This is a genomic window from Segatella buccae ATCC 33574, assembly GCF_000184945.1.
Lineage (GTDB): Bacteria > Bacteroidota > Bacteroidia > Bacteroidales > Bacteroidaceae > Prevotella > Prevotella buccae.
In genome coordinates this window covers 3,193,674-3,251,344 of record NZ_GL586311.1, presented here as the reverse complement: position 1 = coordinate 3,251,344, position 57,671 = coordinate 3,193,674, and the positions used below count along the sequence as shown (strand labels likewise).

General features: G+C 55.3%; 45 protein-coding genes (1 of these 45 only partly in view). 20 read left to right on the top strand and 25 right to left on the bottom strand.

Annotated elements, in window-relative coordinates; translation table 11 throughout:
- The 10 genes from HMPREF6485_RS12925 to HMPREF6485_RS12875 all read right to left on the bottom strand — a co-directional run.
- Positions 1–676 carry the 5' portion of a hypothetical protein gene (locus tag HMPREF6485_RS12925; protein WP_044126467.1) on the bottom strand. Its footprint begins 341 nt before the window's first position, so only the first 676 of its 1,017 coding nucleotides appear in the window; it begins with the start codon at positions 674–676; its stop codon lies beyond the left edge, outside the window.
- 276 nt (positions 677–952) lie between these two features.
- Positions 953–3,121: a TonB-dependent receptor gene (locus HMPREF6485_RS12920; protein WP_004347100.1), complete on the bottom strand. Its 2,169-nt coding sequence runs from the start codon at positions 3,119–3,121 to the stop codon at positions 953–955.
- 178 nt (positions 3,122–3,299) lie between these two features.
- Positions 3,300–3,623 carry a hypothetical protein gene (locus HMPREF6485_RS12915; RefSeq protein WP_231294368.1) on the bottom strand — a complete coding sequence of 108 codons (324 nt, stop codon included), beginning with the start codon at positions 3,621–3,623 and terminating at the stop codon, positions 3,300–3,302.
- Positions 3,624–3,842: 219 nt separating this feature from the next.
- A complete protein-coding gene (locus tag HMPREF6485_RS12910) occupies positions 3,843–5,960 on the bottom strand; it encodes a patatin-like phospholipase family protein (RefSeq protein WP_155814446.1) in 2,118 nt (705 codons plus the stop codon).
- 146 nt (positions 5,961–6,106) lie between these two features.
- Complete coding sequence (locus HMPREF6485_RS12905) at positions 6,107–9,361, bottom strand: C10 family peptidase (protein WP_004347093.1); 3,255 nt, start codon at positions 9,359–9,361, stop codon at positions 6,107–6,109.
- 262 nt (positions 9,362–9,623) lie between these two features.
- A complete protein-coding gene (locus tag HMPREF6485_RS12900; RefSeq protein ID WP_004347090.1) occupies positions 9,624–10,382 on the bottom strand; it encodes a YaaA family protein in 759 nt (252 codons plus the stop codon).
- Between the two features lie 558 nt (positions 10,383–10,940).
- Complete coding sequence (locus HMPREF6485_RS12890; protein WP_044126144.1) at positions 10,941–12,347, bottom strand: hypothetical protein; 1,407 nt, start codon at positions 12,345–12,347, stop codon at positions 10,941–10,943.
- Positions 12,348–12,792: 445 nt separating this feature from the next.
- Complete coding sequence (locus HMPREF6485_RS12885) at positions 12,793–13,221, bottom strand: Hsp20/alpha crystallin family protein (protein ID WP_004343077.1); 429 nt, start codon at positions 13,219–13,221, stop codon at positions 12,793–12,795.
- A 242-nt stretch (positions 13,222–13,463) separates the two neighbouring features.
- The gene (locus HMPREF6485_RS12880) at positions 13,464–14,546 is read right to left on the bottom strand and encodes an FMN-binding protein (protein WP_004347082.1); all 1,083 of its coding nucleotides are present in this window, start codon (positions 14,544–14,546) and stop codon (positions 13,464–13,466) included.
- Positions 14,547–14,612: 66 nt separating this feature from the next.
- Positions 14,613–15,182, bottom strand: coding sequence for a sugar O-acetyltransferase (locus HMPREF6485_RS12875; protein WP_004347080.1), 570 nt, complete (start codon positions 15,180–15,182; stop codon positions 14,613–14,615).
- Positions 15,183–15,627: 445 nt separating this feature from the next.
- Here HMPREF6485_RS12875 and HMPREF6485_RS12870 point away from each other — a divergent pair, with 445 nt between their 5' ends.
- Positions 15,628–16,083, top strand: coding sequence for a helix-turn-helix domain-containing protein (locus tag HMPREF6485_RS12870; RefSeq protein ID WP_004343089.1), 456 nt, complete (start codon positions 15,628–15,630; stop codon positions 16,081–16,083).
- Between the two features lie 910 nt (positions 16,084–16,993).
- On the opposite strand, the gene HMPREF6485_RS12865 is transcribed toward HMPREF6485_RS12870, so the two are convergent.
- Complete coding sequence (locus tag HMPREF6485_RS12865; protein WP_004347078.1) at positions 16,994–17,623, bottom strand: zeta toxin family protein; 630 nt, start codon at positions 17,621–17,623, stop codon at positions 16,994–16,996.
- Positions 17,620–17,826, bottom strand: coding sequence for a hypothetical protein (locus tag HMPREF6485_RS12860; RefSeq protein ID WP_004347077.1), 207 nt, complete (start codon positions 17,824–17,826; stop codon positions 17,620–17,622). The genes HMPREF6485_RS12865 and HMPREF6485_RS12860 overlap by 4 nt, the downstream gene beginning before the upstream one ends.
- Positions 17,827–18,121: 295 nt before the next feature.
- Here HMPREF6485_RS12860 and HMPREF6485_RS12855 point away from each other — a divergent pair, with 295 nt between their 5' ends.
- The 8 genes from HMPREF6485_RS12855 (at position 18,122) to HMPREF6485_RS12820 (ending at position 27,664) form a co-directional block, all read left to right on the top strand.
- Positions 18,122–19,741 (top strand): ABC-F family ATP-binding cassette domain-containing protein, encoded by a 1,620-nt coding sequence (locus HMPREF6485_RS12855; protein ID WP_036926810.1) that lies wholly within the window; start codon positions 18,122–18,124, stop codon positions 19,739–19,741.
- Positions 19,742–19,782: 41 nt separating this feature from the next.
- The gene (locus HMPREF6485_RS12850) at positions 19,783–20,403 is read left to right on the top strand and encodes a nucleotide exchange factor GrpE (RefSeq protein ID WP_004347074.1); all 621 of its coding nucleotides are present in this window, start codon (positions 19,783–19,785) and stop codon (positions 20,401–20,403) included.
- Positions 20,404–20,508: 105 nt separating this feature from the next.
- Positions 20,509–21,678 carry a molecular chaperone DnaJ gene (gene dnaJ, locus HMPREF6485_RS12845; protein ID WP_004343098.1) on the top strand — a complete coding sequence of 390 codons (1,170 nt, stop codon included), beginning with the start codon at positions 20,509–20,511 and terminating at the stop codon, positions 21,676–21,678.
- A 71-nt stretch (positions 21,679–21,749) separates the two neighbouring features.
- Positions 21,750–23,042 (top strand): bifunctional folylpolyglutamate synthase/dihydrofolate synthase, encoded by a 1,293-nt coding sequence (locus tag HMPREF6485_RS12840; protein WP_044126463.1) that lies wholly within the window; start codon positions 21,750–21,752, stop codon positions 23,040–23,042.
- Between the two features lie 340 nt (positions 23,043–23,382).
- A complete protein-coding gene (locus HMPREF6485_RS12835) occupies positions 23,383–24,471 on the top strand; it encodes an aldose epimerase family protein (protein ID WP_004347067.1) in 1,089 nt (362 codons plus the stop codon).
- A gap of 16 nt (positions 24,472–24,487) precedes the next feature.
- The gene (locus HMPREF6485_RS12830; protein ID WP_004343101.1) at positions 24,488–25,792 is read left to right on the top strand and encodes an MFS transporter; all 1,305 of its coding nucleotides are present in this window, start codon (positions 24,488–24,490) and stop codon (positions 25,790–25,792) included.
- Positions 25,793–25,816: 24 nt separating this feature from the next.
- Positions 25,817–26,977, top strand: coding sequence for a galactokinase (gene galK, locus HMPREF6485_RS12825; protein ID WP_004347065.1), 1,161 nt, complete (start codon positions 25,817–25,819; stop codon positions 26,975–26,977).
- A gap of 363 nt (positions 26,978–27,340) precedes the next feature.
- Positions 27,341–27,664, top strand: coding sequence for a hypothetical protein (locus tag HMPREF6485_RS12820; RefSeq protein WP_004347064.1), 324 nt, complete (start codon positions 27,341–27,343; stop codon positions 27,662–27,664).
- 267 nt (positions 27,665–27,931) lie between these two features.
- Here the strand turns inward: HMPREF6485_RS12820 and leuB are convergent, their stop codons facing one another.
- The 5 genes from leuB to HMPREF6485_RS12795 all read right to left on the bottom strand — a co-directional run bounded on the left by leuB (position 27,932) and on the right by HMPREF6485_RS12795 (position 34,583).
- Positions 27,932–28,993, bottom strand: a complete 1,062-nt coding sequence (leuB, locus tag HMPREF6485_RS12815) for a 3-isopropylmalate dehydrogenase (RefSeq protein WP_004347062.1) — start codon at positions 28,991–28,993, stop codon at positions 27,932–27,934.
- 180 nt (positions 28,994–29,173) lie between these two features.
- Complete coding sequence (locus HMPREF6485_RS12810) at positions 29,174–30,763, bottom strand: alpha-isopropylmalate synthase regulatory domain-containing protein (RefSeq protein ID WP_004343105.1); 1,590 nt, start codon at positions 30,761–30,763, stop codon at positions 29,174–29,176.
- A 32-nt stretch (positions 30,764–30,795) separates the two neighbouring features.
- Positions 30,796–31,386, bottom strand: a complete 591-nt coding sequence (gene leuD / locus HMPREF6485_RS12805) for a 3-isopropylmalate dehydratase small subunit (RefSeq protein WP_004347058.1) — start codon at positions 31,384–31,386, stop codon at positions 30,796–30,798.
- 273 nt (positions 31,387–31,659) lie between these two features.
- Positions 31,660–33,057, bottom strand: a complete 1,398-nt coding sequence (gene leuC / locus HMPREF6485_RS12800) for a 3-isopropylmalate dehydratase large subunit (protein ID WP_004343107.1) — start codon at positions 33,055–33,057, stop codon at positions 31,660–31,662.
- Positions 33,058–33,083: 26 nt separating this feature from the next.
- A complete protein-coding gene (locus HMPREF6485_RS12795; protein ID WP_004343109.1) occupies positions 33,084–34,583 on the bottom strand; it encodes a 2-isopropylmalate synthase in 1,500 nt (499 codons plus the stop codon).
- A gap of 385 nt (positions 34,584–34,968) precedes the next feature.
- Between HMPREF6485_RS12795 and HMPREF6485_RS12790 the strand changes: the two genes are divergently transcribed.
- Positions 34,969–35,172, top strand: coding sequence for a hypothetical protein (locus HMPREF6485_RS12790; RefSeq protein WP_004347055.1), 204 nt, complete (start codon positions 34,969–34,971; stop codon positions 35,170–35,172).
- Between the two features lie 535 nt (positions 35,173–35,707).
- On the opposite strand, the gene dnaB is transcribed toward HMPREF6485_RS12790, so the two are convergent.
- The gene (gene dnaB / locus HMPREF6485_RS12780) at positions 35,708–37,222 is read right to left on the bottom strand and encodes a replicative DNA helicase (RefSeq protein WP_004347050.1); all 1,515 of its coding nucleotides are present in this window, start codon (positions 37,220–37,222) and stop codon (positions 35,708–35,710) included.
- 221 nt (positions 37,223–37,443) lie between these two features.
- Between dnaB and ispE the strand changes: the two genes are divergently transcribed.
- The gene (gene ispE, locus HMPREF6485_RS12775; protein ID WP_004347047.1) at positions 37,444–38,283 is read left to right on the top strand and encodes a 4-(cytidine 5'-diphospho)-2-C-methyl-D-erythritol kinase; all 840 of its coding nucleotides are present in this window, start codon (positions 37,444–37,446) and stop codon (positions 38,281–38,283) included.
- Positions 38,284–38,595: 312 nt separating this feature from the next.
- On the opposite strand, the gene hcp is transcribed toward ispE, so the two are convergent.
- From hcp to HMPREF6485_RS12740, 7 genes are all read right to left on the bottom strand, one after another.
- The gene (hcp, locus tag HMPREF6485_RS12770) at positions 38,596–40,251 is read right to left on the bottom strand and encodes a hydroxylamine reductase (protein ID WP_004347043.1); all 1,656 of its coding nucleotides are present in this window, start codon (positions 40,249–40,251) and stop codon (positions 38,596–38,598) included.
- Positions 40,252–40,387: 136 nt separating this feature from the next.
- Positions 40,388–41,158 (bottom strand): tRNA (guanosine(46)-N7)-methyltransferase TrmB, encoded by a 771-nt coding sequence (gene trmB / locus HMPREF6485_RS12765; protein WP_004343717.1) that lies wholly within the window; start codon positions 41,156–41,158, stop codon positions 40,388–40,390.
- 184 nt (positions 41,159–41,342) lie between these two features.
- Complete coding sequence (locus tag HMPREF6485_RS12760) at positions 41,343–41,963, bottom strand: DUF975 family protein (protein ID WP_044126135.1); 621 nt, start codon at positions 41,961–41,963, stop codon at positions 41,343–41,345.
- 89 nt (positions 41,964–42,052) lie between these two features.
- Positions 42,053–43,069 (bottom strand): branched-chain amino acid aminotransferase, encoded by a 1,017-nt coding sequence (locus HMPREF6485_RS12755; RefSeq protein ID WP_004347035.1) that lies wholly within the window; start codon positions 43,067–43,069, stop codon positions 42,053–42,055.
- A 126-nt stretch (positions 43,070–43,195) separates the two neighbouring features.
- A complete protein-coding gene (gene xseB / locus HMPREF6485_RS12750) occupies positions 43,196–43,381 on the bottom strand; it encodes an exodeoxyribonuclease VII small subunit (RefSeq protein WP_004347033.1) in 186 nt (61 codons plus the stop codon).
- 5 nt (positions 43,382–43,386) lie between these two features.
- Positions 43,387–44,694 (bottom strand): exodeoxyribonuclease VII large subunit, encoded by a 1,308-nt coding sequence (xseA, locus tag HMPREF6485_RS12745; RefSeq protein ID WP_004347031.1) that lies wholly within the window; start codon positions 44,692–44,694, stop codon positions 43,387–43,389.
- A complete protein-coding gene (locus HMPREF6485_RS12740; protein ID WP_044126132.1) occupies positions 44,691–46,121 on the bottom strand; it encodes a S8 family serine peptidase in 1,431 nt (476 codons plus the stop codon). The genes xseA and HMPREF6485_RS12740 overlap by 4 nt, the downstream gene beginning before the upstream one ends.
- Positions 46,122–47,325: 1,204 nt before the next feature.
- Between HMPREF6485_RS12740 and HMPREF6485_RS12730 the strand changes: the two genes are divergently transcribed.
- The 9 genes from HMPREF6485_RS12730 to porE all read left to right on the top strand — a co-directional run bounded on the left by HMPREF6485_RS12730 (position 47,326) and on the right by porE (position 57,651).
- Entirely contained in the window at positions 47,326–48,714 is a 1,389-nt protein-coding gene (locus HMPREF6485_RS12730; protein WP_004347023.1) for an MATE family efflux transporter, read from the top strand.
- Positions 48,686–49,330 carry a cytidylate kinase-like family protein gene (locus HMPREF6485_RS12725; protein ID WP_004347021.1) on the top strand — a complete coding sequence of 215 codons (645 nt, stop codon included), beginning with the start codon at positions 48,686–48,688 and terminating at the stop codon, positions 49,328–49,330. Before HMPREF6485_RS12730 ends, HMPREF6485_RS12725 begins: the two co-directional genes overlap by 29 nt.
- A 13-nt stretch (positions 49,331–49,343) precedes the next feature.
- Positions 49,344–49,844 (top strand): metallophosphoesterase family protein, encoded by a 501-nt coding sequence (locus HMPREF6485_RS12720; protein WP_004347020.1) that lies wholly within the window; start codon positions 49,344–49,346, stop codon positions 49,842–49,844.
- Between the two features lie 155 nt (positions 49,845–49,999).
- The gene (gene rfbB / locus HMPREF6485_RS12715) at positions 50,000–51,163 is read left to right on the top strand and encodes a dTDP-glucose 4,6-dehydratase (RefSeq protein WP_004347018.1); all 1,164 of its coding nucleotides are present in this window, start codon (positions 50,000–50,002) and stop codon (positions 51,161–51,163) included.
- 188 nt (positions 51,164–51,351) lie between these two features.
- Positions 51,352–52,533, top strand: a complete 1,182-nt coding sequence (gene purT / locus HMPREF6485_RS12710) for a formate-dependent phosphoribosylglycinamide formyltransferase (protein WP_004347017.1) — start codon at positions 51,352–51,354, stop codon at positions 52,531–52,533.
- Positions 52,520–52,933: a sugar 3,4-ketoisomerase gene (locus HMPREF6485_RS12705; RefSeq protein WP_004347015.1), complete on the top strand. Its 414-nt coding sequence runs from the start codon at positions 52,520–52,522 to the stop codon at positions 52,931–52,933. Before purT ends, HMPREF6485_RS12705 begins: the two co-directional genes overlap by 14 nt.
- Positions 52,921–53,865, top strand: coding sequence for a GNAT family N-acetyltransferase (locus tag HMPREF6485_RS12700; protein WP_004342541.1), 945 nt, complete (start codon positions 52,921–52,923; stop codon positions 53,863–53,865). Before HMPREF6485_RS12705 ends, HMPREF6485_RS12700 begins: the two co-directional genes overlap by 13 nt.
- A gap of 19 nt (positions 53,866–53,884) precedes the next feature.
- The gene (locus tag HMPREF6485_RS12695) at positions 53,885–55,060 is read left to right on the top strand and encodes a DegT/DnrJ/EryC1/StrS family aminotransferase (protein ID WP_248622327.1); all 1,176 of its coding nucleotides are present in this window, start codon (positions 53,885–53,887) and stop codon (positions 55,058–55,060) included.
- Between the two features lie 536 nt (positions 55,061–55,596).
- Entirely contained in the window at positions 55,597–57,651 is a 2,055-nt protein-coding gene (gene porE, locus HMPREF6485_RS12690; protein WP_044126461.1) for a PorE family type IX secretion system protein, read from the top strand.
- The last annotated feature ends 20 nt before the right edge of the window (positions 57,652–57,671 follow it).

Sequence of the window (57,671 nt, the reverse complement as noted above, 5' to 3'; positions counted from 1 at the left end):
TCAAGTCCATCGTCACCCGGTCTTTCAAGAATCTGATGGCACCTTTCAGGCCGATGGGGTTGGTCTTTCCGGTGAGTTGGGCCTTGCCACTGTGGAAGGTTTCGTTCCAAGGCGTGGTGTCCACATATTTATATTCTATGTAGTTGGTGGTCTCCGTGTCGGCCTCGGGCTGTTCGGTGAGCAACGACTTGATGTTGGTCACGGTGAAGAAGTGCTGGTGTATGGCATCCTGTCCGTTCTCAACAAACTGATTATTCATCAGTTCACCCTTGTTGTTGTAGTATTTGATGAACATCAGATAGATGGGAGCGGGGTTGGGGTCGCCCGGCTTGCCATAGTCTTCGGCCTTGATGACATAGAACTTGTCGCGACTGCCTTCGGCAAGCGTCCAACCTTTTCCGGGCTTCACCTCGTAGGTGATTTCCTGAATGCGCTTCAGATATTTGGCCTTACTCTCCGGATTCTGGTGAGGGCCTCCATTGGTCTCGATTTTGTTCCATGAGCCGTGCATGTGGCATTCTACGAGTTCGATGGTCACTTTGGCCGGGTCTTCATGCAGTTTTTTGTCGTTCTCGTTTACAGGCGTGTCCGGATCGTTGCTGCAAGCACTGAACGACACGGCAAACAACGCTGCGCAGAGCAGCGTCAAGGCTGATTTCAATACGTTTCTTTTCATTTTCATATTGGTTTAAATGGGTTATTGTGTGTATAGGAGTTAAAGGGAGTTAAGGAGTTAAAGGGAGTTAAGACAGCACCTTTTTTCCTTTGTGTTAGGAGTTAAAGGGAGTTGAGACAGCACCTTTTCCTTTATATTAGGAGTTAAAGAAATGACAACAATAGTCTGAATGACAGAGAATTGAGTAGGAGCCTTATAAGAGGAAAGACTATTGTCTTAACTCCCTTTCACTCCTTAACTCCCTTTAACTCCTAAAACAAAGCCCTCCTAAAACCTTCAGAAATACCATCCTACCGTGCAACGCACATCGCGCCCCATGTCGTGGGCATAGTAGCGGGAACGGTTGGTGTATTCTTTATACTCCTTGTTGAAGAGGTTGTCGGCGGCAAGCAGGAGACGGAGACGGCTGCCTTTCGCGACATTCCATTCGGCTCCGAGCTCGAAACCGAAAAGGCTGTAGGAGGGAGGCGTGAAGGGGATGAGGTCGCTGGCAGGATTGAAATGCCGCTGTTTGGCCACAAACCGGTGCTTCAGCTGCGCCCAGAGGCTGATGCCGCCCAGCCTGATGCCCTCCCAAGTGAGGTCGTGGTCGATGCGTGCCGAGGGGATGTAGGGCAGATAGGCGTCGGTCTTCCGTTCGTTGGCCCAGATGAAGGCCGACAGCAGGTGATATTCGAGATGCTCCACGGGCTTCACCCTCACGTCGAGATCCACACCGCGGAAGAAGGCATCGGTCTGCTTGTACTTGAAAAGCGGATACGAACCCGAGATGACGGTGATGTACTGGTGGGTGGGCTCGTCGTAGATGTAGCCATTGATCCATTGCAGGTAGGCATCAAGACGCACACTGACGAGGCGGCCCTTGTAGTTGGCCGAAGTGATCCACTTCGTGCTCTGCTCCGAGTGCATGGCCGAGTCGCCCATGACAAACATGCCCGAGCCGAGTTCGTTGCCGTTGCTGTAGAGCTCGTAGACATGGGGGGCGCGCCACGCCAGTCCGAGATTGGAGGTGAACTTCCACCGCTCCGAAGGCTGGTAGTTGGCCCCCAGGTCGTAGGAGAGGTTACTGAAGGTGTGATGCCCTCCGTAGCGGCGGCCCGTGTAGTCGTAACCGGCGGCCCGCGTCTCCTGATTGTCAAAGCGTATGCCGGCCTCGGCATTCCATGCCCCGAGGCGGTATTTCTGTATGGCGTAGGCCCCCAAGTCATATTCGGTGTAGTTGGGGATGAGCGGCACGACACCCGTACCCTCCTGATTCTTGTTGCGTATGTGCAGATAGGAGCCGCCCGCCTCGGTGTCCCACCGGCCGTAGGAGAGGTTCCACTTCAACAGGTTTTGAAACGAGGTGAGGTGCATACTCACGGCCGGAATGTCTGAGTGGTTCATACGCCTGATGCGGTTTTCCTTTCTGTCGTCGCTCTGGAAAGCCGTCTGCCAGAAGAAGTTGCCGTATCGGCCGGCATCGAGGTAGACCTTGCCGATGGCCGTGTGGTGGACGACTCGATGGAACGGGTAGCCTATGCTGCGCGTGAAGGGATCTATCACGATGGGCCTTCCGAGGGCGATGCGCTCCTTCAACAGGTCTTCGCTGCCCAACTGGGCGCTGAGCATGACACCCGTCTTCATGTTGTACATGCTGTAATAGCCCTCCACACGCAGGTTGTCGAACTTATAGCCGAACGTGGCCGCAAGGTCGTGCTCGCGGAAACCCGTGTTGTTGAGCAGGTAGTGGGCCGTCTTCCGGTCGCCGGAGTTGGCGTAGGTGCCTTGCAGCCGCCATGCCAACCGGCGGTCGAAAGGCATTGTGCCCTCAGCCTGCGCCACCACCGAATAGCGTTGTCCGTTGCTTCCGTAGAGGGTGTTGACGTGGCCTTCGGCCTTTGCCTGCCGGTAGGGGAGGGCCTTCTGTTCCATCACGATGATGCCACCCAAGGCCTCCGAACCGTATCTCACCGACTCGGCACCCTTCACCACCTCTATCGAACCGCTGCTGTTCTGGTCGATTTCGGGTGCGTGGTCGAGTCCCCATTGCTGTCCGGTCTGTCTCGCACCGTTGTTGACAATGAGGATGCGGTTGCCGTACATGCCGTTGATGACGGGTTTGGCCACCGATGTCCCGGTCTGTATGGAACTCACGCCGCTCACGTGCTCAAGAATGGAAGCCAGAGATTTGCCCATCGACCGGTCAATGATGGTTTCGGATATCCGGTTGCTCACGCTGTTGACGCTTGTCTCCCGGCGCTCGCCCGTCACCACGACTTCGCCGATGTTCTGTTCCTTGTCGAGCAGGAGTTTGCCCTTCTGTTTCTTTTTTGCGGCCCGCGCACTGTCGGCCGGTGCCGTCAACGCCTTGTCTGTGTGGTCTTTCACCGCCGTCTGCGCGGCCTTGGAAGGCACAGCAAGGGCAGACAACAGCAGACAGAAAGCCACATATACACAAGACATATATGTACTTCGTTTCATCTTGAAAATATGAATGCTGATATGGACTTCTGCACCTCCACAGCCGCCTGCACGCGGCAGGTGTGGACTCAAAGCACACCAATGCCGGCAAGAGGGCCACAAAAGAGGCTCTTGGAAGTCGGAAATAATCGGGAAAAAGTCAAATCTATGGAAAGATTCTCTATGCCACAGCAGGCGGAGAGTGACTGTTTACGGCATCAATATGGCGGTAGACAGTCTGCGAAATGAAAGTATATGGCGTGACGATGGTGAAACAGAGCAATGGATGAAAGTCGGCCATTGTCACCACGCCTGCCTTATGCAACGTGAAATCACAAATAAAACATGCCCCTTGCACGGTCTGCCCGTACCCATCGGTGGAAGCCGATGCCACGGCATTGTCCGGCACATGATGGAAGTGAGAATCTTTAATCACAAGCACAGACATGAATGTCACCAATAACATCCATGCCACGACCATTCTTTTATGCTTGTTTATGTTCATCTTCCGATAGCGTGTAAGGTTCCGCTTTCTCCGCATTGATTCATGCCGGAGGGCGAAATCACCGTATATTCATGCTACAAATGTATAATATTTATTTGACAATCATACATTTTCTCCGTTTATATTAGACTATTTTAACCATTCTTCCGACCTTCTTGGCGGCTGCCGTAAACGGGCACACCCGGCTTGTCCATACAGTCTCTCCGAACTTGCCGCCGCTCAAAACTCGAAACCTATGTTGATGTAGAAGTTGGGGCGATCGGCCTTGGAGGAATAACCCAGAGCGGCACCTACGGGACCGAACATCGTGCGGTAGTAGTAGCCGAGCTGATAGCCCATCATGGGGCCGTGGTCGAGCAGGTTGCGCAGGCGGTCGCCATGCTGCGCCGCAACGATTTTGAACAGCACGAAGTTGTTGGTTGTGAGCTGTGCCTGCACCTTGAGCCGGCAGGCAACAAACTGGTTGTCGGTGGCTTCGATGCGGCCGAGACCGGCAAAGGGCATCTGTTGTTCGAGATAGTGGCCGAACCACAGGCCTCCAATCATGTTGCGCCGCACATCGGGTATCTCGCTGCCGAAGAGCAGCCGGCCGTAGAGCATGGGCTGCAGGGTGAGCTGCTTGGTGATAGGGAAGCTCATGCGCCACAGTGCACTCAGTTCGCTGAAGCCCGCATGGCCGTTGTAGTGGGCGAGGTTGTCGGTGACGTATGCATATTCGGCTACAAACCGGGCACCGCGGGTGGGGAAGAGGCCGTTGTTCTCGGAGTCGTAATGCACGTTGGCATGGTAACTGAAGTAGTGGTCATCGGTGAGCGTGATGTCTCCGGGACTCATCTTGCGCGAAATGAGCAGCTGGGTGTAGTTGTAGTAGTCCCAGCGCACGGAGAGGTCGGCCACAAGATTGCGGATGTTGATGCCCGCGAGCGTCAGGTTGGCCCGGTGGTGGTTGTACACCACCTTGTAGTCGTTGTGCCCCACGTTGCAGATGTCGATGTCGTTGTGGCGGAAGGTGTAGCCCAGTTCCACTTTGGCCGACTTGTGCGGCATCCATGATGCCAGTGCGCCGGCCATCACGCGGCGGCCGAGGCGCAATGTGGCCGAAAAGTCCACGGGCAGGCGTGCCGACCGGTAGACACCGTTGAGTTGGAGGGCTACCATTTCCTCGGTGTCGAAGCGCACCCCTACGCTGCCCACCACCCGGTCGTGTGGCGGACGGGTGGCAGCCTCCTTCACGGCAAAGTCAACGGGCACCGTGGCCTCGGGCTTCGGACTCAGCCGTGCGGGCCGGTAGTCTTCCCCGATTCCGAGTTTCCGCTTCAGCGCAATAATCTCGTCCCAATGCTTCATGGCCTCCTCCTCGCCCCGGCGGATGAGGCTGTCGATGGCGGCCGGGGCGAAACCGGCGACACTGTAGCCCTCGGTGTTCACCCTGATGGCTATGTCGGTGATGGCAAGGTTGGCGGCATACTTGTTCTTGCAGTTGACATCGATGATTTGTCCCAATATCCCCGCCCCTGAAACGAGGTCGTCGGCGGTCTTCGGCGGGCTCTGCACGGTGACACCGATGATGTAGTCGGCCCCCATCGAACGGGCCACATCGGCGGGATAGTTGTTGCGCAGACCGCCGTCCACAAGCACCATGTCGCCTTTTCTGACCGGGGTGAAGGCACCCGGAATGGCCATACTTGCCCGCATGGCCTCGGCCAGCACACCGCTGTGGAAGTCATATTCGGTGTTGTCGACGATGTTGGTGGCCACGCAGGCAAAGGGGATGGGCAGGCGGTTGAAGTCGAGCGAGTCGGTGTAGCCCGTGGTCAGGCGGTTGAAGAGTTTGGCCAGATTGGTGCCGCGGATGATACCGCCGCGCTCCGAGAGATTCTTTTGTCCGGCTGTGTAGCTACGAGTGAGCAGGTAGGTGTTCTGCCGTTCGCGGTGGAAGAGATTTTGCGAGTAGTAGTGTTCCTTGTCAGTGAGGAGAAACATCCAGTCTTGCTTTCTCACGATAGAGTCCATTACGGCCGCATTCCAGCCGATGCTGTAGAGCCCCCCGATGATGCTGCCCATCGAAGTGCCTGCAATGAGGTCTATGGGGATGCCCGCCCGCTCCAACACCTTGAGCACACCGATGTGGGCCATGCCCTTGGCTCCGCCGCCGGCCAGCACGATGCCCACCCGCTTGCGCACGGCCGGAAGGCTGTCGGCCACTTCCGCCGAGTCGCCCACGGCCAACGTGTCTTGTCCGGCCACTTGTGCCCGGGTGCCCATCGTGACCGAAAGCAGCAGAAAGACTGTCATCGCGAAAAACTTCACGCATCCCATATTCCTTTTCATGGCCATAATCATCTGTTTCACTTTGCAAATATTGGAAAAATAATCGAGAAACGGGCATCACGCAGCGGAAAAGTGATGAGGAGGGTGGGGAGAACGGGTGGAAGGCACGAAAAAGGCCCGTGACACGCCTTCCATGTCACGGGCCGGAAAAGTTACCTCTTTACCAACTTTCTACCTTTTATGATATAGATGCCCTTGGGCAACCGCCTGAAGTCGCCCACTGTGCCTACCTGTCGGCCGGTGGTGTCGAATATGGGGGTGTCCGCAGCCGGCTGCTCACCGGCCTTCACATCGGCCACGTCCGTAGGGTCGTTGTCATAGTGGTTTATGGACAGTGTGGAAAGTCCGACACCGGCCGAAGGGTTGCGGAGGAAGTAGGCCCGGAAAGCATTGATGGGGCCGGCTGTCCGGACAAAGGCGTTGCCCTCGGAGTTGAGCCGGTAGACCTCGCCGAGGTCGGTGGTCGACAACACGCCACGGAAACCGTAGTCTTCGATGATTGTTCCCGGAGTGGCGTAGGCATCGATGAGCACATTGGTACCCACAAACTGCACCTCTCTGTCGGTGGTGGCGTTGGTGTTGCCATTGTGTTCTCCTGCCCATGCCACGATGTGGGGCGTGTTGGCCTGCATTCCGGTCACGTGCTTGAAGAGCAGCGAGTTGCCGGCATTCCCCATGTAGCGTTTCACCTGCAAGGCCTGCGGAGCGGCATTAGCCGACCGAGCCCAACTCACGGGCGTGCCGTTTCCGTTTTTGAGGCTGTTCACTTCAAAAGGCAGCACGATGGTGCTCCATCCCTTTTGCCCGTTGGCAGCGAGCCACCGTCGGCGCGTGTAGACCGCTTTGTCGGCATAGAAGGAACTACTGACGAAGAAATCGTAACCGTCGGTGAGCCTCAATTCGCTGATGTTGTAGCCCTTGACCACGTTGCACGCTTCCAACCCTGCAGGCACGGGCACATTGAGGTCAACAAGATAGACGGTGTTCGGATTGTCATTGGGATGCACCACGTTCACCCCGGCCACTCCGCGCATGTCGACGAAGGTGGCTTTGGCGGGTATGCTGATGGTGGGTGCCTGCCGCATCACCTGCACCAGCCCTTCTGCATTGAAGCAGGTCACACTGGGCACACAGGTGTAGACGGGACTCCATGCAAACTCCCGGCCATCGGCAAAGGTGATGCGCAGGATGTATTCACGTCCGGGTTCAAGGTCGGTGAAATGGAACCGGTGGGTCTCCCCATGCGTGTTGGCAGGCATGAAGACGGGGACATCTTTCATGCCGACCACCTCATTGACATCAAGCAGCAAAGCCACCTTGAACATACCTTGATAGTCGATGGAGTCGCGGTTGAGCAACTTGATGCTTGCCTCCATGATGCTGCCATAGAAGTGGCTTCCTTCCGAATTTGCCACGTGCAGGCCGGCGAAAGCCAATGTCCTCGGGTCTTCCGGAATAAGAGGAGGGTCGGGCTCCACTGGCGGCGAAGGCGGCTGCCCCGGATTCTCAGGATCTTCAATGGGATCGTTGCCCTCGCCCACACTTATGCCACCCGAACAGAAGGGGTCTTTGCCCTCCTTGTCAAGTGAAAGCCAATAATTCCACATCCCCTCAGCGTTGGGCACGAAATAGAACAAGCCCTCCGAAAGACCGTTTTTGGCAAAAGTGACGGCTGTGCAACTCCGTGGTTTCCCCTTGTCGGGCGTGCGGCTGGCAAAGAAGTAAACGGGCTGGTAGCTTTCGTTGCCTTTGTGGTCGAAGGTCACCTTGACATTTTGCGGCCAATCGGGCTTCATATTGGCAGGGAAATCAACTTGTACGACGGTGATGTCGTTGAGTTCGCTCATCTGCCTCATCTGCATTGTCCCGTCGCCGGCCACCGTCACTTCGGTGTAGTTTTCCTGCGGATTCACGACATTGGGATAAAACCTTGTGGTGCCCATGAGCCGGGAGATGGGAATCACGCGATGCACTCCGGGTTTCGACGAGAGGGCGTCTACCGAGAAGTCCCATGCCCAAAAGCCCTTGGTGGCACCCACGCCCTTGTGCGAATAGGTGTACACGGGTGTGATGAAGCCGTCTTGGGCTATCGTCCCCAGTCCGAACTCCACGTCGATGGAGGTAGAGGTGGCATTCCAATAGTCGTAGCTGATGGTCTTTTCCGCCTCTTTGAAGGTGAAGAAATGACTCCTCATCACGTTGGTCTCGTCGATGTGGAAAGGCACTCCGTCGGGCGGCTGGATGCCTATGATGACATTTTGGTTGAGCGAATAGCCGTCGCTTGTGGGACTGGCTCCGGCTCCCGTGTTGTCGCCGGGGTTGAGCACCGACAGCACGTAGTTGCCGTCGGCATTGCCGCCCCATCCCCAATTCACGTGGAAAAGTCCGTCGGCCGTGTATCCGTCGATCACCATCGCATGACCGCCTCCGGTGTTGGAGGCCGCCATGAACACCGGACGGCCGGCTGCCAGTTCGGCACAGATGGTGTCGGTGAACTCCCGTCGGGTGGTGCGGCTGCGATAAACTACGCGCACGCCGTCGTCATATCCGAAGTGATACTTCAATGCGTCGGTCACATTCCCTGTGCCTCCGGCATTTGAGATGCGGCCCCAGCGCATACCCACGGCCTGTCCCACACATCGCATGAGGGTGGCCACAGCCTCGTTTTGCGCCTGTGATGTGACCCCTTCCTCATGGTTGGCAACCATCTTGTCCCAGGCTAAGGGTGTGCCTTGCCCGATGGCGGGCACCGAAACGCTCTTCACGCCGTCTACGGTGACATATTTGCAGCTCAGGGCAGGGATGTCCGTGAGTGTGGCTTCCGGGTGTCTGTGATGCTTCATGATCTGTGCCACGGCCGTGGCCACGCAACCTGTCACGCTGCGCAGCTGTTCGCCCTCATACGTGAAGTAGTTGGGACACAGGTCGTTATAGGGGGCATACTGGTTCCACTCCATTTTCAGCAGTGGCTCCACTGCATTTGGAAGTCCGGCCCGGATGGGGCGGGAGGGGGCTTGCGCCACTGTCGGCTTTGTGCCTTGGGCGTCGAGACGCTCCATTTCGTCGATGTAGCCTTGCAGGAAGGCCCGCGCATTTTGGGGCAGTCTGTCTTCCCTGAACGAGCCTTTGTCGGCGTAGCCCAGTATCGGTGTGGTGCGGTCGTCGGCCGAAACCACGACGAAGCCGTCGCCGGAAGCGGCATTGAATACATAATAAAAAGTTTTCCGCGTGTTACGGTTGCTTTGTCTTCTTATGGCCTTATGGGGCTGTTGTCGGCTTTCCACGCTCTTGCCGCGTGCAGCCATGAAGTTTTCCGCAATCTTTTTCGCCTTCTGTTGGTTGATCTCTCCGGCGAACGCCGTAACGGAAAAAAACAGCGGTAGTAGCGAATACAGAATGTGTCTCATGTTGTAAATGACTATTAGTCTGTTCTGTTAAACTTTGAGTTTCATTTCGTCGGCTGTGGCAACTTGCCTGCGGGATGCTCCCACACATTGCTGCTCGCTTGCAGCTCGTGCCATCACGCCATGTTGCAAATATAAATAAAAAAGTCGAAACCGCAATGCGTCAAGGGCTTAAAATGATGCCTCGGATGGAAAAGTTTTACAGTATTTTACATTCCTGACGGCTGAAAGCTGTCACGGTGAGGATTTAGCCGTGGGTCGGGCATCAGACGATGAAGTGCGGATGCTCCTCATCGCCGAAAGCTTCCGTGAAAGCGAAGCCTTCATATTCGAATGCCTTCAATGCTTCAGGCGATTGCAGTCCGCCGGCAATGATGAAGCGCGTCATGGCTCCCCGGCAACTTTTGGAGTAGACGGTGACATTCTTGAGTTTGCCGTTTTTAATGACGAAGAACTGCGGTTGAACGATGCGCACTTCGCGGCGCACCCGTTTCCAGTCGAACAGATGCTCCATTTCTTCGGTGGCGAGGTGTACGAGCACGCCGTCGTCGGCCTTCACACGCCCGATGAACAAGTCGGTGAGCCTGTTTTTCCAGTAGCCGAACATGTTGAGGCCGCCTGCCTGTTCGAGCGTCACTTTGCCTTCCAGCCGATAGGGATGTATGCTGTCGAGCGGGCGCAGCAGACCGTAGAGGAAGGAGGCGATCCATAGATGGTCTTGTGCGAAACGGAACATCGCCTCGTCAAAACTCCCGGCTTGCAGACATTTATAGGCTTGGCCGTAATAGCCGAGCACAGCGGGCAACTGTCCGCCCTCATCGAAAAACTGCAAATAGCGTTTTTTCGTCTCTTTGGCCAGTGTCTCGCTGCAATGCAGGGCGGCCGCCAGTTCTTCCACGGTCCAGCCGCTCAGTTCGGCGGCGAAGCGGCCGGCATCGTCGGCGAAGTGCGGCCGGGTGACGAAAGGAGTCGCCACCGGCGTACTGTCATTCATGATTTTGGCACATGCCAGAAGTATTTGCATCTTCCTGTCGTGTTGAAGTTTCGTTCCACCTTTTTATATATAAAGCTTCTGTGTGAGGCGGATTCTACGTGCAAAATTACGTTTTTTCTTCTGAATATGCAAGCATTCTTTCTGCCTATCGCGCCAATCCTTCTGCATCATCCGGCTCATCAGCATTTCGTTTTTCGCAAGAGGGCGATGTCGTTTGTCGGTTTTATGTTTTGTGCGAGACCCTTGCACCATCTGTGCATGGGCCTTGCACAAGTGGTGCAAAGTCTTCGCGCGATGCGTGCAACAGCCATGCACCATTCCCGGTGTTGGCGGTTGGGCGAACGACTTTGCAGCAAACGGATTGGAAACCGGCGCCTCCGGAGATGGATTCTCACCGGCATTATCGGGCGAACATGCCTACGGCAAAATTCGCCAATGATGGAACAAGCACTTGTGCAAGGGGCAAATGATTGGTAAGCCGCCACTTCTTTTTCTGTATTTCCGGCTATACAGCTAACGCGCCTTATGATAAATAGCAGACGAGAGGGAATGAAGACAATCCCCCACATAGGTTTGCAGGCGCACCGGTCATGCCCCAAGGGCCTCGATGAAGTCGCGATGAAAGGTCGAGAAGAGCGTGAGTATTTCGCGGCGATCGGCCTCCGCCAGTGCCCAAAGACTGCTGCCGGCATCGTTCGGGAAGTTGTCGTCGGCATCGTCTTGATAACTGTTTGGCGGCGTGACAATGCTGCTGCCGGCATCACTGCGATGATTGGCAATGCGTTTCACGCAGCGGGCTATCTTGCGTTTGTTGTTGCGTGCCTGAAGCCGGTCGCCCTGTATCGGCTTCATGGCAGAATATGAACATGCCGTGAGTTTGTGCATGAAACGCTCGAAACGGTTGTAAAGCAAGGCCTGGCGCATCATCTTCTCCGGATTGTCGTCAAGATCGGCCATGTCGAGCAGTCCGTCAAGATGCTCAAAACTCCAGTCGGCCTCCTTCAACCAAAACCATTGGAATCCGAGATGCGCCTCCAACTGCATGAGCTGTTTCAGCAAGTCGTTTTCACCTTCGGATTCTTCGGCCGTGAGCCGACCGAACGCATAGCGCACCAAGGCTGTGGGCTCGCATTCGGGAACAGGTTCGCTTGCCGGCAGACTGCCCGCCAGTGAGATGCGCCAACGGTTGTTCCGGTTTTTCACCAAGGCCGTGTGTGCCCCCATGAGCAGTTGGCTGAGCGGTCCTTCAGCCCCGATTTCATCAACTACGGCCAACTTGTTGCGCAGATCGCGCACGGCCAACCGCCCATTCTCGCGCTGCACACAGAGATAGTTGAGCCGCCCGTCGTCGAGCAACACGGAAAAGCGGTCGTTGGCCTCGCTGCCGGTAAAGGCGTAGGTGTAGCGCGTCACATCGTCGTAAGGCACTTCCATTTCGCCGGAAACAGCGTTGCCATCGGCGTTGCGGAGCGAAAAACCGGCAAACGGAATCTTCTGCGTCAGGGTGAACGGATGCCCGTCGTATGGTGTAAGACGGCAGCGGATACCCTTTTCGGCCTCGAAATCTTCCTTGCGAAAGAGATACCCCTCGTCGGTGACGGTGGCTTTTTCCACCTCCACTTCGCCGTAAGGCCAGCTGATATTGAATACCGTAGCATCGTCGGTTTGATTCACCAGCCGGATGAATTCGGCCGGCGGCATGCCCAGGTTGACCACTCTGACAGGCTCCACCTCCTCATCGCTGTCGCCAAGTGCCTGCACGAGCATCTCGCCCACCATGGCACCGTCTTCCCATTCTTCGGCATCGGGGGCCTTGAATACGACGAAAGTGAGTTTCACCGGTCTGCGCCCGCCGTCTTCCCGGCAAAGGAAGAAAGTCGTTTCGCCCGGCAAGAACACCGGTGTGGTCAAAAACTGGTTGCTGCAAAGTGGACTGTAGCCGACTTCTGTCCACGCAGAAGATGTGTGTGTTGTGTTATCCTTGTTAGCTGTCATTGTATAAAGTAGTTTGTGTTCGCCCGAGGCGAAAAAAGTGATGCAAAGGTAACAAAAAAACAGCGAACACAAAAGAAGGCGGAAGACTTTTTGTTGTCTTCCGCCTGTAACTTTTTTCCGACTTCTTTTGTCGGATGCCATTACCTATTAGGCTGGCCTTTTGTCAATTTTAGGTTGACCTTCAACAGGTTCCTATTTCTGTGGGCTAAGATAGTGTTTTTACCGATACGCTCCAAACATTCCGGCCATTATTTTTCGATTTTAACATTGTTGGCGAACACAGCTTGGGCTGTAGAGTGACCGGTGTCGGGTGTCAGACATTGGCGGAACCATAAAAGAAAACGGGCGATTTTCCTTTCGGAGAATCGCCCGTTGCATTCTATTACAATTTGTCGGATAGTTCTTGGCATCCACCATCTAACGGTTATCGCCTGACACCTTGCGCTTATCCCACCTCGATGCGTCTGCCGATCTTGGCTTGTTCCTTGACAATCTTAGGCATTTCGATGGTCAGCACACCGTTGTCCACTTTGGCCGAGATATGCTCCTTGTCCACATTGTCGGGCAGCGTGTAGGCTTGCTGGTAGTTGGTGTAGGAAAACTCGCGGCGCAGGTAATGCTCCTTTTTGTTCTCCTCCTTATGCTCCAATTTGTTCTCGATGGCGAGTTCCAGTTCGCCGTCGTCATTGATGGCTATGCGGCAAAACTCTTTCTTGATTCCGGGCACTGCAACTTCCATTGTATAAGCCTTTTCATCTTCCTTCACGTTGACTGCCGGTGCCGTGGCGTTCATGCGTCCCAAAGCGCGGGTGTCAAAGAAATCGTTAAACGCATTGTCCAACCAATCATTTGTTTTTAATACAGGAAACAACATAACTTTTACCTCCTAATTATCTTTTAGTTCTTTGTTTATCCTTGAGTTCTTTGGTCTCCTTTCGAAGCATCGGACCCACTAAGAAGTGGAGCAAGTTTTGTGCCCGTTCCGAGTACTTGACGTTTGGCAGTGAAAGACTGTCTAAACGGCAGCAAATGTAAAATAAATTAAGAGTTGGTGACAGTTTTTCTGCCAATTAGTCGTTGTCCCGGTGGTCTCCGACCGCAGCCGGCCACGCTACCCTACTTCGAGCCTTGTGACACCTTGAAAAGTGTGCCCGTGGGGCAAACGAAACGGCAATAGGGGCGCGGCACAAACACGGAGAGCACCAACACCACCGCAGCCATGGCCAGCACCGCCACCGCAGCCGTGCCCACGATGAAGGCCGAGAATATCTCATAGTTGGTCCAGTCGGCCCACAGCCCCGTAAGCATGAGCAGCATGAGGACGCCCCAGAGCACCTGCCGGAAGCGGTTGAGTCGCGCTGTGGCTGTCTTCGACATCTTCCACCTCTTTGCGGGCACCTTGCCGGCCAGTTCCTGCATTGCCCCGCAAGGGCAGATGTGCGTGCAATAGTAGTTTTTCTTGCCGAAAAGGGGATAGACGAATGCCGTGACGAGCATCACCACGGGGATGAGCGACACCCAAAGGTCGATGCCGCCAGAGAGATATCCGAGCACGAGCGAATAGGAAATGAACGTGCCGCACCAAAAACCGAGCACCGCCGCATTGAGCACCTGCTGCACCAGCCGGTAACGCTTGTTGCGCACGAAGAGCGGCACGATGGCCCCCATGAGCACCACCGCCAGTCCGGCAAGCGTCTTGGCCGAGAGGTCGAGTTTGTCGAGCAGCGACGGCTCCACGGCATTGCGGGCCGCATATTGCAGTCCGCGCCGCACATTACCTATAATCGCACGTGAGGAGAAGGTGGCCCCGCTCACACCGTCGACCTTCATCGCTTGCGCCTGCTCGATGGTCTTGCCGTTCCAGCGGGTGAGCAACGCAGCCGCCTCGTTGAAGAAATCGGGCGTCTCGGAGTTTTTCAAAGCCTTCACTCCGGCCACTTTTCCGCCTTTGAGGTATATCTCCAGTGGCACATTGCCACCATAGCCGTTGATGTCTTTAGCCAGATAGGTGGTGTTTATCACCACTGTTCCGTCGGCTGTCTTGCGCATGGTGTCGGGTTCCTGCCGCACTGTGGTTTCCTGCTTGTCGGCTGCCAACCGGTGTCCGGCCACTTTGCCGTCGCGCCGGATGGCCGCTGCCACCATCACCGCAGCGCAGAGGAGGAGCATCAGCAGCTGTTTCTTCTTGTCTGTCTTCATTCCTTCCCTGTTATCCTTTAGTTGATGAAATCCTCTTATCCATCTGTTTATCTTTCTGTTATGGCATCACTTGGAGCCTCTTTTTCCGTTCAATGACTTTTTTACTTTGGCCGGCACGCCCGCCGCCATCGAGTCGGCCGGAATGTCGTGCGTCACCACACTTCCCGCCGCGATGATGCAGCGGTCGCCGATGGTCACACCGGGGCACACCACCACGCTGCCCCCCAACCAGCAGTCGTCACCGATGGTGATGGGATGGGCCGTCTCCTGCGTCTTGCGTCGCGCCACATAGTCGGTGGGATGTTGGGGCGTGTAGAGTTGGCAGTTGGGGCCGATGAGCGTGTGGTTGCCGATGGTGATGAGTCCGCTGTCGAGCATCACGCACCCATAGTTCACGAACACGCCCTCGCCAAGCCTTATGCCGTGGCCGTGGTCGCAGTGGAAAGGAGGGCACACGGCCGACGAACGGGGGATGCCGGGGATGAGGTCTTCTATCACCTCCCGGTAGTCATCGTCATAGATGGTCATCGTCTGCAAGCGGGCACATGCCTTTTTGGCGTGCTTCATACTTGTGTCTGTCTCGGGGTCGGAGAAGTCGTAAAGCTCCTCGCGCCGCATCTTTTCCATTTCGCTCATAGTCAAGTTTTTGTTTGTCGCGGACCGGTGCCGGAAGCATGTCCACAATAATCATATTTTAGACGCATGTCGACAAAAAAGGTTTAATCGGTCGGTGAAAATTCCGTTCTTCCCCTTCCCGCTCTCGCTGCTCCCCCACTCTGCAGAGAATGCGACGATGACAAATATTGCGAAACAGCATTTCGGGAGCAGGCTGCGATATATGTCAAATGTTTTTTTATGTGAATATTTTAAACATTTATGAGGCTTTTGGATTGTCGTATCAAAAAAATTACTATCTTTGCATAGGATAGATGATATTTGACAATCAGGGGCCGGGCTCCCTTAGTCTCATTTGCACTATCCCTGCATAAAGACAGGTCGCGCCCGGCCATCGGCGGGCAAACTCTCATTGTATTATAGACAGGATAAATTTGACAGGTAAATCAACAATCACATTTCAAAAATGGCTAAGTATAATATCGTAGAAAAGAAAGGTGTCAACGCAGCCTACCGCTCGTTGGTTCCTTCCCACACCAAGGATGTGCTGCAGGAAGGCATCCTCCGCATCATCGTAATGGAAAAGAAGTATCTCGACCCCGACTATTCGGCCAAGAAACTCGCCGAAGATCTCGGCACCAACACGAGATATGTCTCGGCTGTGGTCAACACGCGTTTCCACTGCAACTACACAGAATTTGTCAACAAGTATCGCATTGACGAGGCCATGACCATCCTCTCCGACTATCACTACGAGAAGGTGAACATGGAGGAAATCGCCAGCATGGTGGGCTTTTCCAACCGCCAGTCGTTCTACTCGGCTTTCTTCCGCTTCAAGGGCATGACGCCGCGCGAATACAAGATGGCGCACATGCAGCACCGGGCCAAACCGGCGAAAGGGAAAAAGAAAGAGGAGAAGTAGAAAGGGGGAGAAAGCCTCCCCCGGCCCCTCCGAAGGAGGGGAGTGCCTCGCGGGAGAAAGTCTGCTAAGGAGGCTCTTCGCCGACGGGGGCTTACGCCCCTTGTGCGGGGGAAGAGGGGCTTTACTGAAACCTACTCTTTATTCGCTCCATTCGTTCTATTCGCCGACAACGTTTATATTCCTCGGCGAATGATGCGGATTAGACGAATTTATCTTCCCTACTCCTTATTCGCTTCATTCGTTCTATTCGCCGACAACGTTTATATTCCTCGGCGAATGATGCGGATTAGGCGAATTTATCTTCCCTACCCCTTATTCGTTTTATTCGCACCATTCGCCGACACGAAATATTTATCGGGAAAAGGAGTATTGCCCATGGCAGTGACCTACGATTGCAGGTTGTCATCATCGAAAGTAAATGATTTGCGAAACTCACAGTAAATCATTATCTTTACACAATGATATTAAAGAATTTCTACAATGCTTTTTTTTCGGTGTGCTTGTTCCCCAATGGTATATAGCACGAAACCTACCAAGATTGAGAAAAAGCCTTACATGGCTTTTCCCCATGCCCATCTTTCCGGCCTGTCCCATCTGCCTTATCCGGCCATCTGCCCCATCAATTTTCTCACTCGGCCCAAACAATCCTGCAAAAGAGGCCGAATGAGAAGCTGAAAGAGGCCCTTTTAGAAAGCCGTTCGGGCCGAGCGGCAGCCTGCAGCAAGGTGGAAAAGCCCCCTTACAGGGGGTTGAGGGCCTGTTGGTGGATTGGAAACTAAAAAAAGGGAAGCACTTGCCTGCTCCCCTTGCCGGTGCAAAGATACAACATCAATGCGCAAAATGCAAATCTATGGTAAAAGGTATTAACAACCCATTGGGGTGGTTCCGTATTTCCCTGCAATGCTTGCTTCTATCCTTTTACATGGACCGTACCACTGTCAGTGCCCAACACGGTTTGTGCCCATTCGGGAATGGCGTTGACATAAGTTCTAACAAGTTTTCCATTTACCATGCGGAAAAGCAGTTGGGCCTCGGCATTTTCTACGGAATTGTCATAGACGTAGGTCCTATCTGCCAGTTTAGAAGCTATGTGGCAATTAACGATAGAGCGATTGTAGCGGGATATGATTTTGGGGATTGGCACATCGTGGCCGCCTTCCATGACTCGCTTGGCAATTCTTGCAGCATTGATAGCAGGGCTGTTTGCAGAGACGAAAAACAGGCGAATGAAGAAGCCCGCCTCTTTTGCTCTCTTTATGTAGTCGATCTTTTGCGGTATAGAAAGAACCGTCTCAAATATAAGGCTCTTCTTTTTTGTCAGACAATCCTCCCGCAAATCCTCACAATATTTCACAGACTTCATGATGGCATCCTTATCGTTCCAATCGCCAAATTTCTCTTGGGCAATGATATCCGGGTTGATATATACTGCATCCTCCAACCACTCATGATGTAGTATTTTGGAGGTAATCGTAGTTTTACCGGAACCGTTTGGCCCGGCTATCACGATAAGCACCGGTTTATGTAGCCTGTCCGTCATTGTGCAACAGCAACATTCGGGTTGGCTCCAAACCACAACCGGCTTTGCTCAATGGCATCCTTGCGCAACTGGGCAAAATAGCGTTTGTGGGCATCTTCTCCTTTGCGCTTGGCATCGGCTGCCGCTTCACTCATAATTTGCCGCAACATCTCGTCTGTGGGCTCCTCCAAACTTGTGAGCCTGTATGAGTCTATCTTCTGCATTTTACAACTCCTTATCCATTTATTTGCAGACAAAGATACAATATTATTTTCAGAAAATGAAGATTACAAAAGAAAAATAAATGAAAGTAAGAATACTATGATCCATTGTGCTCCACCCCTTTACGCCCGCCACGCCGCCATCCGGCGAAGACGGGTGCGCCGCAGGGCGGCCTACCCTCTCTGCCGGCTTCCGTTTTCAGCGACGGGAAAACAATTATGAGGGTTTTATTTTGCCGTGTCCCCGTTTTTTACTACCTTTGCAGCCAATTTATTATATAATAAGGTATTAGAAGAAATGATAACAGTAACGAATCTTGCGATTCAATTCGGAAAGAGAGTGCTTTACAAAGATGTAAACCTGAAGTTCACCCACGGAAATATCTACGGCATCATCGGGGCCAACGGCGCCGGTAAGTCTACCCTGCTCCGCGCCATCAGCGGAGACCTGGAACCCAACAAGGGAACCGTGGAACTGGGGCCGGGCGAACGCCTTTCCATCTTGGAGCAGGATCACTTCAAATATGATGCCTATCGCGTGCTCGACACCGTGCTCATGGGACATGAGCCGCTGTGGAAAAACATGAAGGAGCGCGAGGCCATCTATGCCAAAGCCGAGATGACCGAGGAAGACGGCAACCGTGCGGCCGACCTCGAACTGAAGTTTGCCGAGATGGACGGTTGGGAGGCTGAGAGCAATGCCGCCCAGATGCTCCAAAACCTCGGCATCAAGGAGAGTCTGCACGAGAAGCAGATGTCGGAACTCTCCAACAACGAGAAGGTGCGCGTGATTTTGGCCAAGGCCCTCTTCGGCAACCCCGACAACCTGCTGCTCGACGAGCCCACCAACGACCTCGACCTCGACACCGTGGAGTGGCTGGAAGAGTATCTGAGCAACGTGGAGCAGACGGTGCTCGTGGTGAGCCACGACCGCCACTTCCTCGATGCCGTGAGCACACAGACGGTGGACATCGACTTCGGCAAGGTCACCATGTTTGCCGGCAACTACTCGTTCTGGTATGAGAGTTCGCAGTTGGCCCTGCGTCAGGCTCAAAACCAGAAGATGAAGGCCGACGAGAAGCGCAAGCAGTTGGAGGAATTCATCCGCCGCTTCTCCGCCAACGTGGCCAAGAGCAAGCAGACCACCTCGCGCAAGAAGATGCTCGAAAAGCTCAACGTGGAGGAGATACGCCCGTCGAGCCGAAAATATCCCGGCATCATCTTCCAGATGGAGCGCGAACCGGGCAACCAGATACTTGAGGTGGAAAACCTCAAGGCGGTGGATGAAGACGGAACGGTGCTGTTCGACAACGTGAATTTCAACATCGAGAAGGGACAGAAGGTGGTGTTTCTCTCGCACAATCCCAAGGCCATGACGGCGCTGTTTGAAATCATCAACGGCAACAGGCAGGCCGACGGAGGCGAATACAAGTGGGGCGTGACCATCACCACGGCCTATCTGCCGCTCGACAACACAGCATTCTTTGACACCGACAAAGACCTCGTGGAGTGGCTCAGCCAGTACGGGCCGGGCAACGAGGTGGCCATGAAAGGCTATCTGGGACGTATGCTCTTCTCGGGCGAGGAGGTGCTCAAGAAGGTGAATGTGCTCTCGGGTGGCGAAAAGATGCGCTGCATGATAGCCAGAATGCAGTTGCAGAACGCCAACTGCCTCATCCTCGACACGCCCACCAACCACCTCGACCTTGAGAGCATACAGGCCTTCAACAACAATCTTGTGCTCTTCAAGGGCAACGTGCTCTTCTCCAGCCACGACCATGAGTTCATCAACACCGTGGCCGACCGCATCATCGAGCTCACCCCGCAGGGCACCATCGACAAGCTCATGTCCTACGACGACTACATCTACGACGAGCAGATCAAGGCGCAACGGGCAGGCATGTATGGTTTGGCATAGTTTTTGCAATGTCATGTAAGTGAATACTTTCTATTAAAATTATGGCAAAAGAAAAAAAGATAAACATTGAAGACGGCAATGCAGAGGAGCTGAAAGACTCCCTGCACACCGAAGAAACCGGCGCGCAACAGGGCGCGGACGAGGCGGCAGGCGAGGCCTGCACTGCCGAAGGGCCGACCGGCAGCGAAGGAGGACACTCCGAACCCGACGCGGAGAAAGACCCGCTGGAGGCTGCCAACGAGCAGAACGCCAAGCTGAAAGACCAGCTGCTGCGCACCATAGCCGAGTTTGACAACTACAAGAAGCGCACTTTGAAGGAGAAGACCGAACTTATCCTCAACGGAGGCGAGAAGGCCATCACGGCCATCCTGCCCGTGCTCGACGACTTTGAGCGGGCTCTGGCCGACAAGAGCGACGACCCGCAGGCCATCCGCGAAGGGGTGCAGATGATCTTCAACAAGTTCTATAAAACCCTTGAAGGACTGGGCGTAAAGAAAATCGAGACCGACGACAAGGACTTCAATGTGGACTATCACGAGGCCGTTGCCATGGTGCCCGGTATGGGCGATGACAAGAAGGGCAAGGTGATCGACTGCGTGCAGACGGGCTACATGCTCAACGACAAGGTGCTACGCCACGCCAAGGTGGCCGTGGGACAATGATGAAAGGTGGAAAATTGAACAGTTGAAAAAATGAAAAAGCCTTTTCCCCTGTACGGACTCGGTCTGTGCAAGGGAAAAGGTGTATACAAGAAAGCAGACTAAAAGGTGGCACAGAAAAGAGACTACTATGAGGTGCTTGAAGTAAGCAGAAGCGCTTCTGATGAAGAAATCAAAAAGGCCTATCGCAAGATAGCCATCAAATATCACCCCGACCGCAACCCGGGAGACGCCAAGGCGGAGGAGAAGTTCAAGGAGGCTGCCGAAGCCTACGACGTGCTCCACGACCCGGAGAAGCGGCGCAGTTACGACCAGTTCGGCTTCGACGGCCCGCAGGGCGGTTTCGGAGGCTTCGGCGGAGGTGGTGGCATGAACATGGACGACATCTTCTCCATGTTCGGTGACATCTTTGGCGGCCATTCCGGTTTCGGGGGCTTCGGCGGTTTCAGCAGTGGCGGCGGACGCTCGCAACGCCCGCAATATCGCGGTGCCGACCTGCGGCTGACGGTGAAACTCACCTTGCAGGAGGTGGCCACAGGTGTCACCAAGAAGTTTAAGGTGCGCAAGGATGTCACTTGCGACCACTGCCACGGCACGGGAGCCGAGGGCGGCAGTCGGGCCGAGACGTGCCCCACGTGTCAGGGTAGCGGCGTGACGGTGAAGACCGTGCGCACGATGCTCGGTATGATGCAGACACAGATGGCCTGCCCCACCTGCCACGGCGAGGGCACGGTGATCAAGAACAAGTGCCCGCATTGCGGCGGTGAGGGCGTCACGAAGGGCGAAGAAGTGGTCGAGATACAGATTCCGGCCGGTGTGGCCGAGGGCATGGTGGTCAACGTGCCCAACAAGGGCAATGCCGGAAAGCACAACGGTGTGCCCGGAGACATACAAGTGCTCATCAAGGAAGAACCCAACGACACTTTCGTGCGCGACGGTCAGGACATCATCTACAACCTGTTGCTTGACTTCCCCACGGCTGTGCTGGGCGGCGAAAAGTCTATCCCCACCATCGACGGCAAGAGCGTCACCATCAACATCGAACCGGGCACGCAACCGGGCAAGACACTCCGCCTGCGCCACAAGGGCATTCCCGCCATTCAGGGCTACGGCTCGGGCATCGGCGATCTGGTGGTGCATATCAGTGTCTACGTGCCGAAAGAACTCACCAAGGACGAGCGTAAGGCCGTCGAGAGCTTCCGGCAAAGCGACAACTTCAAAGGGGACAGCGAGACGAAGAAGACGATTTTCGAGCGGTTCAAGAACTTCTTCAGCTAAGTTTTCTGTCGCCGCACGAGGACATTCCCACGCCCCCCACCCTTCACTCCTCACTTTTAACTTGATAAATGATGACTTACGACGAGACGGTCAGGTATCTATACGACAGCACCCCTGTTTTCGAACATGTGGGTGCTTCTGCTTATAAGGAAGGACTTGACGACACGCAGGCACTCGACGAGCATTTCGGCCACCCCCACCGTTGCTACAAGACCATCCATGTGGCGGGCACCAACGGCAAGGGATCATGCTCGCACACGCTTGCGGCCATCCTCCAGAGCGCGGGCTGCAAGGTGGGACTCTACACGAGTCCGCACCTTGTAGACTTTCGCGAGCGCATACGGGTGAACGGCATGTGTATCAGCGAGAAACGAATTGTCGACTTTGTGGAACAGGAGCGCAGCTTCTTCGAACCCCTCCATCCCTCATTTTTCGAGTTGACCACGGCCTTGGCCTTCAAGTATTTCGCCGAACAGCAAGTTGACATCGCTGTCATCGAAGTGGGACTGGGCGGTCGGCTTGACTGCACCAACATCATCACGCCCCTGCTCTCCGTCATCACCAACATCTCGTTCGACCATACCCGGTTCCTTGGCAACACGCTGGCGAAGATTGCCGGGGAGAAGGCGGGCATTATAAAGAAAGGTGTGCCGGTGGTGATTGGCGAGACCACGGCAGAGACCCGGCCCGTGTTTGCAGCCCGGGCCCGTGAGGTGGGTGCCCCCATCCGTTTCGCCGAAGACGCTCCGGTGGTGCGCTCGTCGGTCGCGCTGTCCGGCGGTGGCCGCGAATATCGGTTGTCCGATGGTCGCACGGTGTGCGGAGAACTCTCAGGCGACTATCAGGAAGCCAATATGAACACCGTGCTTACAGCCGTGGAAGAACTTCACCGGCAGGGCATCGCCCTTTCCGAAAGCGATGTGGAGCAAGGCATCGCCGCCGTGAGCGTCCTGACGGGGCTCATGGGGCGTTGGCAACGCCTGCGCGAGCGGCCCTTGGCCGTATGCGACACGGGGCACAATGTGGGCGGCTGGAACTATCTCGTCGGGCAAATCAAGGCGCAGCCCTGTCGCCGGCTGCGCATCGTGTTCGGCATGGTCGACGACAAAGACATCGACCGGATATTGGCCATGCTGCCCCGTGAGGCCGATTTCTATTGGACACAGGCCTCCTCCCACCGCGCCATCCCGGCTGCACAGGTGGCCGGAAAGGCAGCCGCAATCGGGCTCCGCGGGCGGAGTTATGCCACTGTGGGAGAGGCTTGGCAACAGGCTTTGGCCGATGCCTCTCCGGAAGATTTCATCTTTGTGGGCGGGAGCAGTTATGTGGTGGCCGACCTTCTGGCACTCCCCAAGGCAGGATAATCTTATCATTAAATATTTAAGTTTCGCAAGCTCAACTTTAGGAGTTAAAGGAGTTAAAGGGAGTTAGCACTCGCTTCGCTCGTTAGAAGTTAAGACAACAGCCTTTATTGATTGACTGCTTCATTGCATTAGGAAGAAGGACTATTGTCTTAACTCCCTTTCACTCCTTAACTCCTTTAACTCCTGCTGAACTTGCGAAAGTTCAGTTAAATACTTTTAACTCATCAAATGGTGTGATTTTTCTATTTTCATTTGCGGCTTTCGTTTATTTTTAGTTACTTTGCAACTATGATATAAGTTTGATTGAAGACTTGGTCAAGTAACTAAAAACTTAAATATTATGAGCACAAACGAAACGCAAAACCTCTGTGGTCTGAAACGCGAAGACTTTCAGACCACTATCAACGGAAAAAATACAGATCTCTTCATCCTGAGAAACAGTGCGGGAAATGAAGTGGCTGTCACCAACTACGGTGGTGCCATCGTTGCAATCATGGTGCCCGACAAAGATGGAAAGCCGGCCAATGTGGTGCAGGGGCACGACAACATCAAGGAGGTCATCAACTCGCCGGAGCCCTATCTTTCCACACTCATCGGCCGTTTCGGCAATAGGATCAAGGAAGGGCGGTTCACACTCCACGGCAAGGAATACCATCTGGCAGTCAACAACGGCCCCAATGCCCTCCACGGAGGCCCCACAGGATTCCACGCCCGTGTTTGGGAAGCCAATCAGGTGAACGACCATGCTGTGGTGCTCAAATACACAAGTGCCTACGGTGAAGAGGGCTTCACGGGCGAAGTGAATGTATGGGTGGCCTACACATTCACAGACGATAACGAATTGGTTATCAAATATCTGGCCACTTGCAACAAGGAAACTATCATCAACCTCACCAACCACGCCTTTTTCTCTCTCGCAGGCATCGCCAATCCCACTCCGACGATCGACGACTTGGTTTGTGAAATCAATGCAGACTTTTATCTTCCCATCGATGCCACGTCTATCCCGACGGGCGAGATACGCTTTGTGGAGGGCACTCCGTTTGACTTCCGCCAGCCGAAACCGGTGGGACGCGACATAGATGCTGACAACGAACAGATACGCAACGGGCATGGCTACGACCACTGCTTCGTGCTCAACAAGCGGGAGGAGGGCGAACTTTCGTTTGCCGCACGCATCAAGGATCCCGCCAGCGGACGCACGATGGAAGTCTATACCACCGAGCCGGGCGTGCAAGTGTACTCCGATAACTGGGCCGACGGCTACAAAGGACAGCACGGAGCCACCTTCCCGCGACGCTCGGCCATCTGTTTCGAGGCCCAGCACTTCCCCGATTCTCCCAATCGTCCCTATTTCCCGTCGGTCATCTTGAAGCCCGGGCAGGAATACACGCAGAAAACCATCTATAAGTTTGGCGTAGACAAATAATAACCAAAACAATAAAATGGAAAATTCTAAAAAGAACGGAAGCATCATCGCCATCATCACGATGATGTTTCTTTATGCAATGATTGCATTCGTGACCAACTTGGCTGCTCCTATCGGCGTGGTGTGGAAAAACCAACCCGAAATCGGCGGTAGCAACCTGTTGGGTATGATGGGTAACTTCATGAACTTCTTTGCCTATCTGTTTATGGGCATTCCGGCCGGCAAACTGCTCACTCGCATCGGCTATAAGAAGACTGCCATGCTTGGCATTGGTGTGGGCTTTGTGGGCGTGTTGATTCAGTATCTGTCCGGTTTCCCCGGCGGTATGACCGGTTTCTATGTCTATCTGTTGGGAGCCTTCATCTCCGGTTTCTCCGTTTGCTTGCTTAATACGGTGGTCAATCCGATGCTCAACCTGCTCGGTGGCGGTGGCAACCGTGGCAACCAGCTCAATCTCATCGGCGGTACGCTCAACTCGCTTTCCGGTACGCTGACTCCGATGCTTGTGGGTGCGCTTATCGGAACCGTCTCCGCCAGCACCCAAATGGCTGATGTCAACTTCGTGCTCTACATCGCCATGGGCGTGTTTGCATGTGCTTTCATCATCCTTTCTTTCATCCCGATTCAGGATCCTGAGATGGGAAAGACCACGGCAGAGACCGTCTTCGAGCATTCTCCGTGGAGTTTCCGCCACTGTGTGCTCGGTGTCATTGCCATTTTCGTTTATGTAGGTGTTGAAGTCGGCATTCCCGGCACGCTCAATTTCTACATTTCCGACACCACGGAGAAGGGCGCAGGCCTGTTGACCAATGCTGCTGCCATTGGCGGTTTCGTGGCCGGCACTTATTGGTTGCTCATGCTGGTGGGGCGTTTTGTCTCCGGTTTCATTGCCGACAAGATTTCCTCCCGCACAATGATGCTCACCACCACCGGCACCGGCATGGTGCTCATCCTGTTGGCCATCCTCATCCCGAAGACTGTCACCACCTCCATGCCGCTTTTCACCGGTTCTTCGTTTGAACTGACAGTTGTGCCCGTAAGTGCCCTGCTGCTCGTGCTCTGCGGTCTTTGCACCTCCATCATGTGGGCATCCATCTTCAATCTGGCCACGGAGGGACTCGGCAAATACACGGCTCAGGCATCCGGCATCTTCATGATGATGGTGGTAGGCGGTGGTGTGCTGCCCCTCATCCAGAATTTCATTGCCGACAAAACCGGCTACATGATCAGCTATTTCGTTCCTCTTGTGGCTATGGGCTACATGTTCTACTATGCCCTTGCGGGCTGCAAGAATGTGAACAAGGACATTCCCGTTGATTAACAAAACCTAATTACTATAACTATCATGGATATTGAATATGTAAGAAGTCGCTTCATCAAGCACTTTGACGGCAAAACCGGCAACATCTACATGTCGCCCGGTCGTATTAACCTGATTGGTGAGCACACCGATTATAATGGCGGATTTGTTTTCCCCGGGGCAGTGGACAAAGGTATCATGGCCGAGTTGCGCCCCAATGGCACCAACACAGTGATGTGTTATTCCATCGATCTGAAAGACCGTGTGGAGTTTAAGGTGGACGACCCCGAGGGACCCCGCACCAGCTGGGCACGCTACATCTATGGCATCGTGCAGGAGATGAAAGGCCTCGGTGTGCCCGTGAAGGGATTCAATACCGCTTTCTACGGCGATGTTCCCCTCGGTGCAGGCATGTCGTCAAGTGCGGCACTTGAGAGCTGCTTTGCCTTTGCCCTGAACGATTTGTTCGGTGACAACAAGGTTTCCAAGTGGGATATGGTGCTTGCCGGACAGGCCACCGAGCACAAATATGTGGGTGTGAACTGCGGTATCATGGATCAGTTTGCCAGCGTCTTCGGACAGGAAGGCAAGCTGATGCGCCTCGACTGTCGTTCGCGCGACTTCGAATACTTCCCCTTCGAACCCAAAGGCTACCGCCTCGTGCTCATCAACAGTTGCGTGAAGCACGAACTGGCGGGCTCGCCCTACAACGATCGCCGCAACTCTTGCGAAAACGTGGTGAAGCATATTGCTGCCAAGCACCCCGAAGCCAAGTTTGAAACCCTGCGCGACTGCACTTGGGAACAACTCGAAGAGGTGCGTGCCGAAGTCGGCGAGGAAGACTATTCCCGTGCCCATTTCGTGCTTGGCGAGAAAGACCGCGTGCTTGCCGTCTGCGATGCCCTCGACCGTGGCGATTATGAAACCGTAGGTCAAAAGATGTATGAAACCCATGAAGGGTTGTCGAAGGAATACGAGGTGAGCTGCGAGGAACTCGATTTCCTCAACGACCTGGCCAAGGCCAACGGCGTGACCGGTTCCCGCATCATGGGAGGCGGCTTCGGAGGTTGCACCATCAACCTCGTCAAAGACGAACTCTACGACCAGTTCACAGCCGATGCTAAAGCCAAATTTGCCGCCAAATACGGTAAAGAGCCGAAAGTCATCGATGTGGTGATTGGTCAGGGAGCTCACAAGGTTTGCTGATGTTTCCCTTCCTTCCCCTTTCCGGGAGGAGAGCCATTTAGGCTGCCTCCGCTTTAGGATTCGCAAGTCGGATGCGGAAACGCAGTAGGCAACTTTATCAAAACAACTAAGCAATAAAGCCCCAATGCTCACTTGATGGCATTGGGGCTTTCTGTTTTTCCTTTGCAGGACGACCAAAAGTTGCCGATATTGGGTGGAAGATGAGCACACGTATTGCTCATACACAGCATCGGCCCTTTTGTAATGGGAGGGACAAAACGCCTCACTTAAGCAGAAAAAAGTATAAAAAAGTCATTTAGCTTTGCAAATATCAAAATAATGTGTATATTTGCAAAATTACTGGATTTAATAAAATAACAACGTATGAAGAAAACTTTATTGATTGGACTGTTTGCCGTCATGGGTATCGGTACACAGCCGATATTTGCACAAGACGTACAGTATCGCACCATGCCCCAGGAGCAACTTGATTCCATGGAACAGACAGCCGCTGCCGATTATGATGCTATAAAAAAACAGGTCAGCGATACCAAGTCGAAAATGAAGGCTGCCAAAAAAGAGTACACCGATTTTAAGAAGCAGTACAAGGAGTTGTGCAAGGAAGAAAAGCAGCGCAAGGAGGCTTTGAAAAAGATACGCAAGGCAATGGAATTGAGAAAGAAACTGCGCGATCTGTCGCACAGCTAAGTTTAGAAAGTTCCTTCGGGAACGACCCTCTCCCCTTTCCCCACCTTCTTGATATAAGGGCCTTATAGGGCTTTATACCATTTATGAGGAGGGTGGAAACGGAATGTTGTGGGGAGGAATTACCAAACGCCAAGAGGCTGCATCCATATTCTGTTGGGTGCAGCCTCTTGGCATGATCGTATAAAGCTTGCTTGGGAAGAAAGTCCAAGACTTGATGTTGGGGCAGCCGGAAGGCGAAGATGCGTTCCTCCTCCCGGCTGCCGAGGATCAGTGCTTGGCTATCCAGTCGACAATCCAAGCCCCCACCTCTTCCGTGCCGTAGTGGGCACCACCTTCCACCTGTATTTCGGGCGTGCGCACATTGGCATCGAGGCTGGCATCAACGGCTTTGCGGATGGTCTGTCCCTCCTCGGTGAGCCCGAAATGCTCAAGCAACATGGCTGCAGAAAGAATCTGGGCAAGGGGGTTGGCGAGGTTTTGTCCGGCTGCCTGCGGCCAAGAACCGTGTACGGGTTCGAAGAGCGGCGTGTGCTCGCCCAGCGACGAAGAGGGCTGAAGCCCCATTGAACCGGTGATGCAGGAGGTCTCGTCGGTGAGGATGTCACCGAAGGTGTTCTCGGTCACGATCACATCAAAGAACGTGGGTTCGGTGAGCACACGCATTGCAGCGTTGTCGATGAACATGTAGTCGGTGGTCACCTCGGGATATTGAGGCTCCATCTCCTTGGCTATTTGCCGCCACAGGCGCGAACTGGCCAGCACATTGGCCTTGTCGACTACGGTGAGATGCTTGTTGCGCTTCATGGCATACTCGAAAGCGACTTTCAAGATGCGCTCTATCTCCGGACGCGTGTAGATGTCGGTGTCGTAGGCCTTGTCGTTGTCCTGATACTTCTCGCCGAAATACATGCCGCCCGTGAGTTCGCGAATCACCACGAAATCGGCCCCGCGGAGCAGTTCGTCCTTGAGCGGACTCTTGTGGAGCAGACAGTCGAATGTGGCCACAGGGCGCACGTTGGCAAAGAGCCCCAGCTTCTTGCGCATGGCCAGCAACCCTTGTTCGGGGCGCACCTTAGCCGTGGGGTTGTTGTCGAAACGCGGGTCGCCCACGGCGGCGAAGAGCACGGCATCGGCCTCCATGCACGCCTTGAACGTGTCGTCGGGGAACGGATCGCCCACTTCGTCAATGGCGTGGGCACCGCAAATAGCTTCGTTGTAGGTGAACGTGTGGTTATACTTGGCTGCGATGGCATCCATCACGGCTACACCTTGTTTCATAATCTCTGGCCCGATGCCGTCACCGGCCAGCACTGCAATGTTTAATTTCATATATTGTTGTTTGATGGTTAATATTTCAAAGGAGTTAAAGGGAGTTAAGAAGTTAAAGGGAGTTAAGACAATAGTCCATAGCTTGAATAAATGGAGAAAAAGAGCAGAAGATAGTCAATGCTTCCAACTACCCTTAGCAATAGAACTATTGTCTTAACTCCCTTTAACTCCTTAACTCCCTTAACTCCCCAAAGATCCTCCCTCCTCGGTCTCCCCCACATTGTTTTCAAACTGGTTGAGCATCTTGAATGTAGCCTTGATGGCCGCTTCGGTCTGGTCGGCATCAAGACCACGGGTGCGCCAGATGCGGTTGCCCAAGCGCCATGTGATGGCCGTCTGCACGAGCGCGTCGGTGCGGCCGCCCGGCGGAATGCTCACCACATAGTTGTCGAGCAGCGGGAAATCCTTGCCCAACCGGTCGCGGTAGATCTTGCGGAGCGCCTTCACGAAAGCGTCATACTGGCCGTCGCCCGTAGAGTCGGCCTCATACTCACGGCCCTCTATCTCCACCTTGAGGCTGGCGATGGGCTTCAGCCCGTAGGATGTGGAGACCATGTAGCTCACGAGTTTCACCTTGTCTTCGGGCGCACTGTGTTTCAGCACGTCGCTCACGATGTAGGGCAAGTCCTCCTGCGTGACGAGCTCCTTCTTGTCGCCCAACTCCGTGATGCGCCGGGTCACAGCCTTAGTCTGCTCGGGTGTGAGTTCCAACCCGAGGTCTTCAAGGTTTTTGACGATGTTGGCCTTGCCCGAATTTTTGCCAAGCGCGTACTCGCGATGACGACCGAAACGTTCGGGCACGAGGTCGTTGCAGTAGAGATTGTCCTTGTTGTCGCCGTCGGCATGTACCCCGGCCACCTGCGTGAACACGTATCTGCCCACCACCGGCGTGTTGGGAGCCACGGCAATGCCGCTGTAGCCCTCCACCAACCGGCTCACGTCGTTGAGCATCTCCTCATGGATGTTGGTATGGGCATGGAACATGTCTTTCAGTATCACCTGCACACTGGCCAGCGGCGCATTGCCGCAACGCTCGCCCAGACCGTTCACCGTGACGTGCAGTCCTTTGGCACCGCTGAGCACGGCAGCCAGCGAATTGCTCACCGAGAGGTCGTAGTCGTTGTGGGCATGGAAGTCGAAATGGGTGTCGGGATAGCGTTTGAGCATCTTGCGCAGGTATTCCACACACTGCAACGGATTGAGGATGCCGAGCGTGTCGGGCAGCAAAAAACGCCTGATGCCCGCCCCCTGCAAGGCATCCATGAGCCCGTAGACATATTCGGGCGAGTCCTTCATGCCGTTGGACCAGTCTTCGAGGTAGAGATTCACGGTGAATCCCTGCTCCAGCGCGTATGCCACCTCACTCCGGATGTCAGCCGCATGTTCCTCGGGAGTCTTCTTCAGCTGCTGTGTGCAATGTTTCAACGAACCCTTGGCGAGCAGGTTGATGACTCTGCCGCCACACTCCTTGATCCAGTCGATGGAGCGGTGTCCGTCGACAAAGCCCAACACCTCGACGCGCCCGAGCATACCGTTGTTGGCGGCATAGCGGCATATCATCGACACGGCATTCTTCTCGCCGTCCGACACGCGGGCCGAAGCCACCTCGATGCGGTCTACATTGACATCTTTCAGCAGCTTGCGGGCGATGACGAGTTTCTCATGGGGCAGAAACGACACACCGCTCGTTTGTTCGCCATCGCGCAGGGTCGAGTCCATAATTTCTATGGCCGGCCGGCCGGCCATGCCCGTTTTGTCATATTCACTCATAGCCGAGCATTTCCTTTCTTCGCTTGTATTCGTCATTTGTTGGCCGCCTCCCAGCTTTCCACCTTGTCGCGGTTTTGCACGAGGAAGTCCACATCATCGAGCCCGTTCATGAGGCAATGCTTCTTGTAGGCGTTGATTTCAAACTGCTCGCTGCGCCCGGTGGCCAGATTGGTCACGGTCTGGTTGGGCAAGTCCACCCTGACTTGCGTCTTGTGGTCGGCCTCGATACTTTGGAAAAGTTCTTTAAGAAAGTCTTCGGTCACCACCACGGGCAACACGAAATTGTTGAGTTCGTTGTTCTTGTGGATGTCGGCAAAGAACGAACTTATCACCACGCGGAAGCCCGCGCCGGCGATGGCCCATGCGGCATGTTCGCGGGAAGACCCCGAACCGAAGTTCTTGCCGGCCACGAGTATCACCCCCGAATAGCTCGGGTCGTTCATCACGAAGTCTTTCTTGGGCGTGCCGTCGGTGTTGTACCGCCAGTCGCGGAAGAGGTTGTCGCCCATGCCCTCCTTGTCGGTGGCTTTAAGAAAGCGTGCGGGGATAATCTGGTCGGTATCTACGTTCTCCAACGGCAAAGGAATGCAGCCGGAGGTGATGATGTCAAATTTCTGTTTCATTGGGTTGAGGTTTTTGATTAGGAGTTAAAGGAGTTAAGGAGTTAGAGGGAGTTAAGACAATAGTCCATAACTAATGAATCTTTATTATTAAAGAATTAAAAGAGTTACAGACAACTATCCATCTCTTGAATGAACGGAGAACATAAAAGGAAAAGAAGACAAAAGATTGCCAAAGGCTTAACTACCCTCGGCAATAGAGAGCTATTGTCTTAACTCCCTTTTTTTTCGCTATCGCTCAAGGAACTTCTCCTTAACTCCCTTTGACTCCCATAATTATTCCATTAACGTTCTCGGATCGGTGATGACTCCCGTGACAGCGGCAGCCGCAGCCACAAGGGGCGAAGCCAGAATGGTGCGCGAACCGGGGCCCTGACGGCCCTCGAAGTTGCGGTTGCTGGTGCTCACGGAGTATTTGCCGGCAGGTATCTTGTCGTCGTTCATGGCCAGACAGGCAGAGCATCCCGGCTGTCGGATCTTGAACCCCGCAGCCTCGACAATGCGGTCGATGCCCTCCTCGCGTATCTGTTTGTCAACGAGCCACGAACCGGGCACGAGCCATGCCGTGACCCCTTCGGCCTTCTGCCGCCCCTTCACGATGGAGGCGAAAGCGCGGAAATCTTCGATGCGCCCATTGGTGCATGCCCCGAGAAACACGTAGTCGATCGGGTGACCGAGGAGCTTTTCGCCCGGCTGAAAGCCCATGTAGGCGAGACTTTTCTTGAAAGAAGCCTGTCCGGCATCGTCTATCTCGGCGAGCGTGGGGATGTGTCCGGTGATGCCCATGCCCATGCCGGGGTTGGTGCCGTAGGTGATGTGGGGCTCGATGTCGGCCGCATCGAAGGTCAGTTCCTTGTCAAACACGGCATCCTCCCCACTCTTGAGTGTCTTCCAGTAGGCCACGGCCCGGTCCCACTCCTCGCCCTGCGGAGCATATTCGCGCCCCTTGATATACTCGAAAGTGGTTTCGTCGGGAGCGATGAAGCCGCCCCGGGCCCCCATCTCGATGGAGAGATTGCACAGTGTGAGCCGGCCTTCCATCGTCATGTCTTTCACCACGTCGCCGGCATACTCCACAAAGTAGCCCGTGGCCCCGGAGGTCGTCAGTTCGGTCATCAGATAGAGGGCCACGTCTTTGGCCGTCACGCCCTTGCCCAACTTACCGTTGATGCTGATGCGCATCGACTTAGGCTTCGACTGCAAGATGCACTGTGAGGCCATCACCATCTCCACCTCCGATGTGCCGATGCCGAAAGCCACGGCTCCCATGGCCCCGTGGGTGGAAGTGTGGGAGTCGCCGCACACGATGGTCATGCCCGGCAGGGAAAGACCCTTCTCGGGGCCCACCACGTGGATGATGCCATTGTCTTTCGAGTTCATGGCATAATGAGTCAGCCCGAAGTCGGCCGTATTCTTCGACAACGTGTCCACCTGCTTCTTCGACACAGGGTCTTCAATGGGTTTGTCTTGGTCGTGGGTAGGCGTATTGTGGTCCGGCATACAGAATATCTGCCCCGGACGGAAGCATTGCAGTCCGCGGGCGCGCATCCCGGCAAAGGCTTGCGGGGAAGTCACTTCGTGGCAGTAGAGGCGGTCGATGTAAAGTTGTGTAGGCCCGCCCTCCACGATCTGCACGACATGCTTATCCCAAATCTTGTCGAATAATGTGTTCATAATCTTTCTTTGTATTTATTGCGTTTTCAATCTCTGAACTTGTTGATGCAATCGATGTAGGCCTCCACCGAAGCCGTCACGATGTCGGTGTCGGCCCCGAAACCGTAGTACACGTGGCCGTCGTACTCCACCTGCATGTGTACCTTGCCCAAATCGTCCGACCCTTTGTCGATGGCCTGAATGGTGAACTCCTTGAGGGTCATGTTCTTTCTGATTATTCGCTTGAGTGCCTTGATGGCCGCGTCTACAGGGCCGTTGCCCGTCGAACACTCCTCAAACTTCTGTCCGCTGATGTCGAGGCCCACGCTGGCCACGCTCTTCACGCCCTTGCCCGTGGTCACTTGCAGGTAGTCGAGCTTCACGCTGTGGCCCTCGGCCGATTCGGCTCCGGCCAACACGAGGATGTCATCGTCGGTCACCTCCTTCTTCTTGTCGGCCAGCACGAGGAATTTCTTGTAGAGCGCGTCGAGTTTGGCCTCGTCTTCCACCTCCACACCATTCACATGCAACCGGTATTTCAGCGCAGCGCGGCCCGAACGGGCGGTGAGTACGATGGCGTTGTCGTCGAGTCCCACTTCCTTGGGGTCGATGATTTCATAGGTCTGCACGTTTTTGAGCACGCCGTCTTGGTGGATGCCGCTCGAATGGGCGAAAGCGTTGCGCCCCACGATGGCCTTGTTGGGCTGCACGGGCATGTTCATCAGACTCGACACCAAGCGCGATGTGGGGCAAATCTTCGTCGTGTTGATGTTGGTGTCGATGCCCACGCCCTTGTGGCATTTGAGTATCATGGCTATCTCTTCGAGCGACGTGTTGCCGGCGCGCTCGCCGATGCCGTTGATCGTCACCTCCACCTGCCGCGCCCCGTTGAGCACACCTTGCAGGGTGTTGGCTGTGGCCATGCCCAAGTCGTTGTGGCAGTGGGTGGAGAGCACAGCCTTGTGTACCCCGTCCACGTGCTCCATCAGGTATTTTATCTTGTGCCCATACTCCTCGGGCAGACAGTAGCCCGTGGTGTCGGGTATGTTGACTACTGTGGCTCCGGCCTTGATGACGGCCTCCACCACACGGGCGAGATATTCATTGTCGGTGCGCCCGGCATCCTCGGCATAGAACTCCACATCCTCTACATATCTCTTGGCATACTTCACGGCGGCCACGGCGCGCTCGATGATTTCCTCGCGGTTGGAGTTGAATTTGTATTTGATGTGCGAGTCGCTCGTCCCGATGCCGGTGTGTATGCGCTTGTGCTTGGCATACTTGAGGGCTTCGGCCGCGCAGTCGATGTCTTTCTCCACGGCACGTGTCAGCGCGCAGATGGTGGGCCAAGTCACGGCTTTGGATATTTCTATCACCGAGTTGAAGTCGCCCGGACTCGAAATGGGGAAGCCCGCCTCTATCACATCCACGCCCAACTGCTCCAGTGCCTTAGCCACTTGTATTTTCTCTACCGTGTTCAACTGGCAACCGGGCACTTGTTCACCGTCGCGCAGTGTCGTGTCAAAAATGAATAATCTGTCGCTCATGATTCTATACCTTTATTATATATATGTACTCTCGATTCTATCCGCAAACTACGAAAAAAGCCTTCCACACTTCCACGGAAGTGAGAAAGGCTTGGATGTATAGTCTCTCAGAGCTATATGCACACCTTATCACTTCCGGCCACCCGATGCAGTCGAATTCGAATAATAAGGTTTAGTATGCTCTGAATATTGTTCATCTTGTCTTTTCGTTGAAATACGGATGCAAAGGTAATGGATTTTACGGAACAATGCAAACAAATTGTTGCTTTTTTAATCAAAAATTAAATAATTCTTCATTTCTCACCCCGCTTTTCATTATAAAGAGGCAATTTATGGGCGCATTAGAATTAGATTCTTTACCTGTCTTTTGATAAATATTCCTTAAATGGCTACCATTTTTGCGACCAAATTGGCTATCTTTGCAATAGAATTAAAGGAAACCGCCATGATGATAATAGGTACAAAAGACTTTTGTAGCAACCGGACGAAATTTGCTGTAAAGTTGCGCCATGCCTTGCAAGAAATGATAGATGCTAAGGCTGGAGAAACGCAATTAAAAACGGCAGAGGACTTGCTTTATGAACTTTAGATTCCGATCACTTCCGACTTTGGAAAGGAAGCCATAAGGGACGGCTGATACTGGGTGGTAAAACCAATCTGTGTGTTGCTCACATACTCGATGAAAAACGCTGAAGGAAGTCTCTGCAAGCATCGGTCTGTGACGAATAATATCAACAAAAGCACCTCTGTAAAAACTCTCCAACCAGAGCGAAAAACCTGCCTTAAACCGTCGGAAAAGCCCACAGATTTCCTCATTCGGGCCCATCGAGCTTGCAAAAGAGCCACAGTTGAAAGCCAAAATGGCCACAGTTGCCGTGCAACTGTGGCCATTTTGCAAGCCCGTTTGGGCTCTTTCAGCCCTATTTTCGGGCCTAATATCGTGTCAATAAAATTCAAGTGGTTGAATATCAGCGTTTTGAAAAAGCCGCCAAAATCGCGTATTTACGCCAACGGGCCGTCGGTTGCAAATATTGCAAGCACAGAGGCCGAAAACGAATAAATAGTTTGACAGTCATCTATCCGGATGCCTCTCCCGTTAAGCACCGCCTGAGCGGCCAAAGTCATCATCTCAGAAAATCGGCATCGGGCGCAGGCGGCAGGTCACCGAAGGGATCATCGCCATTGATTTTGCTGCCGATGATTTCACCGCCACCGCCCGGCATGGGAGCGATGGAATTGTCTTCGGGGTTCTGGAAGCGGGTGAACTCTCCGCGGAAGTTGAGCAACACATCGCCCGTGGCACCCTTACGGTGTTTGGCTATGATGATTTGGGCCATGCCGTGGAGGTCGTTGCCCTTGCCGTCGTCATAGATGTGATAATACTCGGGGCGGTGAACGAAGAGCACCATGTCGGCATCCTGCTCGATGGCTCCCGACTCGCGGAGGTCACTCAGCTGCGGCCGCTTGCCGTCGATGCCCTCACGGTTTTCCACCGTTCGGTTGAGCTGGCTCAATGCCAAGATAGGGATGTTGAGCTCCTTGGCCAGCCCCTTGAGCGAGCGGGAGATGGTGGACACCTCCTCCTGTCGGTTGCCGAAACGCATACCGCTGGCGTTCATCAGCTGCAAATAGTCTATCATGATGATTTTCACCCCTTTTTCCCTCACCAGTCGGCGGGCCTTCGTCCGCAGCTCAAACACCGAGAGACCCGGCGTGTCGTCCACATAGATGGGTGCTCCCGTGAGTTTGCGCAGGTTTTTGTCGAAGCGTTCCCACTCGTGAGGTTCGAGCTGACCGCTGAGTATCTTGTGTCCCGAAATCTCGCACACGTTGGAAATCAAACGGTTCACCAACTGCACGTTGTTCATTTCGAGCGAGAAGAAGGCGATGGGTTCGCGGTAGTCCACGGCGATGTTCTTGGCGATGCTCAGCGCAAACGAGGTCTTACCCATGGCCGGTCGGCCGGCAATGATCACAAGGTCGGAAGCCTGCCACCCGCTCGTGATGTCGTCCAGCCCGGTGAATCCGCTCGGCACACCGGTCAGTCCCCCCTTGTTCTTGGTCGCAGCCATAAGTATTCGCTCCGCTTCGGCTATCACGGGGTCTATCTGCGTGTAGTCTTGCCGCATGTTCTTCTGAGAGAGTTCGAAGAGCGCACCCTCGGCGTGCTGCATCAGTTCCTCCACATCCACTGTCTCGTCGTAGGCATTGGTCTCTATCTCACCGGCAAAATGGATGAGCTGACGGGCAAGGAACTTCTGCGCCAATATCTGCGCATGATATTCCACATGGGCCGACGAGGCCACATGCTGACTGATGTCGAGCACGTAGGGCGCACCGCCCACACTCTCGAAGGTGCCCTGCCGCTTGAGTTCTTCGATGACGGTCATGATGTCCACCGGCCTCTCCTCCATGTTCATGGCTTGGATGGCCTCGTATATCTTCTGGTTGCGGGGATCATAAAACGTCTCCGGGTGCAGTATCTCCGCCACCACCGAAAAGGCATCCTTGTCCACCATGAGTGCTCCGATCACCAGTTGCTCGATGTCGGGAGCCTGCGGGGGCAGATGCCCGTAGGTGTTGTCTATCGGGGTCTGCGCACGCCGCCGCCCCGTCTTGTTTGATTTATTTTCAGGCATGTCGTTTGAATTGTCGGGACAAAGTTACGATAAAAATGTGAGATACGGAAAAACATGATAATGGATTTGACCTGACAAAACATTCAACTGCACCAAGCGTATCCGGCCATTTGGGTTATATATGGTTCAATGTTGTCATGAAATGTAAAAAAAACGAGGAGACGACATACCTTATTTCTCGATAATTTGCTATTTTTGCACAAGAATAAACAACTTTGATTATGATTACATTCCCCAATGCCAAAATCAATCTCGGCCTCAATATCGTGGGCCGGCGGCCTGACGGCTATCACAACATAGAAACGGTGTTCTACCCTATCCCACTCTGCGACGCGCTCGAAATCAGGCGCATGGACGAAAGGTTTCCCAGCGAGGTGGACTGCGATCTCAAGGTGACGGGTAACGCCGTGGACTGCGACGAGCAAAAAAACTTGGTGGTGAAGGCCTACAATCTGTTGGCTGCCGACTTCTCGCTGCCGCGTGTCCATGCCCATCTCGTGAAGCGCATACCCTCGCAAGCCGGCTTAGGGGGAGGTTCGAGCGACGGTGCCTATATGATCAGGTTGCTTGACGAGCGTTTCCGGCTCAACATCGGCATCGCCGAGATGGAGCGATACGCCGCCCGTCTGGGGGCCGACTGCCCGTTTTTCATCACAGCCATGCCCTCCTACGCCACGGGCATCGGCGAAATCCTTGCTCCGGTTGACGGCCCCAAGGGCAATCTCGGGGGCTACAGGCTGGCAGTGGTGAAGCCCGACATTGCCGTGAGCACGGCCGAGGCCTACAGCCGCATTACGCCGGCACAACCGGCCAAATGTTGCCGCGACATCTGCCGGCAGCCCATCGCCACGTGGCGGGATGAACTCACCAACGATTTCGAGAAGCCCATCTTCGCCATGCACCCCATGCTGGCCGACATCAAGCGACGGCTCTACGACCTTGGGGCGGTCTATGCGCAGATGAGTGGCAGCGGCAGTGCCCTCTTCGGCATCTTCAAGCAGGAGCCGCACAACATCGCCACAGCTTTCCCGGGGCTTTACACGGCGGTGATGGAACTTTGAAAAATTCAAAAATTAAAAGATTCAAAGATTCAAGAATTAAAAAGGTAAAAGGCTCCTGCAATTCGCATCATTCGGAGCATTCGCCGACATTTATCATTTCTTTCGGCGAATGCCCCGAATGATGCGAATTTTTCTGTGAAGCTATTTCTTTTCGCAGGAATACAAGCCGATGACGAAAACACCGGACAATCTCCGCCTTCGTCTATAATGCAAAAAGGGTGCGCCAACAACTTGGCGCACCCCGGAATCTAATCCTGTTCTTATAAAGATTTGGAAACGATTGACTAATCTGAATTTCCGACAGCCGGCCTATTAGGCGAGCACATAGTTCTTGATGTCTTCCTCTACGGTGGCATTGGTGCCCAGTCCGAAGTTCTCAACGAGCACTTTCAGCACGCCTTCCGACACAAATGCGGGGAGCGTGGGACCGATGTGGATGTTCTTCACCCCGAGGTGGAGCAAGGCGAGAAGCACGATGACGGCCTTCTGCTCATACCAAGCGATATTGAAGAAGATGGGCAGGTCGTTGATGTCGGCCGCACCGAAAATCTCTTTCAACTTCAGGGCCACCACTGCCCAACTGTAGGAGTCGTTGCACTGGCCGGCGTCGAGCACGCGGGGGATGCCGTTGATGTCGCCCAAATTGAGCTTGTTGTATTTGTATTTGGCACAACCGCTGGTGAGAATCACCGTGTCTTTGGGCAGAGCCTTGGCAAAGTCGGTGTAGTAGTTGCGGTCTTTCATGCGCCCGTCGCAACCGCTCATCACGACAAACTTCTTGATGGCACCGCTCTTCACGGCCTCCACCACCTGATCGGCCAGAGCGAACACTTGCGCATGGGCGAAACCGCCCACTATCTCTCCCTGCTCAATCTCGGTGGGAGCCTCGCAGGTCTTGGCCAGCTCTATCACCTCGGAGAAGTCCACCCGCCCGTTGGCATCGGCCTTGAGGTGCTTCCAACCGGGATAGCCGGAGGCATTGGTGGTGAACACACGGTCCTTATAATTGGCCGATGGAGACGGGGGCACGATGCAGTTGGTGGTGAACACGATGGGGCCATTGAAGCTGGCAAACTCCTCCTTCTGCTTCCACCAAGCGTTGCCGTAGTTGCCCACGAGGTGCTTGTATTTCTTCAACTGCGGATAGTAGTGCGCCGGCAACATTTCGCTGTGGGTGTATACGTCGATGCCGGTGTCCTCGGTCTGTTGGAGCAGTTGTTCGATGTCGCGCAGGTCGTGGCCGGAGATGAGGATGCCGGGATTCTTGCCCACGCCGATGTTCACCCGTGTGAGTTCGGGATTGCCGTAGGCAGTGGTGTTGGCCTTGTCGAGCAGGGCCATGGCATCCACGCCAAACTTGCCTGTTTCAAGAACCGTGGCGAGCAGCGTGTCCATGTCGGCCGATGGGTCGCTGATGATGCCGAGGGCCTTCATCATGAAGTCGATGATGGCCTCGTTGCGCTGGTTGAGATGGGAAGCGTGCTCATAGTAGGCGGCCATACCCTTCAGGCCGAGCACGGTGAGCTCCTTGAGCGAGCGCAGGTCGGCATCTTCGTTGCGCAAGATACTTTCGCGGTCGCCCTCGGCCCGATAGTCGGCCTTCTCGCCTCCCCACTTCACCTCCTGATAGTCGGGCAGACTCACGCCCTTGTCCTTGGCTATGAGCAGCAGCTGCTTCTTGATGGCAATGGCACGATCCACCTTTTCGAGGATGGCACTGTCATCGAAGTTGGCATTGGTGATGGTGGTGAAAAGGGCATCCACAATCATGTCGCCCACCGGCACTTTATCGTAAGCCACACCGGCTTCGCTGAGCGCATGGCCTATTGTACCCACGCCGCGCACCACGCTTAGCAACAAATCTTGCCAACGAGAGGTCTCGGGCAGTTTACCACACACGCCGCGAACGGTGCAACCCGTTCCCTTGGCTGTTTCCTGACACTGAAAACAAAACATTTGATTCTCCATGTTCGTCGTAATTCTTGTTGTTTGTATAATTCGACGGCAAAATTAGACAAAACCGAAAACGCCTGCGGTAACAAATGTTACACGCAGGCGTTAATATTCATTAAATAAAAGCTTCGCCCCCGGCTTCGCTTCTCTTTCACTTCCCCGTCTCTTTCGGCGTACGCTTGGAGCGGTGGTAGGAGCGGTACTCGTCGAGCGGAATTTCGACATCAGGCTCATGCAGCTCGCCTGCATGAGGCAAGGCGAAGCGCATGTAGCGGATGTTGAGACCGCGCTCTATCCACATAGACTCGTAGTAGGTCTGGATGGCGAGCAGGCGGCGCGTCTCCTCGTCGAGGCCTTCCTCATGGTAGAGGTCTTCGGTGCGGAAAGCCACAGGCAGGCTGTTCTCGCCGGCCATGTAAGTGGTGTAGGTGAACAGGAAGTTGGAGTCGGTCTTGAGATGAACTAATCCTCCGTCTGTCAGAAAACGGCGGTAACGGTTCATAAAATAGGTGGATGTGAGACGCTTGCGCGGGTTTTTCATCTGCGGGTCGGAGAAGGTGAGCCATATCTCCTGCACTTCGTCGGGAGCGAAGAAGCGGTCGATGATCTCGATGTTGGTGCGCAGGAAGGCCACATTTCCCAGACCGGCCTCCAGAGCCTGTTTGGCTCCTGTCCACATACGGGCTCCCTTGATGTCCACCCCGATAAAATTCTTGTCGGGATAGAGGCGTGCCAACTCCACGGCATATTCCCCCTTGCCGCATCCCAGTTCGAGCACAATGGGATTGTCGTTGTGGAAATAATCTTCGCGCCAACGGCCTTTCATCTCAAACGGCACGTTGTCAATCACCGAAAAAGGATATTGAAAGACATTCTTGAATGTCTCCATCTCTGCAAACTTAGCTAATTTTCCTTTGCCCATCGTTCTGTTTCTTTTGCTGCAAAGGTACGAGTTAAGTGTGAAATACGCAACTTTTAGCCCCCTTTTGTTGTGTTTCTCCATAGACGATAATACTCCCTTGACGGTACGAATCCGTCAAGGGGGCATCACTATCTTTCCAGATGGGCATCGTCACCCATCCGTTATTACACAGCAGGAAGTACCGTCAGGCTGCCGGCATCTCCTTCTTCAGGTCCTCATAGAAGTGTACACGGGTGGTCTGCCAATAGGGAACAAGCCAGAGGAAGCCGATGCCGAGGGTGAGAGAGGCAAGAATAACCCAACCGATGAAGCTCAGGTCGAGCAGGAAGAGTTGCAGCTTGTGGCCGTCCATGAGGCGCATACTCTCCTTGATGGCATCGTCGCAACTTATTTCGGGATTGTCCTTGAATACGTAAGGGGCCATGGCGTAGGAGTAGGCCTTGATGATACCGGGGATGATGAGCAGCAGTGTCCAAAGTACGGTGTAGATACCCACGAGAAACGGAATAAGGAAACTCTTGGGCAGCCACGGCTTCTTGAATCCGAGGAAGAGCGAGTTCACCTGCGTGCGGCCTTCGCGGACATACTCAAGGAAGAGCACTTGCAATGACCAACCGAGGGGAATGAGGCCCAAATAGAACAGGAAACCGACAGTCTGCCGCACCACGGACGAGTCTTTGTTGCCCATGACGCCGGCCACGACAAAAGTGATGATATAATAAATCAAGGTACAGATGACGGGTGTGCTCCAGCCCTTGTCCAATGAGGCCAAGGCGCGATTTTTGTAAGCGGAAATTGAATCCATAGTTTTAATGATTATAAAGTTTGAAAATAAATGAATCAAAACAAGATGCCGTTGCCTCATCTTGGCGATGGGACAACGGCATGGGCGGTTTATTCGATGACGACGGTGGTCCAACCGTGCTTGTCTTCCACAGTGCCGTATTGGATGCCGCGGAGCGTGTCATAGAGTTTGCGCGACATCGGACCGGGCTCTGCCCCGAAGTCGTAGTGTGCTCCCGTGTCGAGGTCGTCGATGTAGGAGATGGGGCTGATGACAGCCGCTGTGCCGCAGGCTCCGGCTTCCTCGAATGTGGCCAGTTCCTCCTCGGGAATCTGCCGGCGCTCCACCTTCATGCCCAAGTCCTCGGCCAACTGCATGAGACTCTTGTTGGTGATGGACGGGAGGATAGAGGTCGACTTCGGAGTGACGTAGGTGTTGTTCTTGATACCGAAGAAGTTGGCTGCCCCGCACTCGTCCATGTATTTCTTTTCCTTCGCGTCGAGGTAGAACTCGCAGGCATATCCCTTCCTGTGGGCGATGTCATTGGCGCGCAGGCTGGCCGCATAGTTGCCGCCCACCTTGTACATGCCCGTGCCGAGCGGTGCCGAGCGGTCGAAGTCGCGTATGATGACGTAGGGGTTGCTGGAGAACCCTCCCTTGAAGTAAGGGCCTACGGGGGTGACGAAAATCATAAAGAGATATTCCGTGGCCGGGTGTACGCCCACCTGCGCACTGGTGCCGATGAGCAGCGGACGCACATAGAGCGTGGCACCGCTCTCGTAGGGCGGAATCCACTCCTGATTGAGGCGCACCACCTTCTTCACCATCTCCACAAACAGGTCTGTGGGCACTTCGGGCATCAGGATGCCTCGGCAGGTGCTCTGCAGGCGTGCCGCATTGTCTTCGACGCGGAACACGCGCACTTTGCCGTCGGCGCAGCGATAGGCCTTCAGTCCCTCGAAGGCTTCCTGTCCGTAGTGCAAACTCGTGGCGGCGATATGCAGTTTGAGATACTCATCGGAGCAAACTTCCACTTCACCCCACTTGCCGTCGCGATAGTAGCAGCGCACATTGTAGTCGGTCGGCATGTATCCGAACGACAGATTAGCCCAGTCTAAATTCTTCATAATCAAAATATTTTAATCGAATATGCTTGCAAAAGTAAGTATTTTAAAGCATTTTTGCAACATTTTTCGCACTTTTTTGCCCTTCTTGCGCAATTATTCGCGATGAACCTTCGGGCCCTTCTCCCCTCACGGCAAGAGTTTCTTGATTTCGGCATCGGTCTTGGTGAGTTTGTCGCGGCAGAGCTTGATGAGCTGCTGGGCAGTCTTGAGGTTGGCTGCCAGTTCGTCAATGTCATACTCGTCGTTTTCCATCTTGGCCACGATTTCCTCCAGTCGGTGCACGGCCTCCTCATATTTCACATTCTTTTCCATATATGCTAAGATTCTATTCTCGATTTCAAAATGCCCTTCTCCAGCCGCGTCTCGATCATGTCGCCCGCCGAGAGTTGCCGCGGGTCGCGCACCACCCTGCCCTCGTGCAGCGTGATGCTGTAGCCCCGGCGGAGCAGGCGGTCGGGATTGAGGGCCTCCACGCGTTGCCCGAGCAGGGCCAGCCGGTGGGTCTCGGTCTGCAAACGGCGCTCCAAGAGTGGCTGAAGGTCGCGCCCGACGAGCTGCAGCCGGTGGGCGGCACGCTCCAACCGGTTGTCCACCAACTGCACCAACCGGCTTTGCAAGACATTGAGCCGGGCCTCTCCGCGGCTCCTGACGAGTGAGAATTGCAGGGGAATGGCCGATGCCAGCTTGTCTATCCGCATACGCTCCCGCTCCATCCGGAGGCGCACCACGCGCACCATGCGCTCCCCGGCACCATCGATGCGGGCTTCCACATCGGCCAACCGCGCCACCAGAAAGGCTGCCGCGGCCGTGGGAGTCTTCACCCGCGTGTGGGCCACCATATCGAGCACGCTCTCGTCGCGCTCGTGTCCGATGCCCGTGATCACGGGCAGGGGGAAGTTGGCCACATTCTCGGCCAGTGCCAAGGTGTCGAAACCGGAAAGGTCGCTGGTGGCCCCGCCGCCACGGATGATGACCACCACGTCAAACTCTCCGGCCCGTGCGTTGATGGCATCGAGCGCAGCGATGACGCTCTGCTCCACCTGTTCGCCCTGCATGGTGGCGGCAAAAAGTTCGGTGTGGAAGCAGAAGCCGTAGTCGTTGGCGGCCAACTGGTCGGCGAAATCGCCATAGCCGGCAGCCGACGCGCTCGACACCACGGCCACGCGCTGCGTGAAGAGCGGGAGCCGGAGTTCCTTTTGCAGGTCGAACACGCCCTCGGCCCTCAGCCGGGCAATGATTTCCTGCCGGCGGCGGGCCATGTCGCCCATCGTGTAGGTGGCGTCGATGTCGTCGACTATCCATGAGAAGCCGAAGTTTTCGTGAAACTGCGCGTGCACCTGCAACATCACTTTCATGCCCGAGCGCAGCCCTTGGCCCGTGAGCCGCTCGAATGCCGGGCGTATGAGCATCCAGCGGTTGCGCCAGCAGTTGGCCCGTGCCCGGGCTATCGGGGTGCGCGAGGCCTCGTCTTTCTGTATGAGTTCCATGTAGCAGTGGCCGTAGCTTTCGCGCACATCCGACAGTTCGGCCTGCACCCAGTAGCTGTCCGGCATGTCCACCTCGATGGTCTCCCTGACCAGCGCGTTCAGTTCGTATAGCGACAGAGGTTTCTTCATGGCACTCATTTTTTCGTTTTCTCCCCCCGTCCGTTCACGTAAGCACTCCAGAAGTCGGGCAGCCCGTAGCCGTACACGTTGTCGGGGTGGGCATAGTTGTGGGCCGAACGGCGCACGAGGTCTTCTATCTCCAGGGCCGTCTTGTCGGGCAAAGCCTGCCACAGACAGGCCACCATGCCGGCTATGAGCGGGGCGGAGAACGACGTGCCGATGTCGTTGATGATGGAACCGCGCCCGGTGATGACAGAAGTGGGACTGCCAAAGGCCATCACGTCGGGTTTCACGCGCCCGTCGGCCGTGGGCCCTACGGCACTGAAGGGGGCATTCACCCCGTTGGGACTGATGGAACCGACGGTCAGGATGTCCCGGGCATCGGCCGGGCAGTTGATTTTCTTCCACGTGCCCATGCCGTCGTTGCCCGCGCTGTTGACTAGCACGATGCCCTTGCCGGCAAGCATCGAGGCCGTGTGTGAGATGAACGACTGTTCGCCGTCGAGCTGGGCGTAGGTGTGGTCGGTGGAACGGTCGTCGAATCCGTGGTAGCCCAGCGAACTGTTGATGACATCCGCGCCCAGCGAGTCGGCATATTCCACGGCTGCGGCCCAGTAGTCTTCTTCGGCCAGACTCTCCGTCTGCTCGTCCTCGCAACGCACGAGCACGTAGGTGGCCTCCGGAGCCGTACCTATATAATAATGTGGAACCCGGGCCGCCAGCACCGAGAGCACCATCGTGCCGTGCTCCATCTCTTGAAACATGTTGCCCGACCGGGGCACCACAAAGTCGGCACACCCGGCTATCTTGACCTCGTGCAGGGCGGGTATGCGATCGGTGTTCATGAAGCCCCCGTCGAGCACGGCTATCATCTTGCCCTCGCCTCGGAAACCGGCGGTGTGCAGCCGACGGCCGTTGAGGTTGTCTATCTGCTCGCGGGTGCTGCCGTATTCGTCGGCTGTGGAACTGTCCCACTTGTTAAACTCCTTGTGAAACGACGAGCGCACGCGCTTGTCCACCGAGTCGGGGGCGGTGAACACCTTGGTCATCCGCACCACGAAAGGCAGCTCCTTGAGCCGGGCCAACTGCTTCTCCGATGCCACGCGCACGAGCAGTGTGTTGTTCCACTTGCTCCGGCCCACCACATCGAGCCCCCGTTCCCTCACAGCCTGCACATAGACGGGCGACACCGGAAGGTCGGTCGAGTCGACCACCAGCCGCTGCCACCTGCGCCGTTCCACCGCGCGCGGCGAGAGAAATTCCTCCGGCCTTGCCAGCGAGAACGGGCAGCCCTGCTTGTCGGCAAGGTTGACACGATAGAGCCGGCATCGCCCTCCGGGATAGGAAATCTTTCCGGCACCGTCGGCCTGCCGTGCCGGAAGTGCTGCCGCCCAGAGCAACAGGCCCACCGCCACGATGATTTTCCCGATTATATCTCTTTTCATGTCTGTTCTTTTCACTTCCTGCAAAGATACGACAATTCGCTGTAACATCAGCAGAAAATCGGCAGATTAACGAAAATAATTCTTTTCTCGCGCTCTCCCCCTACGCTGCGCTTCTGCGTGCCGGAAACCGCGAGGGTGGCGGGGGCACGGCAGCTCCGGCAATCTGTAAAAAGTGTTACTTCCACATGCTGTGCAGTAAAAATTCGTTTAAGGGAGATGATCTATATCAAAAATAGCTTAAAAAGAGGCAGATTTTGCAGGAAAAGTTTGGTGTGTTCGTACACAAAGCGTAACTTTACATCATCAATAGGACAGATTTGAGGTTATAATAAGATTGTTTAGGTTAGTAATAAGTACATTTAGGTTTTTAGTTATTAGGTTTAAAGATTTGTTTCAGACGATAGGCTTTAGTTAAGGTAACAAAAGATTGAGGATAACAAAAGAGCGAAAGAGTCGCTCATCTTTCTGCAAATAAATGTATCAGAATAGATAGATGCAGCCTTGGAAGTGATTCCGAGGCTGTTTCGTTTTTATGCCCCACCACTCCACGACCGCCCGCTTTCACGCTGCCCGCGGGCCGGCTCACACTGTGTTTCAAATCGCCAAACGCTACTTTTTCTTGACAAAAAGCTTTCATCTGGAACGCTTCAACCAGCACGAGGTAGCGACCGGAAAAGACCGGAAAACCACTGCCACCGGCCCATAAAGACCAACCGCCCATATCAAAGGGCCACACTCACGCGCCCAAACAGGCCGAGCGACAGTGCCAAAGAGCCGGAGAGACCCGTTCAAAGGGCCTCTTTCAGCCGCCCGTTCGGCCCGTTTGACAATCTCGTCAAGCCTTCCGGTAATGTCAAGAAAAGTCAATCCGTTGAATGTCAGAGGGTTGGAAACTTCGCTGAAATGCGCGTGTGCGCAGCCGCGGAAGCATCGCCGGAAAATATCGCAAGCACAAGGCGCGAAAACGGACAAATAGTTTGACATTCCCGGGACGGCGGAAGGGGGAAGAAAGACGGAAAGCAAACGGCAGATTCATCTTTTGATTTTCCGTTCTTTTAAATCTTTAAATTCCTGAATCTTTGGATTTTTCCAATCTTCAATTTCCCGACTTCTTGTCCTTAATTAAATCTTTGAATTTTTGAATCTTTGAATTTTTCAATTTTAAATAAAACTATGTATCAAGATTTTTTCTTACCTTTGCACTATGGACAACAAAAAGGCGACTCTCGAACTGGGCACCAAACCGGTGGGCAAGCTGCTCGTGCAGTATGCCACGCCGGCCATTGTGGCCATGACGGCAGCCTCGCTCTATAACATCGTAGACAGCATTTTCATCGGTCAGGGGGTGGGTCCGCTGGCCATCTCGGGACTGGCCATCACGTTCCCGTTCATGAATCTGGCCAGTGCGTTCGGCGCTGCAGTGGGCGTGGGGGCCTCGACCTTCATCTCCGTGAAGCTCGGACAGAAAGACTATCAGACGGCCGAAAACATCCTTGGCAACACCTTGACGCTGAACCTGATAATCGGCATCGGCTTCACGCTGCTCACGCTGCTCTTTCTGAGCCCCATCCTGCGGTTTTTCGGGGCGAGTGACGCCACGTTGCCCTACGCCCGCGACTACATGGAAATCATTCTGGCGGGCAACGTGTTTTCGCACACCTACTTCGGCATGAACGCCGTGCTGAGGGCGGCGAGCAAACCGCGACAGGCGATGTATGCCACCATCTTCACGGTGGTGATGAACACCCTGCTCGACTATCTCTTCATCATGGTCTTCGGATGGGGCATCCGCGGGGCGGCCTATGCCACCATTCTGGCACAGATGATGGCGCTGGCGTGGCAGATGTGGCTGTTCAGCGACAAGCGGCAGCTGCTGCACCTGAAGCGCGGCATCTACGGGCTGAGGGCCGAACTGGTGAAAAACATCATCGGCATAGGCATCTCGCCGTTTGCCATGAACGTGTGTGCCTGCGTGGTGGTGATATTCATCAACCAGCAGCTGGTACACTTCGGGGGCGACTTGGACGTGGGTGCCTACGGCATTTCCAACCGCATGGGGTTCATGTTCGTGATGCTCGTCATGGGCATCAACCAAGGCATGCAACCCATCGTGGGCTACAACTACGGGGCACAGAAGCTCGACCGCACGATGGGGGTGCTGAAGCTCGGCATCGTCTTTGCCACGGTGATTATGACCGCCGGCTGGCTCATCGCCATGCTGCTGCCCTACTACTGCGCCCGCCTCTTCACCACCGACGCCACACTCATCCGGCTGGCCATCAAGGCCATACGCATTCTCATGCTGGTATTCCCCATCATCGGCTACCAGATGGTGGTGACCAACTTCTTCCAGAGCATCGGCAAGGTGAAGATCAGCATCCTGCTCAGTCTCTCGCGCCAGTTGCTGCTGTTGCTGCCGCTGCTCGCCGTGCTGCCCGAGGTGTTCGGCATCGACGGCGTGTGGTATGCCATGCCCGTGAGCGACTTCCTCTCGGCGCTGCTGGCGGCGTGGGTGATGGCGGTGTATATGCGCAAATTCAAGAAACAACATAAAGCGTTGACCTATGGAAGACAAGAAGAACCTCATCATTAACATCGGAAGACAGATAGGCAGCGGCGGGCATATCATCGCCCGACAGCTGGCCGAGGAGTTCGGCTGCCGGTTCTACGACAAGGAAATACTCAACCTCGCGGCCAAGGAGAGCGGCTTCTCGGAGAAGTTTTTCGAGCAGCACGACGAGCAGCGGGGATTCCTCCGCTCGCTGTTCCACACCCACATACCGTTTGTGAGCGACAACAATTTCTATAAGAACGACCTCTCGCAGGAGAGTCTTTTCCTGTTTCAGAGCGAAGCCATCGGCAAGGCGGCCGACGAGGGCAGCTGCGTGTTTGTGGGGAGGGCGGCCGACTACATCCTGCGCGACCGGCAGAATGTGGTCAACATCTTCGTCACGGCCCACATCGACCGGCGCATACAGCGCGTGTGCAAGCGGCAGGGCATTGACCGGGCCGCGGCGCGGAAATTCATCAAGGAGAAGGAGGAGGAACGCGCGGCCTTCTACAACTACTACACGGGCAAGCGCTGGGGACACAGCGAGAGCTACGACCTGTGCATCGACTCGTCGGTGCTGGGAGTGGAAGAGACGGGCGTGTTTGTGGCCGATTTCATCAGACGGCGCTTCGGCATGACCCCGAAAACGACAATATAGGCACAAGGCACGCATGAAGACAATAGGCATCATCAGCGACACCCACAGCTATTGGGACGACCGCTACGAGGAACATCTGGGCGAGTGTGACGAGATATGGCACGCCGGCGACATCGGCAGCATCGAACTGGCCGACCGCTTCGAGGCCATGCGCCCGAGGTTCAGGGCCGTGTGGGGCAACTGCGACGGATACGACCTGCGCAGCCGCTACCGGGAGACGCTGCGCTTCAAATGCGAGGATGTGGATGTGCTGATGAAGCACATCGGCGGCTATCCGGGCAAGTATGACCCGTCGATACGCAACATGATCTATGCCTCGCCGCCCAATCTCTTCATCTCGGGGCACTCGCACATACTCAAAGTGATGTCCGACAAAGCACTCGGATTGCTCCACATCAATCCCGGGGCAGCCGGACTGCAGGGCTGGCAGAAGGACAGAAGTCTCGTGAGACTGACCATCGAGGGCAATAAATTCACCGATTGTGAAGTTATCATATTGAAAAGGAACGCGTAGAGGCACTTCCGGATGCAAGGCAAGGAGGGGGAAAGCTGTCAACACACCCAAGCAACGAGACCGTTGCCTTTGACTCCTGACGGGCGAAACGGATGCCGACTCCCGCCGCCACCTTTTATTTCTAAAATAAAATAATAATAAAAAAACATATCCGTATGAAAACTTACTTAGTGACCGGTGCCGCAGGTTTCATCGGTTCCAACTACATCAAATACCTGCTTTACAAGAAATACCGGGACGAAGACATCAAGGTGATCGTTCTCGACGCACTCACCTACGCCGGCAATCTCGGCACCATCAAGGACGACATCGACGACCGCCGCTGCCTGTTCGTGAAGGGGGACATACGCGACCGCGAACTGGCCGACCGCCTCTTTGCCGAGCACGACATCGACTATGTGGTGAACTTTGCCGCCGAGAGCCATGTAGACCGCTCCATCGAAGACCCGCAACTCTTCCTGAGCGTGAACATCCTCGGCACGCAAAACCTCCTCGACGCTGCCCGACGGGCTTGGGTCACGGGCAAGGACGCGCAGGGATACCCCACATGGAAGGCCGGCAAACGCTACCATCAGGTGTCCACCGACGAGGTGTATGGCAGTCTGGGGGCCGAAGGCTACTTCACCGAGCAGACTCCGCTCTGTCCGCACAGTCCCTATTCGGCTTCGAAAACGAGTGCCGACCTCTTTGTCATGGCCTACCGCGACACCTACCACATGCCCGTGAGCATCACCCGATGCTCCAACAACTACGGGCCCTACCACTTCCCCGAGAAGCTCATTCCGCTCATCATCAACAACATTCTTGAGGGCAAACGGCTGCCCGTCTACGGCGAGGGCACCAACGTGCGCGACTGGCTCTATGTGGAAGACCACTGCAAGGCCATCGACATGGTGGTGCGCGAGGGCCGCGAAGGGGAAGTGTACAACGTGGGAGGACACAACGAGATGAGGAACATCGACATCGTGAAGCTCACCATCAAGACCATACACGACATGATGGCCGGCGACAAGGAGCTGCGCAAGGTGCTCAAGAAGCAGGTGCTTGACGACCACGGCGACATACGCATTGACTGGATCAACGACAGCCTCATCACCCACGTGGCCGACCGCTTGGGCCACGACCAACGTTATGCCATCGACCCGACGAAGATCAAGGACGAACTGGGCTGGTATCCCGAGACCAAGTTTGCCGACGGCATCGTGAAGACCATCAAATGGAACCTTGACAACCAGCAGTGGATCAAGGAGGTGACATCGGGCGACTATCAGAAATACTACGACATGATGTATGCCGACAGCAAGCATGGGGAGATATGATGATGTTTGAGGAGTTAAAGGGAGTTAAGGAGTTAAAGGGAGTTAAGACGTATGCCTTATAGCCAAGAGGCTGACGGCTTAACTTCTAAAATGATAAAAAAGTCAGTGAAGAGCTGTTGTCTTAACTCCCTTTAACTCCTTAACTCCCTTTAACTCCTAACCACATCTCCTAACAACCAACCACTACAATGAAAAAAATTCTCTTATTGGGCTCGGGCGAACTGGGCAAGGAACTCGTGATTGCGGCCAAGCGCAAGGGCCTCTATGTGGTGGCCTGCGACCGCTACGACAACGCACCGGCCATGCAGGTGGCCGACGAACGGGAGGTTTTCTCCATGCTCGACGGCGATGCGCTTGAGGCTGTGGTGCGCAAGCATCGGCCCGACATCATCGTGCCCGAGATTGAAGCCATACGCACCGAGCGGCTGTTCGACTTCGAGAAGGCCGGCATACAGGTGGTGCCGAGTGCCCGGGCGGTCAACTACACGATGAACCGGCGGGCCATCCGCGACCTCGCCGCCAAGGAACTGGGGCTTCGCACGGCCAAATACTTCTACGCCAAGACCTTCGACGAGTTCCGCAAGGCGGCCGACGAGATAGGTTTCCCCTGCGTGGTGAAGCCGCTGATGAGCTCGTCGGGCCACGGACAGAGCTACGTGCATAGCGACGGCGAACTGGAACAGGCTTTCCGCGATGCGATGGAGGGCAGCCGGGGCGATGTGAAAGAGATCATCATCGAGGAATTCATCGACTTCGACAGTGAGTTTACCCTGCTCACCGTGACCCAAAAGCAGGGCCCCACCCTCTTCTGTCCGCCCATCGGCCACATACAGAAAGGTGGCGACTACCGCGAGAGCTGGCAACCCTTCCGCCTCCCCGACGAGGCGCTGAAGGCCGCCGAAGACATGGCCCGCAAGGTGACGGAGGCCCTCACGGGCTGCGGGCTGTGGGGCGTGGAGTTTTTTCTCTCCCGGCAGGGAGAAGTCATCTTCTCCGAACTGAGTCCGCGCCCGCACGACACGGGCATGGTGACGCTCGCCCACACCACCAATCTGAGCGAGTTTGAGCTCCATCTGCGTGCCTTCCTCGGCCTGCCCATCCCGGCCATCCGACTGGAGCATTGCGGCTGCTCGGCTGTCATCCTCTCGCCGGTGGAGTCGGCAGGCCCGCTCGACTACCATCTCGAAGAGGCTCTCCGGGAAGACCGCACGCGGCTGCGCATCTTCGGCAAGCCCGAGGCCCACGTGGGTCGGCGCATGGGCGTGGCCCTCTGCTACGACGACCTCGGGGCCGACATGGATGCCCTGCGTGACAAAACGAAGCGGCTGGCCAAAACTGTCTTGGGAACAGACCCGTATGCAAAGTTCTAAAGGATATATCATCGACCTGCCCAAGATCGTCGACCCGCGGGGCAATCTCACCGTGGCCGAGGGGTTGAAAGACGTGCCCTTCGAGGTGAAGCGCGTCTACTGGACCTACGACGTGCCCTCGGGCGAAAGCCGGGGCGGCCATGCCCACCGCTGCTGCGAGGAGTTTATCGTAGCCGTGAGCGGTTCGTTCGATGTCACGCTGGACGACGGTCGCGAGCGCAGGACTTTCCATTTGAACCACCCCTACCAAGGTCTGTATGTGGGGACGGGCATTTGGCGCACACTCGACGACTTCTCCTCGGGAGCCGTATGTCTGGTGCTCGCCTCCGAAAGGTTTGAGGAGGAAGACTACATACGCGAATACGACGACTACACGGAATATCTGAAATGTTTGAAATAAAGCGATACACCCCCGCCGATGAGGCTGCGTGGAACGATTTCACGGCCCGCTCACGGCAGGGCACGTTCCTCCTCGACCGCCGCTACATGGACTACCATGCCGACCGCTTTGAGGACTTCTCGCTCATGGTGTATCACAAAAACCGCCTCTATGCCCTCCTTCCGGCCAACCGCATGGCCGACGGCACCCTCTGCTCCCACGGCGGACTCACCTACGGCGGACTGCTCACCGACGAGAAAGCCACCGCCGGCGGCGTGTGCGACCTCTTCGCGCTCCTCAATGGCAGGTTGCGGGAATGGGGCATCGGGCGTGTGGTTTACAAGGCCATCCCATGGATTTACCACCGCCGCCCGGCCGAGGAAGACCTCTATGCCCTCGCCAACGTGTGCCATGCCCGGCTCGCGGCCCGCGACATCGCATCGGTCGTGCGCCTCGACAACCGCCTGCGCCTCTCCACCCTGCGCCGCACGGGGGCCCGCAAGGCCATGGAACAGCACGGCATCACCATTGCCGAAGGCGACGACACCGACACCTTTTGGAACATTCTCAACGACAATCTGCACCACAAATACAATGTCAGCCCCGTCCATTCGGCACCGGAACTACGGCTTCTGAAAGCCCGCTTCCCCGACCGCATCCGCCTCTACATGGCCTTCCAAGAGGACAATGTGCTGGCCGGTGCGTTACTGTTCTTGTGTGGGGAAACCGTCCACGTGCAATACATCTCCGCCTCGCCCGAGGGAAAAAGGCTGCACGCGCTCGACCTGCTCTTCTCCCGACTCATCGAGGAGGCCGCCGTGGGCCATCGTTACTTCGATTTCGGCAAGTCCACCGAAGACTGTGGACACTATCTCAACCGCAACCTCATCTTCCAAAAAGAGGGGTTCGGCGGTCGCGGCGTGTGCTACGACTGGTATGAGTGGAACCCCTGAAAACCAAGGAGAAAACACAATGATAGAATATCTGTCACTGAAAAAAGTCACTGCCTGCCACCTCCGCGAGATTCAGGAGGCCGTGGCGGCTACCGTGGAGAGCGGCCGCTATCTGCAAGGAGGGCGCGTGGAAGCCTTCGAGACGGCCTACGCGCGCTACATCGGTACGCCCCATTGCATCGCCTGCGGCAACGGCCTCGACGCTCTCTCACTCATTTTCCGGGCCTATAAGGAGTCGGGCTTCCTGCACGAGGGCGACGAAATCATCGTTCCGGCCAACACCTACATCGCCAGCATCCTGTCCATCACGGAGTGCGGACTGAAGCCCGTGCTGGTGGAACCCGACATCCGGACATTGCAAATAGACGACCGGCTGATAGCCGACAGCATCACGGAGCGCACCAAGGCCGTGCTGCTGGTGCATCTCTACGGGCGTTGCGCCTATACCGAAACTATAGGGGAACTTTGTAAACGCCACTGTCTGAAGTTGATAGAAGACAACGCACAGGCCCACGGATGCACTCATCGGGGGCGGCACACAGGGGCACTCGGCGACGCAGCAGCCCACAGTTTCTACCCGGGCAAGAACCTTGGGGCACTGGGCGATGCCGGAGCCGTGACCACAGCCGACGGGGAATTGGCCGCCGCCGTCCGTGCCTTGGCCAACTATGGCAGCAGTCGGAAATATGTGTTCCCCTACAAGGGGGTGAACAGCCGCATGGACGAACTGCAAGCGGCTGTGCTTTCCGTCAAACTCAACTATCTGGACGAGGAGAACAGCCGGCGCAAAACGATAGCGAAATACTACGAGGAGCACATCTGTAACGGGCATATCCGTCTGCCGGAAGACCACCGGGCCGACAACGTGTATCACATTTTCCCCGTCTTCTGCCACCACCGCGACCGCCTGCAACAGTGGTTGCAGGCGCAGGGCATCGGCACCATGATCCACTACCCCATCCCTCCGCACAAGCAGGAGTGCTATCGGGAGTGGAACGACCGGAGCTATCCCGTGACCGAGGAGATACACCGGACGGAACTCAGCATCCCCTGCAACCAGACCATGAGCAGCGAGGAGGTGATGGCAGTTGTCGAGGCACTGAATGGGTGGGAGGGTAGCCTCACCTCCGATCCCTCTCCGAGGGGAGAGCGGAGTGATGTGCCTATAAACGTGTGGAGCGGACATGAGAAATAAAGTAATGACACACAGCTTGTTGGGAAGTTTCATTCACCAACAAGTTTTTGATGGCGTTTCTCCCGTTTCTTCCGCTTGCTTTTATGCCGCTTGAGCCTGTCCGTGTTTTTTATTGAGGCCATCCATAACCGCCCTCAGCCCATCCGTGACAGTCATTACCCTGCCTTTTGATTTCATCCAAAACCCCTTCAGTTTTGTTCAAAGCCTTTGCGCCATCCGCGCATAGGCTTTGCACAAGGCGGGCAATAGCCATGCACGACACGTGCAACGGCTCCGCACCATTCTGATGAGACTTGGATGACCGACTCATCATCCTGTTATTTATGAGTAAATATCCTGTTCTTTATGGGTATATCACTCCCCTCTCCCCTCGGAGAAGGGCAGGGGGTGAGGCTGTTATCACCTACAGTAAGGCTTTCTTTTCCCTCTACACAATATCCCGCCCGAAGCTCCGTTTTATCATTATAAATTTGAATATAAATATAAACAATGTCTATAGGCACATCACTCCCCTCTCCCCCGGAGAGGGGGCGGGGGTGAGGCTGATTATCCCCCTCCTTCTCATCTCCCTTTTCACCTCATGCGGCATCGAGCGCAACTTGAAGAAAGGCGAGCAACACCTCGCCTTGGGCGAATACTATGATGCCGCCGCACAGTTTAAGCAGGCCTATTCCAAGACACCGCCCAAGGAGCGCGAGAACCGGGGGAAGCGGGCCTTGAAGATGGCCTACTGCTATGGCAAAATCAACTCCACGCCCAAGGCCGTCGCCGCCTACCGCAACGCCATACGCTACGGACAGGTTTCGCTCGACGACCGGTTGGCCTACGCGCGGTTACTGCTGAAAAACGGCGACTATAAACAGGCGGGACGGGAGCTGGAAGTGTTGGTAGATTCGATGCCTGATAATGTGCTTGCACGCAACGCTTTACGTTCTGCGCGCATGGCTCCGCAATGGAAGAAGGAGGGCAGCCGCTACACCGTGAAACGGGCCGATGCCTTCAATTCGCGGAGGGCAGACTACTCGCCCATGCTCTTCGGCGACGAGTACGAACAACTCTATTTCACCTCCACCCGCAATGAGGCGCGTGGCGACGACTTGAGTGGCATCACGGGCACCAAGGCGGGTGACATCTTCGTGGCGCGGAAAGATGACAAGGGACGGTGGATGAAGCCCGAACCGATAGTCTCGGGGCTGAACACCGACTACGACGAAGGGGCCTGCTGCTTCAGCACCGACGGCCGCGACATGTATCTCACCCGCTGCACCACCTCGCCTTCGGCTCCGCGATATGCACAGATCGTAGTGTCACCGCGCGCGGACGCGGCATGGGGCAAGGCTGCGCTGCTCGAAATCACCCGCGACACACTCTCAAGTTTTGCCCATCCGGCCATCTCGCCCGACGGGCAGTGGCTCTACTTCACGAGCGACATGCCGGGCGGCATGGGCGGACTGGACATCTGGCGCGTGCGCATCACGGCGGCAGGACTGGGAGGCGTGGAGAATCTGGGCGAACCGGTGAACACGCCGGGCAACGAGGAGTTTCCCACCTTCCGCCCCAATGGCGACCTCTACTTCTCGTCGGACGGACATCCGGGCATGGGCGGACTGGATATCTTTATCGCTTCAGCAGACCCGCAGACTCGTCGCTACCGGCTATCCCACCCGGGCTATCCGCTCAATTCCGAGGGTGACGATTTCGGCATGACGTTCGAAGGGCCGCACAACCGCGGCTTTTTCTCCTCCAACCGCAGAGACGGACGGGGCTTCGACCACATCTACTCGTTTGACAATCCCGAAATCGTGCAGACGGTAAAAGGGTGGGTCTACGAGATGGAAGGCTACGAACTGCCTGCGGCACAGGTCTATATCGTGGGCAGCGACGGCACCAACAGAAAGGTGGGCGTGAAAGGCGACGGTTCGTTTGAGGAGGTGGTGAAGCCGGGCGTGGACTATCTGTTCATGGCCTCGTGTAAGGGCTTTCTCAACCACCGCGAAGAACTGGGCGTGAAGTCCACGGACGAGAGCAAAGAGCATGTGCTGCAATTTCCGCTGGCCTCGATCACGGCGCCGGTGTTGATAGATAATATCTTCTATGAGTTTGACAAGGCCAATCTCACGCCCGAGAGTACGAAAGCACTCGACGAACTGGTAAAACTGCTCAACGAGAATCCCAATGTGACCATCGAACTGAGTGCCCATTGCGACTACAAGGGAAGCATGGAGTATAACAAGCGGCTCTCGCAGCGGCGCGCCGAGGCGGTGGTGGCCTATCTCGTGGGGCATGGCATCGCCCGCGACCGGCTCACGCCCGTGGGCTATGGCAAGGAGCGGCCCAAGACCATACGCCGCAAGGTGGCGGCCAAATATCCGTGGCTGAAGGAAGGCGATGTGCTCACGGAAGATTTTATCCACCATTTGGATGCCGGGAAACAGGAGGTATGCAACCAACTGAACCGCCGCACGGAGTTCACCGTGTTGCGCACCACGTATGGCATGTTTGACGAGAAGGGGCAGTTGAAGCCTCCCCCGGCCCCTCCGAAGGAGGGGAGTGCCTCGCGGGACACGGGCTCAGAAATATGGATAGAGTGAAACTTAACAGCTATCAACTT

Excerpts from the sequence above, each read along its gene's own strand:
- HMPREF6485_RS12920 (WP_004347100.1), bottom strand. The coding sequence starts at position 3,121 with ATGTCTTGTGTATATGTGGCTTTCTGTCTGCTGTTGTCTGCCCTTGCT.
- HMPREF6485_RS12915 (WP_231294368.1), bottom strand. The coding sequence starts at position 3,623 with ATGAACATAAACAAGCATAAAAGAATGGTCGTGGCATGGATGTTATTG.
- HMPREF6485_RS12910 (WP_155814446.1), bottom strand. The coding sequence starts at position 5,960 with ATGGCCATGAAAAGGAATATGGGATGCGTGAAGTTTTTCGCGATGACA.
- HMPREF6485_RS12905 (WP_004347093.1), bottom strand. The coding sequence starts at position 9,361 with ATGAGACACATTCTGTATTCGCTACTACCGCTGTTTTTTTCCGTTACG.
- HMPREF6485_RS12900 (WP_004347090.1), bottom strand. The coding sequence starts at position 10,382 with ATGCAAATACTTCTGGCATGTGCCAAAATCATGAATGACAGTACGCCG.
- HMPREF6485_RS12890 (WP_044126144.1), bottom strand. The coding sequence starts at position 12,347 with ATGACAGCTAACAAGGATAACACAACACACACATCTTCTGCGTGGACA.
- HMPREF6485_RS12885 (WP_004343077.1), bottom strand. The coding sequence starts at position 13,221 with ATGTTGTTTCCTGTATTAAAAACAAATGATTGGTTGGACAATGCGTTT.
- HMPREF6485_RS12880 (WP_004347082.1), bottom strand. The coding sequence starts at position 14,546 with ATGAAGACAGACAAGAAGAAACAGCTGCTGATGCTCCTCCTCTGCGCT.
- HMPREF6485_RS12875 (WP_004347080.1), bottom strand. The coding sequence starts at position 15,182 with ATGAGCGAAATGGAAAAGATGCGGCGCGAGGAGCTTTACGACTTCTCC.
- HMPREF6485_RS12870 (WP_004343089.1), top strand. The coding sequence starts at position 15,628 with ATGGCTAAGTATAATATCGTAGAAAAGAAAGGTGTCAACGCAGCCTAC.
- HMPREF6485_RS12865 (WP_004347078.1), bottom strand. The coding sequence starts at position 17,623 with ATGACGGACAGGCTACATAAACCGGTGCTTATCGTGATAGCCGGGCCA.
- HMPREF6485_RS12860 (WP_004347077.1), bottom strand. The coding sequence starts at position 17,826 with ATGCAGAAGATAGACTCATACAGGCTCACAAGTTTGGAGGAGCCCACA.
- HMPREF6485_RS12855 (WP_036926810.1), top strand. The coding sequence starts at position 18,122 with ATGATAACAGTAACGAATCTTGCGATTCAATTCGGAAAGAGAGTGCTT.
- HMPREF6485_RS12850 (WP_004347074.1), top strand. The coding sequence starts at position 19,783 with ATGGCAAAAGAAAAAAAGATAAACATTGAAGACGGCAATGCAGAGGAG.
- HMPREF6485_RS12840 (WP_044126463.1), top strand. The coding sequence starts at position 21,750 with ATGACTTACGACGAGACGGTCAGGTATCTATACGACAGCACCCCTGTT.
- HMPREF6485_RS12835 (WP_004347067.1), top strand. The coding sequence starts at position 23,383 with ATGAGCACAAACGAAACGCAAAACCTCTGTGGTCTGAAACGCGAAGAC.
- HMPREF6485_RS12830 (WP_004343101.1), top strand. The coding sequence starts at position 24,488 with ATGGAAAATTCTAAAAAGAACGGAAGCATCATCGCCATCATCACGATG.
- galK (WP_004347065.1), top strand. The coding sequence starts at position 25,817 with ATGGATATTGAATATGTAAGAAGTCGCTTCATCAAGCACTTTGACGGC.
- HMPREF6485_RS12820 (WP_004347064.1), top strand. The coding sequence starts at position 27,341 with ATGAAGAAAACTTTATTGATTGGACTGTTTGCCGTCATGGGTATCGGT.
- leuB (WP_004347062.1), bottom strand. The coding sequence starts at position 28,993 with ATGAAATTAAACATTGCAGTGCTGGCCGGTGACGGCATCGGGCCAGAG.
- HMPREF6485_RS12810 (WP_004343105.1), bottom strand. The coding sequence starts at position 30,763 with ATGAGTGAATATGACAAAACGGGCATGGCCGGCCGGCCGGCCATAGAA.
- leuD (WP_004347058.1), bottom strand. The coding sequence starts at position 31,386 with ATGAAACAGAAATTTGACATCATCACCTCCGGCTGCATTCCTTTGCCG.
- leuC (WP_004343107.1), bottom strand. The coding sequence starts at position 33,057 with ATGAACACATTATTCGACAAGATTTGGGATAAGCATGTCGTGCAGATC.
- HMPREF6485_RS12795 (WP_004343109.1), bottom strand. The coding sequence starts at position 34,583 with ATGAGCGACAGATTATTCATTTTTGACACGACACTGCGCGACGGTGAA.
- HMPREF6485_RS12790 (WP_004347055.1), top strand. The coding sequence starts at position 34,969 with ATGGCTACCATTTTTGCGACCAAATTGGCTATCTTTGCAATAGAATTA.
- dnaB (WP_004347050.1), bottom strand. The coding sequence starts at position 37,222 with ATGCCTGAAAATAAATCAAACAAGACGGGGCGGCGGCGTGCGCAGACC.
- ispE (WP_004347047.1), top strand. The coding sequence starts at position 37,444 with ATGATTACATTCCCCAATGCCAAAATCAATCTCGGCCTCAATATCGTG.
- hcp (WP_004347043.1), bottom strand. The coding sequence starts at position 40,251 with ATGGAGAATCAAATGTTTTGTTTTCAGTGTCAGGAAACAGCCAAGGGA.
- trmB (WP_004343717.1), bottom strand. The coding sequence starts at position 41,158 with ATGGGCAAAGGAAAATTAGCTAAGTTTGCAGAGATGGAGACATTCAAG.
- HMPREF6485_RS12760 (WP_044126135.1), bottom strand. The coding sequence starts at position 41,963 with ATGGATTCAATTTCCGCTTACAAAAATCGCGCCTTGGCCTCATTGGAC.
- HMPREF6485_RS12755 (WP_004347035.1), bottom strand. The coding sequence starts at position 43,069 with ATGAAGAATTTAGACTGGGCTAATCTGTCGTTCGGATACATGCCGACC.
- xseB (WP_004347033.1), bottom strand. The coding sequence starts at position 43,381 with ATGGAAAAGAATGTGAAATATGAGGAGGCCGTGCACCGACTGGAGGAA.
- xseA (WP_004347031.1), bottom strand. The coding sequence starts at position 44,694 with ATGAGTGCCATGAAGAAACCTCTGTCGCTATACGAACTGAACGCGCTG.
- HMPREF6485_RS12740 (WP_044126132.1), bottom strand. The coding sequence starts at position 46,121 with ATGAAAAGAGATATAATCGGGAAAATCATCGTGGCGGTGGGCCTGTTG.
- HMPREF6485_RS12730 (WP_004347023.1), top strand. The coding sequence starts at position 47,326 with ATGGACAACAAAAAGGCGACTCTCGAACTGGGCACCAAACCGGTGGGC.
- HMPREF6485_RS12725 (WP_004347021.1), top strand. The coding sequence starts at position 48,686 with ATGGAAGACAAGAAGAACCTCATCATTAACATCGGAAGACAGATAGGC.
- HMPREF6485_RS12720 (WP_004347020.1), top strand. The coding sequence starts at position 49,344 with ATGAAGACAATAGGCATCATCAGCGACACCCACAGCTATTGGGACGAC.
- rfbB (WP_004347018.1), top strand. The coding sequence starts at position 50,000 with ATGAAAACTTACTTAGTGACCGGTGCCGCAGGTTTCATCGGTTCCAAC.
- purT (WP_004347017.1), top strand. The coding sequence starts at position 51,352 with ATGAAAAAAATTCTCTTATTGGGCTCGGGCGAACTGGGCAAGGAACTC.
- HMPREF6485_RS12705 (WP_004347015.1), top strand. The coding sequence starts at position 52,520 with ATGCAAAGTTCTAAAGGATATATCATCGACCTGCCCAAGATCGTCGAC.
- HMPREF6485_RS12700 (WP_004342541.1), top strand. The coding sequence starts at position 52,921 with ATGTTTGAAATAAAGCGATACACCCCCGCCGATGAGGCTGCGTGGAAC.
- HMPREF6485_RS12695 (WP_248622327.1), top strand. The coding sequence starts at position 53,885 with ATGATAGAATATCTGTCACTGAAAAAAGTCACTGCCTGCCACCTCCGC.